Here is a 40,476-nt window from a genome sequence, read left to right on the forward strand (position 1 = left end):
ATTTTGAGGTGGGAGTATTGCTGCCCGTTAATGCGGGATAAAAACCACTTTTTTCAGATGGGCGAGAGCGTCTGGCCATGCTTGGAGCGGTCAGGGCCCTTTTCTGCCACAGACAATGTTAAAACAAAGCGAGCAAGCAAGTAGCATATCACTTTTTGTTTTACATAACAGCAACTGGGATATTGAAGAATCAAAATGGATCTATATATTATTCATAGCGCAGCGCTTCGATTGGATCTAATTTCGCTGCTTTGTTTGCTGGAATTAATCCGAAAATAATGCCGAGCGTCATGGAGAATAGGACGCCGCCAAGCACAACTTCCCACGAAACAAGCGGTGGCCATTTCGCAAATGTAGACACGATATAAGCGCCTCCGTATCCAAGACCTATTCCGATCAAACCGCCAAGAAGTGTTAACATCACAGCCTCGATTAAGAATTGAAGCAATATTTTCCCGCGCGTTGCCCCAAGTGCCTTACGAACACCAATTTCGCGCGTACGCTCCGTAACAGATACGAGCATAATATTCATAACGCCGATGCCGCCAACGACAAGGGAAATACCTGCAATACCACCGATAATCATCGTCATAATACCCGTTACTTTTGAGACGCTTTCTTTCATTTTCTCAATATCGACAACTTCATACTTCCCTGGAATATCATTTGGTTTGCGGTCATTTAAAACGCCAGCAGCTTTTTTCCCGCCCGCTTCCATTTGATCAACATTTTTCACTTGTACTGCAATATTTTGAATTTCACTTCTTCCATATAGTGTTGGCCAAAGCGAAATCGGAATTAATATTTCCGACGGTCCCATGCCCATAAAGCTATTATCTGATTTATACACCCCGATAATTTGCAATGGCTGGCCTTTTACCTCGATAATTTTCCCAACAGGATTTTCTTTCGGGTAAAAAGTATCCTTTGCTTTCGTACTAATCATCACAACGTTATTACCCTGCTCAACATCTGATTCATGTAAAGAGCGGCCTTCAGTCAATTTGATTTTATTCACCGCAAAATATTCACTATCAAGTCCAATAATATTAGTCATGTCTTTTTTATCATTAATATCGAGTGGTTCCATGCCCGAATTCGTCGTAACAACGTGACTAATCTCTGGCAATTCTTTCAGTGCGAGAATATCTTCATCTTTTAATTCTGGACGTTGCCCGATCCCCATCGAATATGGATCATCGATATCCACTTGAAACTGAAGTGGAATCACATTATTACCTATACCTGCAAATTGAGACTTCAGCATTGCTTCCCCGCCTTGCCCTATCGCAACGACAGTAATAATCGAGCCAACACCGATAATAATCCCAAGCATCGTTAGTGCGGAGCGCAGCTTATGAGCTAGAATAGAAGAAAGAGCGATTTTAATACTATCTAGTAAACTCATACAGCACACCTTCTATCTTCTGTAATTTTCCCATCTCTGAGCACAATGCGGCGAGATGAATACGCTGCTACTTCCTCTTCATGCGTAACCATTACAATTGTTGTGCCTTCTTTGTTCAGCTGGGTGAAAATATTCATAACTTGCTCACCCGATTTCGTATCAAGCGCACCTGTTGGTTCATCGGCCATAATGAATGTTGGATCATTGGCAATTGCACGTGCAATTGCGACACGCTGCTTTTGTCCACCTGACAATTCATTTGGCAAGTGATGTACGCGATCTGCTAAGCCAACTTTTCCTAATGCCTCTAATGCCCGCTCGCGGCGATCTGCTTTCTTCATACCGCCGTAAATAAGCGGAAGCTCTACATTCTCCACCGCCGAAAGACGAGGCAGTAAATTAAAGTGTTGGAACACAAAACCGATGTATTCATTTCGAATGAGCGCCAATTTTGACTCATCTGCTGTTAAAATATTTACATCATTCAGCATATATTCACCTTCTGTTGGACGATCAAGACAACCAATAATATTCATAAGCGTTGATTTCCCCGATCCAGATGGTCCCATAATCGAAACAAATTCACCGTTATCAATCTTTAAGCTAATACCGTGTAAAATTGGTACAGCTAAACTTCCTTGATAATACGTTTTATGAATATTGCTTAAGGTAATCATTTTTTCTTCACTTCCATTCCGTCAAACACTTTATCGGAAGGATTTTTAACCACCTTTTGTCCTACTGTTACGCCTTCAACTACTTCAATCCAATCTCCATCACTTGAACCTTTCTTCACCATTTGCTTGCGAAGCTTTCCTTTCTCCTCTACATACACAAATGATTCCTCTTTTTCTGCTACAATACTTTTACTAGGAACAGCAACCATTTTCTTATTCTCTAAGTTTACTTGAATAGACACATGGTATCCTGGTGATAATCCATCTTGAGAATCTAATGATGCTTTATATGTGTAATAAGACATAGTTTGTCCTGCTTCTCCGCCTGCTGCAGCTTGTGTATTTACTTCCGCACTTGTCGGATATTCACTTACTTCTGTAATTTTCCCAGCCCATTTCTTCTTCGGCGCTGCCTTTGCCGTCACTGTAATCGTTTGATCTTTTTGGATTTGTGATTTTTGAAGTTCCGTTAATATACCTTGAATTTGGAATGCATCTTTAGAGGCAATTTGTAAAAATGCTTTCCCTTGACCACCCATTGCTGGCGTAGAACCTTGCGACGCATCTTTATCAAGCTTTTGCACAACACCGGCAAAATTACTGTAAACAGTAAGCTCTCCTCGTTTTTTCTTTAATTCTTCGATATGAAGATTCCCTTTTTCTTTTTCAAGATCAGATGTTTTTTGTTGCATTTCTAATTCATTTAATTGCGATTCTAACTGATCGATCATTTCTTTCGTCGCTCCGCTATCCTTCGCTTTCTTAATATCTTGTTTCAATGAATCTATTTTTTTCTTCCCTTGATCAAAACGCATAGAAGCCACTTTTTGTTCGATTTCTGCTTGCTTCACTTGTAAATTAATTTCTTCATTATCATAAGAGAACAGCTTGTCCCCTTTGTTCACTTCTTGTCCTTCTTTTACAGCAATATCTTTCACTTTTCCTTTAGTCGCATCTGCATAGAAACTCTCAATATTCCCTGGCTTCACTTGACCGGAAACGAGCTTTGTATTATTGAGCTGACGTTCTGTTACTTCCGTAAACTTCACATCACCTGCTGTGCTTCCTTTTTTCTTGCTCTGCATGATAAAAATATTTACAGCAGCAACGATAATAATAAGAGCAATCACTCCAATGATAATCCACTTTTTCTTTTTATTCGGAGTACGAACGGTATCTGGTAACATTGTCTCTCTCCTTTTGTTTAAATTGTCGATATAATTAAATTATACAAACTTTTCCAAAATATCTCAACAAACATAAGACATTTATTACATTTATATGACATAGTTTGGCATACATACTATAAATTGTATCAAATAATGTCATATTTTGTTACAAATATGCATATATGCATATTTTTCTTAAACAAACGTTTGATTAATATGGGAAACTTCAGAGAATTCTCCATCTCCGTACTTTTTTCTAAAATTTCCGATATATATTTCACTTCTGTACAGTTAGTCATTTATGAGAGTTTCATTCATTTTTTGAAGTCAGTTATTGGATTCGTGGAATAGTAAATAAACGTCAGCGGCTATATAAGGTGGACTTAATGGGAATTACAATGCCAGTCTTAAAATTTGCAAATGAAATATTGAAAATCTTAAATAGAGCGTTTTTCATCTTGTTCCTTATTTTCATTCCCTTTAAGATTTGGCTCATATAGTTCATTTAATAAGTGGTTGTATTCACTTCGTGTAATTTCTTTATTATACAATTGAATTAATAAATCTTTATGTTGTTTTGAAAAAGCTATTTTATCAAAAAACTTAGGATACATAGCATTACTCCCTCCATTTCCTATTAAATCTTATATTTTGCATTCTTCATGAGAAGTGAAAAAGCCCCTATCATAAGATAAGGACTTTTCTGCTGACGTGTCTATTCGACAAGCAATGCCCACAATTACCCCTATTTTAATACTATTCAAGCTATATCTTCTTATCATATAAGATTCTTCCTAATTGCAGGTAATCAAGAATAGCTTTTTCAGAAAATCTATATAGTCCTTCTTTTTCCTCCATTCGACCAATTAAACTTATTAATTGATCAAAGTATGATTCTTTTACTGAAGAAAGCTCCCACAGGTTATGGTATTCCCTCCCAGGACCCTTTTCATTGAGGACAGTTGTGCATTCTTTACACCATACCTCCAAGCTTTGAATTACCCTAGTATCAAACATTTCGTCTTTTTTAATCCTTACATTACCTTTCCAATCTTGAAGATGCTTTTTACACTGCAAACAAATTGGTGCATACATTTCTCTTTTCATAAAATCACCTCTATAATCATAATATAGCAATAAATAAATAATAATTATAAAAAATATATAATTTCACATAAATGTGCGATTGAGGCACATTTATGTTTAGATCATAGACTACATTTTATCGTAATTTCCTTTTAATTCATAACAAAAATCCTGCTCTTAAGTTATGTAGCCTAATTTAAGGTTACCTAGAACATACCCTTATTAAAAAGAAACAACTGCGTTTACTTGTGATTGTTGCTTTTTCTATATTAATACTCAAATGGTAAATCCGAAACCAGCTGTTCTTTTTCATTATCATTCATCACTACTACTCGATTATGATCCATCAAAAGACACACCCGCTAACATTCTAATGTTAATAAAAAGCCCAACAAAAAATTTTTTCATAAGCCATCCTCCGTGTCTGTTTCTTTCAAAATAGCATGAGGGACTATCCATATAAGCACCCTTCCTGCATACTAATAACTTGTTTTGGAAACAACTCTTGCTTTATATTCTTCTGGAGAACATCTTCTGGTAATTTTTGTGCTAGGAATATACACTTACTTACAAAATAAATCTTCTTTCATGAAAATTTGTCATTACTATTTTTCCTTTCCATGTTTTCACCTCGCATAATTTCCTAATTGATCAAACCCCCATCAAGTATACTGTCTATTTATGTTGAAAAAGTGAAAAGCAACCAATTTGTAGATAAATATGCAAAATTGCATATTTTAAATTCTATTGCTCATTATTCGCATAGAAAACAAAACCTTAGATTACAGTTTGTAAAGATGTACCTTCGCAAACTGTTACGCATTACCTACGAAACATAGAAGAAGCTTATCTAAAATGAACAAATGGAGAAATAGCTAAAATTCGATATAATATATAGGGTAATTAAAACTATATATATGCAAGTTAAAAAAACAACATAAAACCCCCTTTCTTTTAGAGGAGGACGAGAGCATCTGGCTGTGCATAGAAGCGGTCAGGGCCTTTTTCTGCCCCATGCGAGGTTTAAAACAAAGAGAGCGAGCATGTGCGGATTATGTGGTATTGCTATATAGCAACGATTTATATGTCGGAAAATTAAAATGGATTTATATGCAAAAATAAAAGAATGATCTGTATATGAACCTATTTGTTCAATACACAGATCATTTGTACAATGATTATAAAATAATATAATAGCAACAAATCCTACTTACATTACTGCTTTTAAAAGGTCTGCTACTAACGGAATTACTGCACCTAGAAATTTTAAAACTGCCATTGCGATTTCCATGAACATGCCCTCCTGTTTTCTGAATATTTAATATCTTATATTTTTATTATATTTTAAAATAACAATATTTACAACCTATTTCGATATGCAATATTTCATAAAACAAAACAGTTTATCAATAAGAAAATAAACTCATTCATATCCAAACATTTCAATACAAAAAAGCGAAAAATTATAGACATTTTTTGCTTTTTTGTTTTTTTACCACAATCCGTATATTATAATATAATGATAAATAAGAAAGATGTGGTGTATTAGAATGTTTCTAAAAAATAATAAAATTAGTACAAAACTAAATGTATTAATGATTACAGCTATTATTGCATGTATTCTCTTATCAATTATAGGATATAGGGGATTAATAAAGACAGGCACAGCTTCTAAAAGTATGTATGAAGACAGGTTACTTCCAGTTTACTGGATAGAGTCTGTAGAATCTAATTTCCATTATAATAATAAAAACCTTGTAGAACTTATCCTTTCAGCTGATGAAAATCGAAATAAACAAATATTAACTACAATGGACGGAATACGCAGCGAGAATAATCAACTACTAGAAAAGTATGCGGCTACTATCAATTCACAGGAAGAAAAACAATTATATGAAGATTTTCAAAAAAGTTACCAAGAGTTAAAAACCAAAATAGATAACACAAAAGACTTAGTGAAGAAGAATGAGCACGATGCCGCTTATGCTTATTATATGAACGAAATTGATTCGGCTACGAAAAAGTCAAGTGAGAGAATTAAAGATCTCATTAAGTATAATGTTGATAAGGCAAAACAATTACAAGAAAATAACGCTAACAGTGGGCAAAATACACTGCTAATGTTTATTATTATTTCGGTTATAGCGGTTGCATTTATTATATTTATTGGATATATCATTAAATCTGCTATCCAACGTCCAATTACTTTATTACAGCATGATATGAAAGAAGTTGCAGGCGGAAATTTAGTCATACGTACTTCTTATCAAGCAAATGATGAATTAGGAAGTATCGTTATTTCTTTTAATCATATGTTGGATAACTTACAACAACTAATGGAAAAAATAAAGGTAACGGCACAAGAGGTTACTACCTCAACTGATAGCATGTTGAAAAATACAAACCAAGCATCTCAAATCTCTAATGAAGCTATGCAAATAATTCATGAAGTGAACAAACAAATATTAGGACAAGTTACGAGTATTCAAGAAAGTTCAATCGCAATGAATGACGTAGCAGATGGGGTTCAAACAGTAGCTGAATCCGCAGCAACTGTTGCGGAAGTATCTGTTGCTACAACAAATCGTATAGATAGTGGAAGTAAAGTAATTAAGCAATCTATTACGCAAATGAATAGCGTGCACAAAACTGTTGAAGAAACATCTGCAGTGATTGAACGTCTTGTTATGCGTACACAAGAGATAGATAAAGCGTTAAATGCCATTACAAATATAGCGGACCAAACAAACTTGCTTGCCTTAAATGCTGCAATTGAAGCAGCACGCGCAGGGGACAATGGAAAAGGGTTTGCAGTTGTTGCAGCTGAAGTGCGAGACTTAGCTGAACAATCCAAGCAATCTGCAAATGAAATTAATGATTTAATTAAATCCATCCAGCAAGACACGAAAGATACCGTTCGAATTATGAAAAAAGGGCAAGAAGAAGCAAAACAAGGAAGCAACGCTGCTAATGAAGCAGACCAAGCATTTTCAACAATCATGACAGACGTTCATAAGATATCGCAGCAAATTCAAGAAGTCTCAGCTACAACAGAAGAAATGGCTGCTGGGACAGAAGAAATTAACGCTTCATTATCAGCAGTATCAGAAACTTCTACAAAAGTAGAAAACGATACGAATGTGACTGTACAAGCAATTCAAACACAGGCATCATCCATTACAGAAATAACAAATCAATCTATGCAAGTAAAGAAACAAATTGAGGAGTTAGAAGGACTGCTTGCGCAATTTAAAATTAAAGAATAACTTATACAAGTTAAAAAATTGACCTAAAAACCCCTTTTTTTAGGGGGGCGAGAGCATCTGGCCTTGCATAGAAGCGGTCAGGCCCTTTTCTTGCCACATGCGAGGTTTTAAACAAAAGGAGAAAGCAAGTGCGAGGCTTCTATAAAAGTGCCCACTCTGAGTCAGCAACATATCCATATACAGAAATCAAGAAGAAGATAATCCCCTATATACAATAGGGAGTTATCTTCTTTTTCTTTTTTAATAAACTCTTTCAATATCTTTAGCGAGTGCAGGTCATTTTTTCTTCTGCATAATAGCAATCTACGAGGGAGAATATAATTTAAACAAACGTTTGATTAAAAAAAGAGAACCTACCAATTGATAGATTCTCTTCTCCAAAATTATTAAGCCAGTTTCTTCTTAGACTCTTTTCTCTCATGACCAAATTGAACGATAAATAAGAATACAGTAGATAAAATACCGCCGGCTAATAATAGAATGAAACAGCCGTCCCAACCAGAGCGATCAACGATAACACCAATCGCTGCGTTTGCAACTAAGCTTCCTCCTAAATAACCGAACAGACCACACATACCAACTGTTGTACCTACTGCGAATTTTGGTACTAATTCCATTGCACTTAAACCAATTAAAAATTGTGGTACGTAAATTAAGCAACCAATAATCGAAACTGCCGCACTCACAACAAGTATATTCGATGCTTGCCAGTATACGAGCGTTCCGATAACAACACCAACCATACTAAACACACATAGTGGCATACGTTTTCCTTTGAATAACTTATCACTTAACAGACCTACGATTAATGAACTTGGAATTGCCATTGCTTCAAAAATTGAATATGCTGCATGCGCTTCTGTTTTTGTAAATCCTTTAACCGTTGTTAAATAAATTGGTACCCAGTTAATGACACCGAAACGAATTAAATATACAAATGCATTCGCAATACATAAATACCAAATAAATTTGTTTTTCACTACATATTTCATCAAAATTTCTTTTGGTGACATTTTGTTGGCATTGTCTGCCTTCTCAAGATCTTCATAATCATTGCGATATTCATCAATTGGTGGAAGACCGGCAGATTCTGGTGTATCCTTCGCATTCACCCACATAAGAATGGAAATAACCATTGCAATGATCGCCGGGAAGATAAACACGCCGGCTTGCCAATGACTTTCACCGAAAATACCAACACCAATTCCAACAAGCGGTGGTACAAGCATCGCACCAACATTATGTGAAATATTCCAAAGTCCTGTTTTCGTACCGCGCTCTTTCTTTGAAAACCACTTCGTCATTACAGTACTACAAGGAGGCGCTCCCATTCCTTGGAAAATATTATTGAACACTAATAATGTTAAAATCATGCCAAATGAAGATGCAAAACCAAAACAAATATTTATAATCCCTGACAAGAATAAACCAACCGCAATAAAACGCTGCGCATACGCTTTATCTGATAAATTTCCCATAAAGAACTTACTTAGTCCATACACAATCGCCACAACGGAACTTAATAAACCATATTCCGTTGTACTAAAACCATATTCTTTTATTAAGTACGTACTAGATAACGCAAAGTTACTACGAACTAAATAATACGCTGCATACCCAACTGAAATTCCCAGTAACACACGAAGACGTAGTAGGCTGTATACTTTGTCAATCATATTCGCTGGCAAACGCTCGATTGCTGGTGCAGGCTTAAGCCAATTAAACATATTATCTCTTCTCCTTTTTTCACTTTTGAGAGAGACGTTGTCTATTCCATAACTCGATCATTCCACTATCTGATACTGACCGATTCATTTTTCCAACCGGCTGACTTTGCACTTCTTGCTGTCGTTCTGTAAGCATCGTTGGTACGCCAAATGAAACCTTTTCTAAAATATGCCCCGCTTCTTCCGATAAACAATAATCAATAAATAAATCCGCTATAATGCCACTCGGTGCATGTTGTATTTTAGAAATCGCATTAACAGATAACCCTGTTTGCTTTGGTACCTTACTTACAATCGGAAAGCCTTGCTTTTGCAGCATACGCTGGTCTCCTAAGAAATTAATGCCGATGATCGCTTCGCCGCTCGCAACATATTCCGCAGGCATATAACCATTAACTGTTACTTTTGCAACTTGTTTGGCAAGCCCTAGCGCATAATTGTCTGCTTCTTCTTCTCCAAACGTATCCAGTAGTGATTGAAACAACGTATACGCTGTTCCTGATACATTCGGATCAGGCATAACGATCTTCCCCTCATAAGCAGGATGTAATAAATCTTTCCATTCTGACGGATACGAAAGTCCAAGCGGTTCTATTTCCTGTTTCCATCGCTCTTTATTAATAGCAATTGCCAGTTGTTCTACTTCATAGCCATACCAATAGCCATCCTGATCCTTTACGGCTTTTGAAATGTTATTAGCATGCTGACTTGTGACAGGAACCGAAATGTTCTTTCGCTTCATCGTTTGATGAGCATCGACTGTGCCCCCAATAATGACATCTGCTTTTGGATTATCAGCTTCCGCTTCTACCCTTCTTAACATCTCTTCTGTAGAAAGACGAATAAATTCATACGTACACCCGCGCGCCCTGCAAAAAGATGATAACAAGGCCTCACCAACCTCTTCACGGGCTGCTACATAAGCAACGAGATGACGGTCTTTTAAGATTGGAAGACCGCTCTTATCATATTTAATAGTGGCTGTATCTCGAGAGCAACTAGACATCGCTCCTCCAATTACTAGCAAAAAGAAGAAAAAGGCTATCTTTTTCATGAATAATTCTCCTTTACAAATAAAGCTGCTAGGGAGCCTTTCATATACATCACATTTCCATTATTATCGCCGAGATATTGGACAATAAAGTAATCACTATATACAGAAATCGTCAGAATATCCTCGCGTCTATTCTTAATTTGTTTTCCATTTTGATAGGCGGTTATGTAAGCAATTGGGTTTTTCTGTGCATACAACAAATTTTGAATTTCTGCATAATCCGTAATTTGTTTCGCTTGCCGGACCCTTGTGAGTATCGGATCCAAATCGGCAGCACGCACACCATCACCTTGCCGCACAACCACTTCCTTTGCATTCGCAAAGAAATCACTAATTCTCTCAGGCGTATAATATAAACTTAACAAATACGTTTGAAGCGCGGAGATCATTGGATCTGTACCAATCTTTCCGTACACATCTGCCTCATACTGAAACAAATCACCTACTGCGAACGTACGCTTATGTCCGTTCAAGTACGTTATTTCTCCAGTAAATACTTTCTCTCCGGCATCTGCATGATTCTTTTCCATCCGAATCCGATCAAAAAATGAGATAATCGCATGCAGACGAACTTCGTCTGTGACAACGACCTCTCCCCACTTTTCGTGCTTTACTCTTACTTCAGTAGGAACAGATTCATTTGCCCCTTTTAAAACGGCTTGCTTGTCATCTACAATTGTGACGCGGTTGTACAACTGTTCTTCAATGAAATAAAACAAAAGGACAAAACACATCATACAACAGACAAACAAGAGAACTTGAAATGATAGCCTTTTCATTTCTGCTTACCTCCAAGATAAAAAAACGTTGTTTCGAAAATACCGCATAAATGTTTCATAAATGTATCATTTAACCGCTTTCAAGTGTTTTATATCTTCCATATACCGCGGTAACAGCAATGTGATATACACCATCGTCCCCATATCCTCACTGCTTTCAATCCGCATGCTTCCTCCTTGCTTACTCATAATCTCCTTACAAATAAACAAACCGTATCCGTTCCCATAACTAGAAGATAACACCTTCCCATTAGAAGAACGATTCCATTCTACAAGTACCTCTTCATCCATTCCAATCCCATCATCATAAATGAGCAGCTTTGCTTCCTGTTCATTTATAACGGTACTTATCCTTAACTGGGAAGCATCACTATATTTAATCGTATTATCAAATACATTTAAGAAAATCTGCTTCGTCTTATCAAAATCAGCCACAACATATGTAGAATATAACTCATTCACAACCTCGATCTCATATTGCTGCAAGCGCGGCTTTACAATCGAAACGGCTTCATCCACAATTTGTTTTATATCCACAATCGTCGGTGAAACTTCAAACGTACTCGTTCCATACTTCGAAGATTGCAAGAGCTCCTCCACTAAAGAGAGTAAACGCTGACTCTCTATCGAAACATAATGAAGACTTTCTTTCACATCTCGTTCATCCTGCAATTTTGGAATTAAATCGACATAACCAATAATAGCAGTAAGTGGTGTTTTCAACTCATGCGTAATCCGGTCCAAGAAATCCTTCTGCTTCTCCTTCTCTTCCCGTAATTGCGTCATATGCAACTCAATTGCATCGGCCATCGCATTAAAAGAAGCTGACAACTGCGCAATTTCCACATACTCTGTTAACTCAATTTTGCTTTTATAATCACCATTGGCAAGACGCTTTGCCATTTGTCTCAATTGATCAATTGGCTTATGGAGAGACTTCGCCAAACGAATCGCAAAGAAAATACCCGCTGCCACTAAACAAATTGATGTTACAACAAATGTCCAGCTCACATTCATCAATACTTCCTTCTCATCACGCAATTCATCTACAAACCGGATGGCCCCGATCACTTCATTTCCGTAATAAACGGGACTCGAAAACAATAACAACGGAGCTGGGTTACCATTTTCAACAACATAGGCCTTCTTCCCTTGCAACGAACGCTCAATATCGACATTCCGATACAGCAGTGCTCCTTTTTGCGTATCCGCCACAACTTCTCCGTTCTTCCCGATCATCTGGACACGGACGTCCATCCGCTTTGCTAAATAAGAAGCAATTAATAACGAATTGGGCCCAAGCGTCTCCACTTCCGCTTCTTTCTCTAAATAATTCATCGTATATATTTGAGCTTCCACACTTAACTTCTCGAGCGAACTGGCCGCATTCCGGTACATACTCTTTTCCAGCGCAATATAAACCACCATATAAAGAAGAAACAAAATGGGAATCAATAACCCTACTATACCAAGCACCATATTTCGTTTTAACGACATCCAATCACCTTTAACAATCTAACTTATAGCCAACGCCATAAATTGTTTTAATACTCTCTCCGCTACCCCCAAGCTTCTTCCGCAGACGCTGCACCATAATATCAACTGCTCTCGTATTGCCGATATATTCAAAACCCCATACTTTCTCTAACAACTCATCCCTCATAAAAACACGCTGAGGATTCATTACAAACAACTGGCACAAATTAAACTCTCGGTACGTCAAATGAATTTCTTCCGCGTTCACATGCAGCTTTCGTTCCTTTGGACAAATCACAAACTCACCGGCCCGAATCACTTCATGATGAATCGTTTCCTTCTTCTGTACACGCCGCGTCATATTTTTCACACGCAACAGCAGCTCGGCATAATGAAAAGGCTTCGTCACATAATCATCAGCGCCGAGCTGCAAACCAAGCAACTTATCATTCATCTGACTCTTCGCCGTTAACATTAACACGGGAATATCACGATCCTTCTCCCGAAACAACCGAAGTAGTTCATAACCATCTATATCAGGAAGCATCACATCTAAAATCAACACATTCGGCTTCTCTTCCCATCTTTGCAGCGCCTCATTTCCATTTGCCGCCGTAAGTACTTCATAGCCTTCCATCTCTAACTGCATCCGAATTAAATTACAAATGCTCGCTTCATCATCAACTACAAGTATTTTCATAGAGTACCTCCTTTCGAGCTATCTATAAATTGAAAAACCGACATAAAAACCTCTTTCTTTTTAGGGTGGATGAGAGCATCTGGCCGTGCATAGAAGCGGTCAGGGCCTTTTCCTACCACATGCAAGGTTTAAAACAAAGGGAGCAAGCAAGTACAAGTCATGTTGTTTTCTCCATAGCAACGGCTTATATGTTAGAAAATTAAAATGGATATAGTAATGGAAATTAAAAAGACGACATAAAAACTCCCTTTCTTTTAAGGAGGAGACCGGAGCATCTGGCCTCGCATAGAAGCGGTCAGGGCCCTTTCCTGCCACATGCGAGGTTAAACAAAAGGAGAAAGCAAGTAGCAGTCATATTGTATTCTGCATAGCACGGGCTTATATGTGATTTATATAGTATAACAAACATTAAAAATGAAAATAGAGGGAATTATCGACTATATATTGACGACAATTCCCTCTATTACAATCACTAATCATTCTACTAAACTATCATTATTTTGCAACGAAATAATTCGTCACATACTGTGCCCAAATCTCATGACCTTTCGCGCTTGGGAAACCAAACTCATCTTGTAAATATGGTAAGATGCCCTTCGTCGTTGGATCTGGCCATACTTCCCAATGATTAATATATGTATAACCGTTTTGCTCAGCAAGCTGCTTCAAAGCAGCAATCGCTTTCGGATAATTCTTTGCATTGTACACTGGGTTTGGCGGTTGGATCATAATCACCGCATCCTTCGCCCCTGTTTGCAATGATTTTACAAACTTTTGCGTATTTGCTACAGAATTACCATTACCCGATTTACTATTATCTGTAACAAACGGCGGTTCAAATAAAATCACATCTGGCTTTGCATCTGCAATCTCTTTATCACGATTCTTCGCAATTAAATCATCTGTACTTTCATCTTTAAACTCTTTTACAGTAACATTCCAAAGCGATTCACCATACGCCTGCTTTAAATTAGCAGTCAACTTTGCTGGCCAAGCATCAGCCGCTGAAGCTTGATCCCCAACAATAACAAGATTCACAGCCTTCTTATCAGCTGCTGCTTTCTTCAACTTTTCCTTTACCGCATCAGGTAAATTCTTTGCATAAGCTTCATTAAAAGACACCTTTGTTTCCGGCTTTTTTTCTTCTGTCTTTGCACTTTGCTTTTGTGTACTTACTTCTTCCACTTTCGCCTCTTGCTTTGTTTCCCCCGCTTGCTGCGTTGCATTGGCAACTTTCTTATTCCAATACAACTTACCGCTCACAACAGAAGCAACAAATAACACCAAAACCAAAAGCACAAGTAATGCTTTTTTATTCATTCGTTCACCCCATCTGTTCATCTCATACTACATATATATTAGTATAAAAGCATGTAAAAATAAACCCAACTACTGTAAGAGTAGTTGGGTTTGTGGAAAATTATTTCTTAGGCAACTCAAGATGTTCTTTTAATTTATTAGATAAGTTTTGACGGTCCTGCTCTGGTACGAAATAGTACCAAATTTTATCTTGTATATGACCATCTCCAGGAATTTGAATATCCTCTTTATTTTGTAGGCAATCTTTGTAGTTCTTTTGCATATCAAACATTTGATCTTGCGTTAGATTTGTTTTCACATTCTTCTGAATCGCTTTTAATACATCACCATAGTTAGCAAGTGACGAGAAGTTAGCACCTTTTGAAATAACAGCCTCCATCACTTGACGTTGACGCATTTGACGACCAAAATCACCACGAGGATCTTGTTTGCGCATACGAGTATATGCTAAAGCTTCCTCACCTGTTAAATGAATATTTCCTTTAGCAAAATGGTGTGCATCCTGCGTAAACTCTAAATCATTATTTACATCTACACCGCCAACAGCGTCAACAATATCTTTAAAGCCTTCCATATTCACTTCAATATAGTAATTAATTGGCATATCTATAAATTTCTCTACTGTTGCAACAGACATATCCACGCCGCCGAATGCATAAGCATGGTTAATTTTATCTTTTTTACCTTTACCAACAATCTCTGTATACGTATCACGTGGAATACTTACTGTTTTCATTGATTTTGTTTTTGGGTTTAATGTAATAACCATTAAAGAATCCGAACGTCCTTTATCATCCCCGCGCTCATCTGCACCTAATAACAAAATAGAGACAGGTTGAGATTCTTTAACTTTAGCTTTTGCTTCTTCTGCGCCCTTACTATTATCTTTATCACGTTGCAATGGCTTATGTACTTCATTTAATGTATTAGAAACTGAAGAATATACATGATAAGCATAAGCTCCTGTTCCAATTATAAGTACACCTACAATCCCTAATATCCAAAATAGGATTTTCTTTTTCATCCCTTTAACCTTCTTTCTATTTGTGCACTAATTCTTTATGCTCATATCCGCTCAGGAACTGATTTCACTACAGCCAGGAAGAATCAATTACCTCTTCAATAGAAAATAACGCTTTTTACCTAAATGTCGGATAGGTTGTATTATTTCTTGATGATACTAATATAGATAAATCAGTTGAACTAGAATCATTATACGATATATTCATCTTTTTATCAGTCACAATATCGCATCCTTCTACTAATTTCAGGACTGAAAATATAACTTCATTCTCTATATTATACATTCCATTTGTCTTATAATGCTACAAGAGACTATATGTACACCTACACCATCACTAATAAGAAGGTAATTTCTAATGGTTCCCACTTCTATCGGTGCATATATCTTTTACCTAGTAATCTGTTCATGTTTATAACCATACTTATTATCGGACTGCCATCTCCACGAATCTGCGCACATTTCTTCAATTCCTCGTTTTGCTTTCCATCCCAATTCTCTTTCGGCTTTCAAAGGGTCTGCAAAGCATATTGCAACATCACCTGGTCTTCGCTCTATAACTTTATAAAGAATCTTTTTCCCTGACACTTTCTCGAATGCTTGTACCATCTCTAACACGCTATAACCATTTCCTGTCCCAAGATTATACGCTTCTACTCCTGTTGTCTGTAATACCTTTTTAAGAGCCTCCACATGTCCGTTAGCAAGATCAACAACATGAATATAATCACGTACGCCTGTACCATCTTTTGTTGGATAATCATTACCAAACACTTTTAATTCTGCTAACTTTCCAACTGCTACTTGTGTTACATATGGCATTAAATTGTTTGGAATTCCATTTGGATCTTCGCCAATACGACCACTTTCATGTGCACCAAATGGATTGAAGTAACGGAGCAATGCAACACTCCATTCAGGATCAGCCAAAGCTATGTCATGCATAATTTGTTCAATCATCAATTTTGTTTGACCATACGGATTTGTTGAGCTTAAAGGAAAATCTTCTGTAATTGGTGATATTTTAGGCACACCGTACACCGTTGCTGATGAGCTAAAAATCATCTTCTTCACATTATGTTTTTGCATTACATCACATAAGACCAATGTACTTGTAATGTTATTATGATAATACATAAGCGGAATAGCTACTGACTCTCCAACAGCTTTTAAACCAGCAAAATGAATTACTGCATCAATTATATTATCTTCAAAGATTGTGTTCATTGCCTTGTAATCTAGAAGATCCTCTTTATAAAATTTAAATTGTCTTCCTGTTATTTCTTTTACTCTGTTTAACGCTTCTACCGAACTATTAGAAAGGTTATCAACCACCACAATCTCATAACCACTATTTAATAATTCTACACATGTGTGGCTACCAATATATCCCGCCCCGCCGGTTACGAGTATTGCCATAATCAATCACTTCCCCTTCTTTATCATAATATATATTTCTTTATCTAACTAACAATTTGGAAAAAGAAAATATATTATTTCTCTCTCCGTTAAACTAATCGAGCGGGGGCTCTTCTGAATTCGCACACTTTCTCATTAAAAGTAAACTTTAAAATGTTTAAGTTCATTTGGAGACTAAAAAGGTGTCGTTTCATAATTAGTATCACTAGCTCTTTGTATATTGTTATTTCTATCAATTCTATATTTAAAATTTAATCCATGAGTTAATCCGAAAACAAAACAAAAAACAGTAAAATATGTAAACCATCCTTCGAATATAGGTTCAACCATAAATGTTAAAAACATAGCTGTATACAGACCTACAATCAGACCTTTTAACAATAACGGCTGATTAGACTTAATGAAATTATACAAAGCTGATAATCCCAAAAATGTTATTAGCAATAATAAAAAGAAGGACAAAATGCCAACGTCATACCCCACATCTAGCCACATATTGTGTGCATAATTTAAACTTAACGATGTTTTTCTTCCTCCGGTTGGATTTGTAAATAACCCCATAAACGCTTCCTTCCAAGATTCAAAACGAGGATCGTTTCTCATATCCATTTCATTAAAGCGAGAAAATAGGGGATATTGTAATAAAAAGTATTTAATGTCCATATTGTTATCATATAAAAATTTAATGAACATCACAGAAAGTATCCCAACAAACCATTTCACAACCCTTAGAAATGTTGTTTTTTTAACTAATAAACTGACGGCTATTAATGAAGCTAAAATCAATATAAAACCTGTTCTATTTGCTAAAATTATAATCCCATACAAGCTAATCAAAAAAGATAAAAAACATAAAAATTTTAGAGCTTTTCCATAACGTAACTCTTTAAAGCTCATAAAACAAATCGGAAGTATTACCAAACCAAATGACAAGTACGTATTAAATCCCGTAGCGCTAATAAGACTATCGTTCCAAAAATTTAAAACTACACGACCATTCAATGCCCTAGTTGCTGCTTCTATGCTACCATACGTGTTGATTGTTTTCATTAGACTTAAAACTGAAAATAACGCAAAAGAAAAGATTACACCAAAAATAGTATTATAAGTTAATTTTTTATTCCCTCCATCTTTTCTTGCCAAAAGTTCACCTAGCATAAATAAGCATACTGGATATAATAAATAAGAATAGAAATTGAAGCTTGAATATATATATCCATAACTATTCATTGTAAGGCTATAAATAGTAGAAAAAACAATGATTATACCCACAATAATAAAATATCTAACATTAAATCTATGAAATGCTAGATGCATCACTAAAAATGGTAGTAATAAAAAGGGTATAAACATTCCCTCTCCTCTAAAATTAAGGCAATATAGTACAAGGGCTAAAAAATATAAAACTTGATTTTTTTTACCTTCATGAACTCCAGAAATATCCAATAAAAACAACTCCTAAAATAAAACCTTTACTATTCTATAACAATTTATTTAATTCAAGAATGGCTTTTTGTAAATGTTTGTGGTGTTTTTATCCATATACAGAACCGCAAAGCTTTAAAACTGTAACATTACATTTATTGAAGATTTATTATAATGAGATCAACAATCTATATATAAGTGAGTAGCTTTTTCGTCTTCTTATTCTATATAAGTTAAACGGTTTATTTATAGTTCTTGCATAATTAAACTAATTTAAGCAACTTTTTTACTACTTAACCTGTATGTTGAAATTCCAAATTACTTATACATACTTCTTGACTTTTAATCTCTACTAAATAAATCTCTTGTATATACCTTATCCTCTACTTCACGTAAATCATCTGATAATCTATTAGCAACGATTACATCACTTACCCTCTTAAATTCTTCAAAGTCATTAATTACTCTAGAATTATAAAATGTCTCTTCATGAAGAGTTGGTTCGTATACAACAACTTCAATCCCTTTTGCTTTAATACGCTTCATAATCCCCTGAACAGCTGATTGTCTAAAATTATCTGAATCCATCTTCATTGTAAGTCTATATATACCCACAACTTTAGGATTCCTATTTATAATCATTTCTGCAATGTGATCTTTTCTCGTTCTATTTGCATCAACAATTGCTGTCATTATATTATTAGGAACATCCGCATAATTTGCTAATAGCTGTTTTGTATCTTTAGGCAAACAATAGCCACCGTATCCAAATGACGGGTTGTTATAGTGATTACCAATTCGCAAATCTAGGCCAACCCCATCAATAATTTGTTTTGTATCTAACCCTCTTACTTCTGCATATGAATCTAGTTCATTAAAAAAGGCCACTCTCATAGCTAGATATGTGTTAGCAAATAATTTAATTGCTTCTGCTTCAGTTGAATTTGTAAATAATACAGAAATATCTTCTTTAACAGCTCCTTGGACTAGCAAGTTAGCAAATATCATTGCTCTATCAGATTTTTCACCAACAATTATACGTGAAGGATATAAGTTATCGTATAAAGCTTTACCTTCTCTTAAAAACTCCGGTGAGAAAATAATATTATCTGTTTCGAACTTCTCTCTTACCTTCTCTGTATACCCTACCGGGACTGTTGATTTAATTATCATTATGGCTTCTGGATTAATAGATAAAACATTTGCAATCACAGCTTCGACAGTTCTTGTATTAAAATAATTCTTATCTGGGTCATAATTTGTTGGTGTTGCAATAATAACATACTCTGCATCCTTGAATGCCCTATAATTATCTGTAGTAGCAATTAGATTTAAATCTTTTGTTGCCAAGAATTCTTCAATCTCATTATCTATAATAGGTGATTTCCTATTATTAATCAGATTTACTTTTTCTTGAATAATATCAAGTGCTATTACTTCATTATGTTGGGCTAGTAAGACTGCATTAGATAAACCCACATAACCTGTTCCTGCTATTGTGATGTTCATTTCAATCACACCCTCAATAATTTTTTTATAAAACGTTTTGGTTTAACTAAATAGTATTCTAGACGGGTACCATAGTGATTCTGAAAATTCTTCAGTATATCCTTGTTTAAATCTGGATCATCAAAGGTACATTTCGGAAAAGTTTCATCAATTTCCACATCATAATGGGATGTAACCCTACTATGCGTTCCAGAACCATCTAATCCAATATTTTTTATTCGAGACTTAACCGGATATACAGTAAGCAAATCTTTCTTTGATTGTGTATAGCACCACCGAATTGCCCACGAGTCTATGATTCCCTCCATTTGGGAATCTAACATATTTGCCATGTCTCTCCCACCACGATTAAATTGATTTCTTAAGCGTCTATTCCCTTTAAACTCCGTGTAGTCTTTTACATCCCAATCCACTTGATTCCATCTATTCTTCCATGTTGCCCAGCCCCAACTGCAGCCTCTATAAGAATAATAAATTTCACTCTTATAATCTTTAGGAAATGCAATTGGTATATTATACCCACTAATTGACCAGACTTTCTCTAAGTCATTGTAGTAATTTAACGCATCATTCATATACGTTAAAAAATCAGGTGTTGTTACTAAATCATCTTCTAAAACGATTACTTTTCCATTTTCGTTAATAATTTCGCTAACTCCATCAATTACAGATTTAGCTAGCCCTTTATTTATCTTTGCTTTGTTAATCTTAAGTGATTTAAAATATTTTTTTTCCTCGATAGTATCAATATACTCTCGCACTGCTCTTACCTTTTCCAACGAGTTCTCATTCTTAGCTGCATCGGAAAAAATAAAGACAGTGGATTCCCTTGCTAGTTCATTTTTAGCCAAAGCTTCTATTGTTTTTATTGTATGTTCAGGTCGATTGTAAACAAAAATTATAACCGGAGCTAACATTAAACTGCCTCCATCATTTAAAATTTATAGCTTCTTCAAATTAAATAAATATTTTGGGGAAAATGCCCTTATGATCATGATGCTGGATATTCGTGTTTTTTTGAAGAGCGCTAGCGCAAAGACATTTGCAAAAATTTGGGCTATAAGAGTTGCAAATGCTGCCCCAAAGCCACCATAAGTAGGTATCAATAGATAATTTAAACCTACATTTATTACCAAACCTACTAAAGTATAAAATAACGTATACTTTTGCAGATTTTCAACTAATAGCCAGATTGACCTTGCCGATCCTAACGTTGCAAAAGTACCAGCCCATACGCTCACTGTAATTATATCTGCTGCATGGTTATATTCTTGCCCATATAAAATAGACACAATAAAATCTGAAAATAGAATGATAAACAATCCAAACACTATTCCAATCCATGCAACAATTGAATACAAAGTTTGCATAGCATTTATATACTTTTCATGGGTTTCTAACTTTTTCTTCATAATAATAGGCTGGAATGAGGTAATAACAGCTAAAGGTACAAAATACCACATATTCGCAATTTGGCTTGCAGCTGAGTACATACCTAATTCCTTTTTATTTGTCAACATGGAGCCCAGCATCACCTTGTCAACTTGCATATAAAGCGTTACCATAAGTCCAGAAAGAATTAAATACCAGCTTTGCGATAATATTTTTTTTGCATATTGGAATTTAAATTTCCATTTTGTATAAGACGTTCTATTTTTAAAATATGCAATCACTAGTGCTATTCCTACAATCAATGCATCAGACATATAAATGAGAGCTAGATGGAATAAACTTCCCTCCAAAAACACAAAAGCTACTTTGAGTAGAGCAGAAAAAACGTATGCACCCATACGAATCAATGAAGATATTTTCGATTTTTGATGTGCTTGTATCCAATATTCAATGACTTCTAATGATTTAATAATCATGGTAAATGACATAATCATTACAAGTAAATGAACAAGAGGTTCATTTGGTGCGAACAATCGAATAATTACACTGGTCAAAAAAGTTAAAAAAGTGCCACCTATTACTCGTAAGACTAAAGACGTATAGAGTATCGTTCCCTCTTCTTCTTCTTGATGTACAATCGATTTAATAGATAATGTTTCTAACCCTAGTGTCGATAAAGCCGTAAACAAGGTGACAAAAGCTAAGGCATAATTGTATAATCCATACCTTTCTGGCCCCAAATATCTAGCTACTAGTGCCATAACAAATACACCGATGACCATAGTAAAAACTTTATCCCCAACTAGCCAACTTGCATTACGCATAATTTTTGCAGCAACTTCATTACCTTTTATTCGTTCAAACGATAATGCAATAATATTTTTAACTTTCAATGTCTATACCTTCTTTTGCAAAATATCTTCATATATCTCTATTAGACGTTTTGTATTTTTTATAGAATCATGCGTTTTCAAAGCATGTCCTCTTCCATTTTCAGAAAATTTCAAAGCCAGTTCATCATTTTTAAATATTTCACACACATAATGAGCTAACATATAAGGAGCATCTGTTTGATATACAAAACCTTCCTCTTTATGTTTTAACATATCAGACACACCGCCAACATCTGAAGCAACACAAGGAACCCCTAATATCATTGCTTCCCCTAAAGAATTGGGACTATTTTCAATAGTTGATGGACAAACAAACGCATTCGACTGTAGGTATCTTTCACACATTTGTTTTTCACTTAATAGTCCAGTAAAAACAATTTTATCTTGAAGATTATATCTTTTAATCAACTCTTTGATATACATTCCATAAGATGAAATTTTCATCTTTTCCTTTAAAGTTTGGGATTTTGTTATATCAACGCCTCCAATATATAACTTTGTATTAGGAAACTTGTCTAATATCAAAGACATAGCTTCAATCATAAAATGAAGCCCTTTTATAGGATACGATCCTTGACTTAAAAAAATAGAATGCCTTTCTATTTTTTTTATGTCCCACTGATAGTTATAAAACTCTTCTCTTAATGTTTCATCACAATGATGATAAATTACATTGGAATTTATTTGAGTAGTACATGCTTTATCCCAAGTAGTTCTCCCAATAACGTTGTTTACCTTTCTTAATGATTCAATTTCAAATTCCCCACGTTTAATAAATTCTTTCTGTTGTTTTTTGATATTATCCCGTTTTAATAAGTCCCTAAAAGTATACCTATTTTGAACATTTACAGGTAGGGATAACATATAGTGTTTAGGAATAATAGACACTAAACCTTGGATGGATACAACAGTCTTAATATTTTTCTTTCTGCAGACATTTACCATCGAAAGCGTATGAGTAAATTCAGTACCAAAAATATGAACAATATCTGGCTTGCATTGTTCTACAATTAGCTCCAGGTATTGATTATTATTGATTTGATTCAAATCACTACTATTTACGGAAGGAAATGTATAATATTTCATTTCTTTTCCTTCCAATAACCTTACGTCATTAAATCTCTGATTGGGAAATGCAACAGATAGTGACACATCCTTGGTTAACGAAAGTGTTGCAGATGCATTCACTAGCCATCCCCCAAAAGGAAGTACTTCCTCATTTAGAAGTAAGCTGGCCTCTGGAAGAGGGATATTTGTAAGCCACAATATTTTCATGAACAAAACTCTCCTTAAACCTTCACTCTAAGTAACCATATAATTCTTACATATTAAATTTAAAAATATAATGATAAAAAAATGTATCCTATACTACCTAAAGAAATTTCACATAGATATGATAAATTCTCTATAAGCAAAACTTATTAATAAATAGAAGCACCGTTTCTAAAACCAAAGTATACTCCTTTGGCATTTTAAGCAATACTCAGATGAATTCAGAATAACCTTGCCCCGATATTTTTAAACTAAGTAAAAAAGACATTTAAGATACTAAGTCTCTTACCAATTTAAATAGGTTTTATTTCTAATAATATTAGCTACATCTTTATTTAGATATTGTTCTATTATGCATTATGGTGATAAGAAAATCTAAAACTTTTTTTGCCTGAATAGTACTATTCTTATTCTCCAAGATGAATATTCTAGCACTTTCAGTTAGCCTATTTATTTTTTCAGCTGGGCTTGATAATATCTCTTCAATTGCTCCTTTAATCGAATGAATATCACTACTATTTATTGAGTAAATATATTTATCATACTCTTCTGGTATACCTTTTAATCTCGTAGTTAAAAACGGCGTTCCTGAAACCATATATTCAAATGTTTTTGAAGGAAAAGAATACATAGTATATTCATCTTCTGGATTTCTTGCGTTAATTAATATTGCCGCCTTTTTTTCATATTCAAAAACTTCCGCTCTTGGTTTAAAGCCAAAGTATTTAACCCTCGTATCCTTTATAGATAGATGTTCTATATACTCTCTCATGTCTCCATCACCAAAAAGCCAAAGTTCAAGTTCATCATCTTCTATTTGTTCAAAGGCATCTAAAATATTTTTGATCCCATATTCAAAAGCTAAAGTCCCTGCATACATAATAGCTTTACTTTTTGGCACCTCAGACAAGTCTAGATCATTATTAAAAATACCTTCCATGACTATATACGGTCTATTCGACGAATTTACTCTTTCTTTCATTGGTTCAGTGAATAACACGTAACCATCGTAGTTATGTTCTATAAAGTTTACTAGTTTTATATAATAAGATAGAGATACTTTCTTAAGCCAGTGCATTTCCTTTTGTCTTTTTGAATTCATTATATCACTTGAAAGATCCGTAAAAATATTTACTCGTTTGATTCCGAGTAGCTTTGAAACTACATAAATACCAAGAGACAGCGGTGTATAGTTAAAGGGTGTTAAAATGATCTTCTCTTTATTCTTAAAATTTTTTATTCCCCATTTCAAAGTTAAAAACATACCTTGAAATAAAGAATATATTTCTTTAATGAGTGGTAAATTAATATTAGATAAATAACTCACCATATCTCTATCATTTAACTGTTTTCTTCTCTTATTGAACTTCAAGAACTTGCCCTTTGGATAATATTGCTCTTGATAGAGATAATATATTTCCATATCGACTTCCATTTCAGAAAGACCACTAACTAATGCTTTCTCAAAAGAATATTGTGCAACACGTGATGGCATTCCATTAGTACTGGATATAGATTTAAACCATTCATCATCACAAAGACTTCCAAAATATAAAATTTTCATTTTCTACACCTATGAAATTAATTTTTTTAATGACTTTTGATGTCATTCTTATATTTAAATCAATAATTGTTATGCTTATTATTCATTTGTTAAAATATCGATTAATTGTCTTGTGTTACTTCCTTTATCTTGAACTTCAAGCACCGTTTTATATTGCTCTTGTTTTTGAAGATATTGATGCATTAACAAACTCAACTCTTCTGGATTAAATACTTCAAAGAACTTCGCATTTTCATAACCTTCAAGTATCTCCTTTGCAAATGGTGTATCTGCTGCAATTATAATTCCTTTATGCATCCTTGCCTCAAGCATAGGCATACCAAAGGTTTCAATATAAGAAGGAAAAAGTAAGATTGATTTAGTATATAGCTCAAAAACTTCTTCTCTTGTCCTCGATCCTTCAAAACGAATGGGCAATTGCTCTTCTTGTATCTGCCTATACAAATCTATCGTATGCTGATCTTCGTTTCCATTCAATGTAAATATTATCTCATAATCTATATTCGTTAAATTTTTTAATTGTCGACACGCCTCTACAATAATTTTATGATTTTTATATACACTGTTACTAGCAGGGTAAAAGAAGGTTGATAGTGATTTTTCATTGGGTTCAAAATACTTTTTTATTGCTACGTTAATAGTTGGTGGTATAATTTCAATTTTATTATTCTGAATTTGAGCTTTTTGTATACAAGCTTTTTTCATCCATTGAGTTTGAACAATAACATGCTTTGCTTTCTTTATCGAATTAATTATATTGCGCCCTATTATATTTTGATATATCCAGAACAATTTATTCTCTTTAATTGAAAATTTATAATCCACAAATGGTAAAGGTTGATGCACATAAAGAACTTGATCACAATTTATACGTGGAATTGTAACATTTTGAAGTGAAAATACTTTATCTACTTTATATTTTTTCACCAGTCCTGGTGCTATAACTTGATCAAAATAAAAACGGTGGCCCCAACTTTTCTTGATCCAAGGAAATTGTAGTACTTTTATATTATCTGTTTCCTCTAATTTAGGTGTACTTAGTACAAAAAACCAATTAATACTTTTATCATTACTTTCAACTACTTCATTATAAAAGTCATTTAAGATAGATAATGCTCCTCCGCTTTCTGCCGGAACATCAAAAACCATAATGTTCATTACTTTTTTATTCCTTTCTCCAAACAATATTATTACTAATTTTAGAGAAGTTCTTAATAACTTTTACAAGTTTTAGCTACACATTCTCATCTTGATAATTGTTCGTTAAATAAAAATTCTTCATTACTCTCTCACATAGCTCTAATTAACTCTAGAACTCAAACAATGTTTTTTCTTTAATGATACGGTTTAAGGTATGAGCCCATGGGAGTACATACACAAACAAAAATCACCTAATCATAAAAAAGACAAATCCGCCAATTGGGTTTTGACCGAAAACTCTCAATCATCTATCCAAAAGAATGGTATTTGTCCTATGAACGGGATATCACTTAACCAAATAAAAAAAGAACCACAAACAGCATAAAGCACTTTTCATTTCTACCCAATTGATAATATTTTAAATTAAAAATGTTTATTTGAAGTTATAAAAATTTAATACTTTTACTTTCCCCAAACAACTCTATTAACATAATCTGTATATGACAAAATTATTCTAAGTACCTTATCTGATACATTTGGCATGCTATAATCTCCAACAAACCTTAATGTATCCTTTTCTTGCGTTTCTAAAATCTCTAATCCCTGTAATATTCGTTCTTCCCTTAAACCTACCATCATAACCGATGCTTCTTCCATTGCTTCTGGTCTTTCATGGGCTTGTCTAATATTCAAAGCCCTAAACCCAAGAATAGAAGACTCTTCGCTAATCGTTCCACTATCACTAAGAACAGCTTTAGACTTAATTTGAAGTTTTACATAATCATTAAATCCTAGAGGTTTCAATGTTTTTACTAATGGATTAAACTCTATTCCTTTAGCATCAATCATATTTTTTGTTCTAGGGTGTGTACTTACAATTACGGGCATATTATATTTTTCTGCAATCGCGTTTAAGCTATCTACTAAGTCTAGAAAATTAACTTCCGAATTAATATTTTCTTCTCTGTGAGCTGACACTACAAAATATTTTTCTTCTTCAAGCCCTAATCTTTCTAATACATTTGATTCCTCAATATCATTTTTTCTTGAGTTGAGAACTTCAAACATCGGACTTCCTGTTTTAATAACTCTATCTGCCGGGACCCCTTCTCTAAGGAGATATTCTCTTGCGATATCACTGTAAGTTAAATTAATATCAGCTGTATGGTCAACAATTTTTCTGTTCGTTTCTTCTGGCACCCTTTGATCAAAGCATCTATTTCCTGCTTCCATATGGAAAATTGGAATATGTCTTCTCTTCGCTGCAATAGCACATAAACAACTATTCGTATCTCCCAACACTAAAAGAGCATCTGGTTGTACTTCTTCCATAATAGGATCTATCTTAACTAAGATGTTACCAATAGTTTCTACCGCAGTTCCAGTAGCTGCGTTTAAAAAGTAATCCGGTTTTTTCAAATTAAAATCTTTAAAAAACACTTCATTTAATTCATAATCATAATTTTGGCCTGTATGAACAAGAACATGTTCTATTGCACTTGATTCTTCTAATTTATTAATTACAGCTGATAGTCTTATAATCTCTGGTCTAGTACCAACAACTGTCATGACTTTTAATTTTTTCATGAATCATACCTCCACAAAGTAAGTATCCGGTTTTTCTGGATCAAAACATTCATTTGCCCACATTACCGTTACAAGATCATTTTCGCCTACATTCACAATTGAGTGAGTATATCCGGTAGGTATATCTACAACCTGTAACTTTTCTCCACTTACTCTATATTCAATAATATCGTCTGAATCTATTTTTCTAAATCTAATCAAACCTTCACCACTAACTACTAAAAATTTTTCATTTTTAGTATGGTGCCAATGGTTTCCTTTTGTAATTCCTGACTTAGATACATTTATAGAAACTTGTCCTCTTTCAGATGTTCTAATAAACTCTGTAAAAGATCCTCTATGATCGCTATTCATTTTGAGATCATAAGAGAACGCATCTTCCGGCAGAAAGCTTAAATAAGTACTATAAAGCTTCTTAGTTAAAGCCGCTTCCATATTTGGAATACTTAAATTTGTTCTGCTTTCTTTAAAACTTTTTATAAGGCCAGCTAATTCTCCAAGTTTAATTGTATGTATCACTGGTACAACACAGTAATCATCTTGCATAGTCGGATTAAACTCTAAAGCTCTTAAAAACTCCTCCAGTACATCATCTATATAACAAAGATTAAGTTCTGCATCTGGATTGCTTATTTGGATGTCCAAACCCCTAGCTATATTGTGACAAAATGTAGCTACCACAGTATTATAATTAGGTTTGCTCCATTTACCAAATAGGTTTGAAAGTCTATATACATAAACTTTCACATCATTTTCTTTGTAATAATTGAATAATAACTCCTCCCCTGCCTTTTTACTTCTCCCGTAAGGATTATCCTTTTCTGCCTGAATGGATGAAGTAATAAGTACTGGAGCTTTATTATCATGTCTTTTTAATAACTCTAGTAATTGAGACGTAAATCCAGCATTGCCTTCCATAAATTCATTTTCATCCTCTGGTCTGTTTACACCAGCTAAATGAAAGACAAAATCACATTCTTTTGTATATTTATCAAGCAATGTAGGATCACTTTCTTTAGTAAACTCAAATATATTGTTATATCCTCTATTTCTAAGTTCTGCGACAAGATTTTTTCCCAGAAAACCTTTTGCACCTGTAACAAGAATATTCATTAGCTAGTACCATCCTTTAGTTCATTACGTGAATATTTTTATTCCATTCCTCAAGTTCTTTTTGAACATAATCTAATTCAAGTAACCTCTCTTTAATTTGTTCTATATCAAGGATCTGTGTATTATCTGAATTATATTCCTCTACGGTAGTAAGTTTTTGATCTCCCTCAGCAAAATACTTATCATAGTTAAGATCTCTTTGATCAGCAGGAACTCTAAAGAAACCGCCTAAATCTTCTGCAACTACGTATTCTTCTTTAGTAAGAAGAGTCTCGTAACGCTTTTCTCCGTGCCTTGTTCCGATTACTTTAATTTCATTATCTGCATTAAACAGTTCCTTTACAGCTTGGGCAAGGTCACCAATAGTACTTGCGGGTGATTTTTGAACCATAATATCTCCTGCCTCGGCATTTTGGAAAGCGAATACAACTAACTCAACCGCTTCTTCTAGGCTCATAAGAAATCTTGTCATATTAGGATCCGTTACTGTTAAAGGCTGCCCTGTTTTAATCTGTTCAATAAATAATGGGATAACTGATCCACGTGAAGCCATTACATTACCATATCTTGTACCACAAATAAGCGTTCTATCTGATGATACTGTTTTTGCTTTTGCTACAAAAACTTTTTCCATCATCGCTTTTGAAATTCCCATTGCGTTAATTGGATAAGCTGCTTTGTCCGTAGATAAACAAATTACCTTTTTAACACCATATTCGATAGCAGCAGTGAGTACATTGTCCGTTCCTAAAATATTAGTTTTCACAGCTTCTAGTGGAAAAAACTCACAAGATGGAACTTGTTTTAACGCAGCAGCATGAAAAATATAATCAACGCCGTGCATAGCATTTTTAACACTCGCCAGATCTCTTACATCGCCTAGATAAAACTTTAATTTATCATCTTTATAAAGCTTTCTCATATCATCTTGCTTCTTTTCATCACGTGAAAAAATACGGATTTCTTTTATATCAGTATCTAAGAATCTTTCCATAACTGCATTACCGAAAGAACCAGTACCGCCTGTTATTAATAAAGTTTTATCTTTAAACATGTACTTACCTCTTTTCATATTATTTAAAATGACTCATTATTATTTCATATGAGTGTTTCGCTGTATAGTTATCTTCTAAATAATTTCTAGCGTTTATCCCCATCTGTTTTCTTAATTCTATATTACATAATTGCTGTACCTTTTTAGTGAATTGTTCAACATCGCTACTCTCACACCAAAAACCAAAGTTTCCTTTTTCCATAACCTTCCCGATATCCGTGTTGACATCAGTTGCTGCTAAGACAGGCATTGAAGCCTGCATATATGAAAGAAGTCTTGATGGAAAATTTGGTATCGTAAATCGCTTATCAAGAAATATTAGCCCAACATCACATGAACTTGCTAAAATTTCATAATCATCTTTTGGTAATTGAGCAAATAACTGTGCATTGGTTAATTTTTCATTATCAAAAAAAGATTTAAGTTTAGTAAACTCTGTCCCTGATCCAGCTATAATAAAGTAAATCTGACCATTAGCTTTATTTGCTTTTAGACATTCAATCAAAAAGTCAATCCCCTGTGGTTTTCCCAGATTCCCTCCATAAATAAACACTGTTTTATCAAGTGGTATTTTATACTTACTCTTAACCTCTTTTGTCTTTCTCACATCTTTCTCTATTGTTAAAGGTTCTATACTGTTAGGACATACTTCAACAATATTTGGAGATATTTCAAGATTATGCTGTAACAAGAAATTTACATTAGCTTGTGACATGCATCCGATATAATCCGATATTTTATATAATCTTTTTTCCTTAGATTTAAAATATTTATATAACAGGCCTTTAATTCCTGTCTTCCTCATCATGCCAAGGTCTACTGCATTTTGTGGAAAAATATCCTTCAATAATAAGTACGTTGTTGCATTATCTCTTTTTTTCACATATTCAACTGCTTTTTGAAGCGTTATTGGCGGTGTTGAATAAATTACTAAATCAAATTTAACATCTGAAAAATAATTTTGGATACCCCTTAGAAATTTAGATTCTAAAGTAAGAGTTGAAATGCCTTTTTCAATCATATTCGTTTTTTGAATGTTACCAATTTGTAATTTTAATATTTTATAATTCCCCTTATCAATCAACCTTGTTGATTGTTGTTTCCTCTTTTCTGTTGGAGAAATAATATATACTTTATGGTTATTTTCCACAAATTCTCGCATCAAATCTGTGTATATACCCTGTTCATCCATTGTTGAAAAATCTAGAAGGGTTAAAAATAAGACATTCATACTCTATAAGCTCTCCTCGCCGGAACCCCCACATAAATCCCAGATTCAGTTATATCTTTAACAACAGCGGCACCTGCGCCAATTTTACAGTCACTAGTAATGTTAATATTGTTACTTACTACACTACCAATACCTAACCAAGTCCCCCGTCCAACTTTTACCGTGCCAGCTAAATGTACTCCCGGTGATACATGGGCATAATCTTCAATTACATTATCATGATCAATTGTCGAAGCAGTATTAATAATGCATCCTTTTCCTATTTTGGTACAACAATTAATCACAGCTCCGGCCATAACTACGGTTCCTGATGCCAACTCAACTTGTTCTCCAATGACAGCGCTTGGATGTATTAAGGTGGCTATGCTTGCATCTTCAGCTTCAAGTTTCTCCTGAATCTTCTCTCGTATAACGTTATTACCAATACCTACAAAAAAATCGTAATCCTCTATATGTTTGGAGGCGTCCGCTGATTTACCGATTACTTCTATTCCCATTGATAACTTGACATTTTCGTCATCATCTAAAAAAGCAATTCCCTGCCACTTATTCATTTTTAACGCGATATCAGCGACAACTTTCCCGTGACCACTAGCCCCTATTATGAGAAGTTTGTTCTTCATAGCTCTACTCTTCCTTCTTTACTTCCTCTAAATGGTTCCATAGTTGCCGCAGTTTCTGAGTTAATACCTTCTCTGACCAAAACCCTTTTAATAGTTAGAAGAATAATCTTCCAATCTTCAATGAAGCTTACATTGTCTATATACTCTACATCGAGATTAAATTTATCTTCCCAACTAATAGCATTTCTACCACTTACCTGGGCCAAGCCAGATAAGCCTGGTCTAACTTCATGTCGGCGTTTTTGATGCTCATTGTAAAGAGGCAAATACTGTACCAATAATGGCCTAGGACCTATAATTGACATATCACCTTTTAAAATATTAAAAAGTTCAGGAAGTTCATCAAGAGATGTAGCCCGTAAGAACCTTCCAAACTTCGTCAACCTAACACTATCTGGAAGTAGTTCTCCATTCTCATCTCTTTCATCCGTCATCGTCCTAAACTTATACATCATAAAAACCTTATCATTAAGACCAGGTCTTTTCTGCTTAAAAAGTACTGGGCCACCTAGCTTAACCCTTACAAAGATAGCAACTATCACAAAAACTGGACTGAGAATTATAATAGCAATCAATGATAGTATAAAATCCATCGGTCTTTTTACAAATCTTTTATAGATGCTACCTTTAGAACTTTTCATTATGCTAACCACAACCCTTTAATAATCTTCACAACTCTTGCCAAATCCTCATCTGTCATCTTCGTATCAGATGGTAAACATACACCATTCTCAAACAGTTTTTCCGATACGTCCGTACCAACAAAGTCATACTTTTCAAAGAACGGTTGCATATGCATTGGCTTCCAGATTGGTCTGGATTCAATGTTTTCTCTTTCAAGAGCTACCATAATATCAATCGGTCGAACCTTACCATTTAAATTCATTGAACTTAACCAATAATTCGGTTCATTCCATTTATTGCTAGGCATAAACTGAATGCCTTCAAGATTACCTAGTTCTCTCTTATAAAACTCAAAAATATATCTTTTTTTCTGAACTCTCTGATCTAAAACCTTAAGTTGCCCTCTACCGATTCCAGCAACCACATTACTCATACGATAATTGAATCCTAGTTCACTATGTTGATAGTGTCTTGCTTGATCTCTACTTTGAGTAGCCCAAAACCTTACCTTTGCGATACGCTCTTCATTATTAGAAACAAGCATACCGCCACCGGAAGTAGTGATGATTTTGTTTCCATTAAAAGAAAAGATGCCATAATCACCAAAAGCCCCAGTATGTTTCCCTTTATAGTAAGTACCTAATGATTCAGCAGCATCTTCTATTAAAGTAACATTATATTTTTTACATAGCTCAACGATTCTATCCATATCAGCTGAAAGACCATAAAGATGAACTACGATTACCGCCTTTACATTCGGATATTTCTCAAACGCTTCTTCCAACGCTTTAGGACACATATTCCAAGTTTCATAATCACTGTCTATAAAAACAGGAATGGCGTTTTGATAGATAATAGGGTTTGCTGTAGCCGAAAAAGTCAGCGTTTGGCAAAAAACTATATCCCCTTCTCCTACTCCTGCTGCTTTAAGAGCCATATGAATTGCAGCTGTGCCAGACGATAATGCCGCTGCAGCTTTAGAACCGACCTTCGTAGCCAACTCTTTTTCAAACCCATTCACATTTTCTCCAAGGGGTGCAATCCAATTCGTATCAAAGGCTTCCTTAACATATTGCATTTCATAACCCTCATCACTCATATGTGGCGATGAAAGAAATATTCTATTCTCCATTTTCAAGGCCTTCCTTCAAATTAGTTTTTAGTCGCAACTTTATTATTTGCAATCTCTAATAATCTTTCTCTTATAGTCTCTTTGTTCATTTCTTCAAAATCATCCATAAACTGTTGTAGGATACCCTGCTCCATTAAAACTGCCTTTCCTACATGAATCTTAGGAAATACCTGTTCTGGATGAACTTCGCCTTCATTTAATAATTCTTCATACATCTTTTCTCCCGGCCTCAAACCCGTAAACTCGATTCCAATTTCTTCAATAGAATAACCTGAAAGATTAATAAGGTTCTTTGCTAAATCAACAATCTTTACCGGTTCTCCCATATCAAGTACAAACAATTCTCCACCTTTAGCTAAAGTACCAGCTTGAATAACTAATCTTGAAGCCTCCGGTATTGTCATAAAATAACGAGTCATATCAGGATGTGTCACCGTTACAGGTCCACCTTTTTGAATTTGCTTCTTAAATAACGGTATTACACTTCCTCTACTTCCAAGTACATTCCCAAACCTAACAGCAACAAAGCGCGTACTACTAACTGCTGCCATGTGCTGTATAATCATTTCCGCAAAGCGTTTTGTTGCTCCCATGACATTCGGAGGGTTTACTGCTTTATCACTAGAAATCATGACAAACGTACTTACTTTAAACGTATCAGCGGCCTCTGCTACATTTTTAGTACCAAAAATATTATTTTTTACGGCCTCTTCAGGATTATGCTCCATTAAAGGCACATGCTTATGTGCAGCTGCATGATATACAATAAACGGACGATACTTATCCATAATAGCGAATATCTTATTTCGATCCTGAACATCTGCAATTTCTGTTACAATCTCAATTCGATTCTTGTAAATCTCTCTTAATTCCATTTCAATACCGTAAATGCTATTCTCACCATGTCCAAGTAAGACAATCTTTTCAGGACTATACTTCATAACTTGACGACAAATTTCAGACCCGATAGATCCCCCTGCACCCGTTACAAGAATTGTACGGCCAGTAATTGTTTCTGCTATTCCAGCATCATCTAATTTAACCGGCTCACGACCAAGTAGGTCCTCCACTTGTACATCACGAAATTCATTTACAGAGACTTTTCCATCTAAAATATCTTCTAGCATTGGCACAATTTGTGTTTTTGCTTTTGTTTTTGTACACTTTTCAAAAATTCCATTCACTTGTTTTCTATTTAAAGAAGGAATAGAAATAATAATGTGTGCAATTTTATATTTTTCTACTATTTCTTCAATATTCTTTGTTGAACCTACCACTGGTACATTATAAATTTCTAATCGCTGCTTATTTTTATCATCATCCACAAATGCAACTGGATGTAAGTCAGCCTCTTTATTTCGTTGTAGCTGTCTTACAACCATTGTTCCTGCTGCACCTGCACCAACAATAAGTGTTCGTGTTTGATTTGTATTTTGAGCAATATATGTATCCCGGAACAGACGCCAAACAAAGCGTGAACCACCAATTAACAATAGATGTAACATCCAAGCAATTGCTAAAATACGCACATAAATATCATGATTTATAATTTCTTGAACAATTGCAGTTACTAGAATAGAAAAGGTAACTGCTTTAAAAATTTGTTTTAATTCTCCAATACTCGCATACTCCCAAGCTTTGTTATATAACTTATAAATAGCTGCAAAAATATGATGGCTACAAAGTAACGTAATCGAGCTAATAATTAATGTGATAGGAATATTGCTTAATGCATCTGGATGTATAAACCAATAACTTAGATACACGGCAGTTAACACAATAAATGAATCTAAAAAAATTAACAATGATAGCCGTTTTGAATAACTCAATATACACGTTCCTTTCTTTATATATTACTTTTAAATTTTAGCTGTATCTCTTTATTTCAAAAGAGATACAGCTAAACTGTTCACTTCCCATATGTGATGCACATATTACTAGCTGCATCACATATCTTTCCTTCTATATGTGCACATTCTCTTTCTGTACCAACTCGTTCATATACTTCATCAATTCTTCTTTCAGTTCATCATGCTGAAGGGCCATTTCAATTGTCGTTTTAATAAAGCCAAATTTCTCCCCAACATCATAACGTGTTCCTTCAAAGTCGTAAGCAAACACTCGTTGAATCTCATTTAAACGTTGAATCGCATCTGTTAATTGAATTTCGCCACCTGCACCTGTTTGCTGATTTTCTAAGAACATGAAGATTTCTGGAGTTAACACGTAGCGACCCATAATCGCTAAGTTAGATGGCGCTGTTCCTTGTGCTGGTTTTTCTACAAATTTACGCACTTGATAACGGCGGCCATTTTGCAGCATTGGATCGATAATACCGTAGCAATGTGTTTCGTTGCCTGGTACCGTTTGAACGCCAATGACAGAAGCGCTCGTTGCTTCGCATTCATTTATTAACTGACGTAAGCACGGTGTTTCTGCTTGCACGATGTCGTCGCCAAGTAATACCGCAAATGGTTCGTTTCCGATAAATTTACGCGCACACCATACTGCGTGCCCTAACCCTTTCGGTTCTTTTTGACGTATGTAATGAATGTTAATCTTCGAAGATTCTTGTACTTTTTCTAAAATTTCATATTTACCTTTGGATAATAGATTTTCTTCCAGTTCAAAGGAGTGATCAAAATGATCTTCAATTGCACGCTTTCCTTTCCCGGTTACGATAATGATGTCTTCAATGCCAGATTCAATTGCTTCTTCGACGATGTATTGAATTGTTGGTTTGTCGACAATTGGTAACATTTCTTTTGGCATTGCTTTCGTTGCTGGCAAAAATCTTGTTCCCAGTCCTGCCGCTGGAATAATTGCTTTTTTCACTTGTCTCAAAATGAGTCCCCCTAACTTCATTTTACATCTCTTTACACCTTTTGTATCTATCTATAAGGATGTAGCAATAATAAAAACCCTAGCTACAGTGTCCTTATACACAACTCCATAGCTAGAGTTTTTATAAATTATATTGGGCATCTAACCCATCCTCACACCATGCTCCCGACGACAAGCGTCTAAGGTAGGTTGAAATATAATTTCTACCCACAGCACAACCGAGTGCCTCCGTTGATAATGGTCAGGAGACATCACCATTGTTTACCTTAAAAAATACCAAATATTTTTTTACGGCGAATTTGTTGTGGATCTTCTTTATAGATTGTTTTACCGCTTATCAGTAAATATGGATTTTCTTTGAAGTCCGTAAGCGTATTTGTGCCAAATTCATTTTCAATAACATCATAGCCAGCTTGTAAATGAAATGCCCTTGTCGTTGTGTTATGCGCGTCTGATGCGATCATATGCGTTAAGTTATGTTCAACAAGCTGCAGTGAGAACTTTTGAATCTTCTTACCGAAGTTCCCTAGCAAACTCCCAGCTGTTACTTGTGTTAACGCACCTTTATTTACGAGGTTATATAATTTATCTAGCCGCTCGATTAACTCGGCATTACGTTCGGGGTGAACAATAATGGGAATCATACCCTTTACTCGTAATTCGTATAACATTTGTTCAGCATAACGCGGTACATGATTGGATGGAAATTCGATTAGTATATATTTATTCGTTTCGTTTAATGTGAGAATTTTACCAGCTTCATAATCTGCTAATAAGTCCCCGTATAAACGAACTTCTTGACCCGGTAATACAGTTAGAGGAATATCATGTTCTTGGAGCGCTTCATTTAATTGTTTTACTTGATGAAGAATCTCTGCACGCTCATTTATATATTTACCGTTTTGATGATGCGGAGTTGCGACGATTGTATGAATACCTTCTGCCGCTGCTTTTTGTGCCATCGCGAGACTATCCGTTAACGTCCCGGCCCCATCATCGATACCAGGCAAAATATGACAATGTAAATCGATCATTGTCCTCACCCTCTCTTCTTATGTATTTTCAAGATGAAAGAGAAGTGCGCCTTGCGCACATCTCTTTAGTTTGCACCGTAGTAGTAATATAGGCTCTGTTCACGTTCACGATCGTTTAGAACAACACCTAACAATTTACCTTTTGCAGATTCTAATAATGTTTTTGCTTTTACTGCTGCTTCTTTTTCTGTTTGTTCACTACGTACAACAAGTACAGATGCATCGCATTGGCTCGCCATAATTTGTGCGTCCGTTACTGGTAAGATTGGCGGCAAGTCGAAGATTACTAGATCATATAAGCTGTAAGTTTGACCAAGCAGTTCCTTCATTGCCTTTGATCCAAGTAGTTCTGCAGGATTTGGCGGAATTGGGCCAGATGGGAGAAAATCTAATTTATCTACTGCTGTTTTTTGAATGCATTTTTCTAATCGTTCACCAGCTGTTAAGACATTTGTTAAACCAAAAATGTTGTCAATTTGAAACATTTGGTGCGTTGCTGGTTTTCGTAAGTCTGCATCGATAAGTAGTACACGCTTTCCTTGCTGAGCAAATACAACGGCAATATTTGATGTTGTCGTCGTTTTCCCTTCACTTGGATTTGCAGACGTCACCATTAAGGAATGGATTTTTCGATCTACCGAGGCAAATTCAATATTCGTACGAATGTTGCGATATTGCTCAGAGATTGGTGATTTTGGCTGATCGTATGCAATTAATTGACGGCGTTGACGATGATGTTTCTTTTTCTTAAATAAGCTTTTAAGAACCAATTGTTTGCCCCCTTACTTTCTTCGCTGACGCTGTTCGTGATTTGTTCCCTACTTCTTCTTCATCCATACGCGCAACGATACCGAGAACTGGTAATCCTAGTAATTTCTCTACATCTTCTTCTTTCTTTATAGTGTTGTCTAAATATTCTAGTAAGAATACTAGTCCAACAGATGCCATTAATCCTACAAGAAGCGCCAGCATAATATTCAGCATTGGCTGCGGCTTAATTGGAGCTTGATATTCTGCCACTTCTGCTTTTGATAAAATAGTTACGTTATCTACACTCATAATTTTGGCAACTTCAACTTTGAATATTTCTGCTGTTGCGTTGGCAATATCGCGGGCTACTTTTGGATCTTTATCTTGTGCCTTTACCGTTACAACTTGGGAATCTTTCTCATTTGCAACTTCAATCTTATTACTTAATTCTTGCGTTGTTATATTTAATCCTAACTTTTCCTTCACTTGATCTAAAATAACAGGGCTTTTAATAATGACCTTATATGTATTAGTCAATTGAATATTCGTCTGCACTTCACCAGCTTGAATCATTGCTCCTTCTTGCTTCTTTTGGTTAACAAGAATTTGCGTTGAAGATTGATAGATTGGTGTCATAAAGAAAAAGCTCACAATCGCACTAATGATCGCTGCTCCAAATGTAATAGTAAGAATCATTGCGAAGCGCTTTCGTAAAACTTGAAATAACTCTTTTAAACTAATCGTTTCTTCCATAAGCTCCCCCAGGTTTCATAATTTTACACAACAAAAAGTATAACATAACAAAATATAAGATTTTTATAAAAACGTAAGATTTTTATAAAAATCTATATGTTATTGTCTACTCACAGTACCTATATTCATTTTTTTAAAACCTAATTTAATATTACAAAATACCGCTAAATCTGACAATATCATCTCGTTAATTTACAATAAATGCCAAATAAATAATCGCGTATTTTTATACACCTAAAATATTTATATATATAAAAAACCTAGGAGTCAATGAATTTCACCTAGGTTTCTTATTTTTTTAATTAATAATACCCATATGTATGTTCGGATTGAGGCTTCGCATTAAGCACGACGCCGAGCAATGCTGTGTTTGTATGCTGTAACACATTTTTCGCTTTTAGCGCTTGCTCTTTTTCCGTCTTTCCGCTGCACAGTACAAGTATCGTACCTTGGCATTGATTGGCAACAACTTGAGCATCTGTAACAGCAAGAACAGGTGGTGTATCGAAAAGAATGAGATCATAGTGCTTCTCTGCTTCTTTCAATAATTCCCCCATCACTGCTGAGCTCAATAATTCTGCTGGATTCGGCGGGATAGGTCCACATGGTAACAAATGTACGTTTTCTATATTCGTTTTTGCAATGCACTCCTGCAACGTTCGCTGCCTCGATAATACATTTGTTAATCCAAAAACGCTATCAACTTGAAATAGCTGATGAAGCACTGGTTTTCGCAAGTCCGCGTCTACAAGCAAGATTTTTTCTCCTTGTTGTGCAAAAGCGACAGCAAGATTGGCAGTCGTCGTTGTTTTTCCTTCTCCAGGATTTGCCGATGTCACGACGAGAGAACGGATCTTTTGATCAATAGAAGCAAATTGTATGTTCGTTCGGATATTACGATATTGTTCAGCAAGAACCGATTGCGGCTGTTCATATGCAATGAGTTTCGGCTTCGATTGCAGACTTTTACGAAAAAACATAGACGACATCCTCCTCATATAAAGTGAAACCTTCATAAATGACCACTAACCAGCAGTACAGACGAGTTTTTAAAGGGAGTGAGATTATACGCTTTCTAGCGCAAGAAGTCGTAATCACCTAAAAAATACCACATGAAAAATCATACAGTATTTTACTTATATTGAAAATATTTTTTGAATATATTGTAAATTTTGAATATACAAATATCGTCAGTTTATTTAAATAAATGTAACTACTCAGCTATACCTTTAGAAATTTAGAAAAGGATATGATTCTAGTGAAGATGTGTCTCTCTATTACTTATAAATTCGTTTTTTGGCATATAGACTGCTGTCATGCAAACAGGGCAGGGGCCTGCACTTATTGTCTACTTTTGTTTTCAAACCTTGCACGTGGCAGGAAAAGGCCCTGACCGCTCCTATGCATGGCCAGATCATCTCGTCCCCCCCTAAA

At 34.9% G+C, this 40,476-nt stretch carries 34 protein-coding genes; 1 reads left to right on the forward strand and 33 read right to left on the reverse strand.

Annotated features, from left to right (window positions below):
* Positions 1 to 208 precede the first annotated feature (208 nt).
* The 5 genes from V7024_RS04655 to V7024_RS04675 form a co-directional block, all read right to left on the reverse strand.
* Positions 209 to 1,408, reverse strand: coding sequence for an ABC transporter permease (locus tag V7024_RS04655; protein WP_335516304.1), 1,200 nt, complete (start codon positions 1,406 to 1,408; stop codon positions 209 to 211).
* Positions 1,405 to 2,085: an ABC transporter ATP-binding protein gene (locus V7024_RS04660; RefSeq protein WP_335516306.1), complete on the reverse strand. Its 681-nt coding sequence runs from the start codon at positions 2,083 to 2,085 to the stop codon at positions 1,405 to 1,407. Before V7024_RS04660 ends, V7024_RS04655 begins: the two co-directional genes overlap by 4 nt.
* On the reverse strand, positions 2,082 to 3,272 hold the full coding sequence (locus tag V7024_RS04665) for an efflux RND transporter periplasmic adaptor subunit (RefSeq protein WP_335516310.1): 1,191 nt from the start codon (positions 3,270 to 3,272) through the stop codon (positions 2,082 to 2,084). The genes V7024_RS04660 and V7024_RS04665 overlap by 4 nt, the downstream gene beginning before the upstream one ends.
* A 419-nt stretch (positions 3,273 to 3,691) precedes the next feature.
* Positions 3,692 to 3,868, reverse strand: a complete 177-nt coding sequence (locus V7024_RS04670) for a hypothetical protein (protein WP_335516313.1) — start codon at positions 3,866 to 3,868, stop codon at positions 3,692 to 3,694.
* A 151-nt stretch (positions 3,869 to 4,019) separates the two neighbouring features.
* The gene (locus V7024_RS04675; RefSeq protein WP_335516316.1) at positions 4,020 to 4,361 is read right to left on the reverse strand and encodes a hypothetical protein; all 342 of its coding nucleotides are present in this window, start codon (positions 4,359 to 4,361) and stop codon (positions 4,020 to 4,022) included.
* A 1,529-nt stretch (positions 4,362 to 5,890) separates the two neighbouring features.
* Here V7024_RS04675 and V7024_RS04680 point away from each other — a divergent pair.
* Complete coding sequence (locus V7024_RS04680; protein WP_335516319.1) at positions 5,891 to 7,606, forward strand: methyl-accepting chemotaxis protein; 1,716 nt, start codon at positions 5,891 to 5,893, stop codon at positions 7,604 to 7,606.
* A gap of 386 nt (positions 7,607 to 7,992) precedes the next feature.
* Here V7024_RS04680 and V7024_RS04685 read toward each other — a convergent pair whose 3' ends face one another.
* The 28 genes from V7024_RS04685 to V7024_RS04820 form a co-directional block, all read right to left on the reverse strand.
* Complete coding sequence (locus tag V7024_RS04685) at positions 7,993 to 9,333, reverse strand: MFS transporter (protein ID WP_335516322.1); 1,341 nt, start codon at positions 9,331 to 9,333, stop codon at positions 7,993 to 7,995.
* Between the two features lie 19 nt (positions 9,334 to 9,352).
* Positions 9,353 to 10,387, reverse strand: coding sequence for an ABC transporter substrate-binding protein (locus tag V7024_RS04690; protein ID WP_335516325.1), 1,035 nt, complete (start codon positions 10,385 to 10,387; stop codon positions 9,353 to 9,355).
* Positions 10,384 to 11,166 (reverse strand): DUF3919 family protein, encoded by a 783-nt coding sequence (locus V7024_RS04695; protein WP_335516327.1) that lies wholly within the window; start codon positions 11,164 to 11,166, stop codon positions 10,384 to 10,386. The genes V7024_RS04690 and V7024_RS04695 overlap by 4 nt, the downstream gene beginning before the upstream one ends.
* Positions 11,167 to 11,232: 66 nt before the next feature.
* Complete coding sequence (locus tag V7024_RS04700; protein ID WP_335516330.1) at positions 11,233 to 12,663, reverse strand: sensor histidine kinase; 1,431 nt, start codon at positions 12,661 to 12,663, stop codon at positions 11,233 to 11,235.
* A 10-nt stretch (positions 12,664 to 12,673) separates the two neighbouring features.
* Positions 12,674 to 13,342 (reverse strand): response regulator transcription factor, encoded by a 669-nt coding sequence (locus tag V7024_RS04705; protein WP_335516332.1) that lies wholly within the window; start codon positions 13,340 to 13,342, stop codon positions 12,674 to 12,676.
* A 495-nt stretch (positions 13,343 to 13,837) separates the two neighbouring features.
* Positions 13,838 to 14,662, reverse strand: coding sequence for an SGNH/GDSL hydrolase family protein (locus V7024_RS04710; RefSeq protein ID WP_335516335.1), 825 nt, complete (start codon positions 14,660 to 14,662; stop codon positions 13,838 to 13,840).
* A 100-nt stretch (positions 14,663 to 14,762) separates the two neighbouring features.
* Positions 14,763 to 15,686 carry a polyisoprenyl-teichoic acid--peptidoglycan teichoic acid transferase TagU gene (tagU, locus tag V7024_RS04715; RefSeq protein ID WP_438824433.1) on the reverse strand — a complete coding sequence of 308 codons (924 nt, stop codon included), beginning with the start codon at positions 15,684 to 15,686 and terminating at the stop codon, positions 14,763 to 14,765.
* A gap of 387 nt (positions 15,687 to 16,073) precedes the next feature.
* On the reverse strand, positions 16,074 to 17,102 hold the full coding sequence (galE, locus tag V7024_RS04720) for a UDP-glucose 4-epimerase GalE (RefSeq protein WP_335516338.1): 1,029 nt from the start codon (positions 17,100 to 17,102) through the stop codon (positions 16,074 to 16,076).
* Positions 17,103 to 17,276: 174 nt separating this feature from the next.
* Positions 17,277 to 18,548: a hypothetical protein gene (locus tag V7024_RS04725; protein ID WP_335516341.1), complete on the reverse strand. Its 1,272-nt coding sequence runs from the start codon at positions 18,546 to 18,548 to the stop codon at positions 17,277 to 17,279.
* A gap of 321 nt (positions 18,549 to 18,869) precedes the next feature.
* A complete protein-coding gene (locus tag V7024_RS04730; RefSeq protein WP_335516344.1) occupies positions 18,870 to 20,036 on the reverse strand; it encodes a nucleotide sugar dehydrogenase in 1,167 nt (388 codons plus the stop codon).
* Positions 20,037 to 20,041: 5 nt separating this feature from the next.
* A complete protein-coding gene (locus V7024_RS04735; protein ID WP_335516347.1) occupies positions 20,042 to 20,953 on the reverse strand; it encodes a sugar transferase in 912 nt (303 codons plus the stop codon).
* A 24-nt stretch (positions 20,954 to 20,977) separates the two neighbouring features.
* Positions 20,978 to 22,321 (reverse strand): flippase, encoded by a 1,344-nt coding sequence (locus tag V7024_RS04740; protein ID WP_335516350.1) that lies wholly within the window; start codon positions 22,319 to 22,321, stop codon positions 20,978 to 20,980.
* Positions 22,322 to 22,324: 3 nt separating this feature from the next.
* Complete coding sequence (locus V7024_RS04745; RefSeq protein WP_335516353.1) at positions 22,325 to 23,596, reverse strand: glycosyltransferase family 4 protein; 1,272 nt, start codon at positions 23,594 to 23,596, stop codon at positions 22,325 to 22,327.
* A 328-nt stretch (positions 23,597 to 23,924) separates the two neighbouring features.
* Positions 23,925 to 25,157: a glycosyltransferase gene (locus tag V7024_RS04750; RefSeq protein ID WP_335516356.1), complete on the reverse strand. Its 1,233-nt coding sequence runs from the start codon at positions 25,155 to 25,157 to the stop codon at positions 23,925 to 23,927.
* Between the two features lie 78 nt (positions 25,158 to 25,235).
* Positions 25,236 to 26,315, reverse strand: a complete 1,080-nt coding sequence (locus V7024_RS04755; RefSeq protein ID WP_335516359.1) for a glycosyltransferase — start codon at positions 26,313 to 26,315, stop codon at positions 25,236 to 25,238.
* 444 nt (positions 26,316 to 26,759) lie between these two features.
* Positions 26,760 to 27,884, reverse strand: coding sequence for a non-hydrolyzing UDP-N-acetylglucosamine 2-epimerase (gene wecB / locus V7024_RS04760; RefSeq protein ID WP_335516361.1), 1,125 nt, complete (start codon positions 27,882 to 27,884; stop codon positions 26,760 to 26,762).
* Positions 27,885 to 27,887: 3 nt separating this feature from the next.
* A complete protein-coding gene (locus V7024_RS04765; RefSeq protein ID WP_335516364.1) occupies positions 27,888 to 28,997 on the reverse strand; it encodes a capsular polysaccharide biosynthesis protein CapF in 1,110 nt (369 codons plus the stop codon).
* Between the two features lie 16 nt (positions 28,998 to 29,013).
* Positions 29,014 to 30,051, reverse strand: a complete 1,038-nt coding sequence (locus tag V7024_RS04770) for a polysaccharide biosynthesis protein (protein ID WP_335516369.1) — start codon at positions 30,049 to 30,051, stop codon at positions 29,014 to 29,016.
* A 19-nt stretch (positions 30,052 to 30,070) separates the two neighbouring features.
* A complete protein-coding gene (locus V7024_RS04775; RefSeq protein WP_335516372.1) occupies positions 30,071 to 31,282 on the reverse strand; it encodes a glycosyltransferase family 4 protein in 1,212 nt (403 codons plus the stop codon).
* On the reverse strand, positions 31,279 to 31,905 hold the full coding sequence (locus tag V7024_RS04780) for an acetyltransferase (protein WP_335516373.1): 627 nt from the start codon (positions 31,903 to 31,905) through the stop codon (positions 31,279 to 31,281). The genes V7024_RS04775 and V7024_RS04780 overlap by 4 nt, the downstream gene beginning before the upstream one ends.
* Positions 31,902 to 32,546: a sugar transferase gene (locus V7024_RS04785; protein ID WP_335516376.1), complete on the reverse strand. Its 645-nt coding sequence runs from the start codon at positions 32,544 to 32,546 to the stop codon at positions 31,902 to 31,904. Before V7024_RS04785 ends, V7024_RS04780 begins: the two co-directional genes overlap by 4 nt.
* Positions 32,546 to 33,661: a DegT/DnrJ/EryC1/StrS family aminotransferase gene (locus V7024_RS04790; protein WP_335516379.1), complete on the reverse strand. Its 1,116-nt coding sequence runs from the start codon at positions 33,659 to 33,661 to the stop codon at positions 32,546 to 32,548. Before V7024_RS04790 ends, V7024_RS04785 begins: the two co-directional genes overlap by 1 nt.
* A gap of 20 nt (positions 33,662 to 33,681) precedes the next feature.
* Positions 33,682 to 35,490 carry a polysaccharide biosynthesis protein gene (locus tag V7024_RS04795; RefSeq protein WP_335516381.1) on the reverse strand — a complete coding sequence of 603 codons (1,809 nt, stop codon included), beginning with the start codon at positions 35,488 to 35,490 and terminating at the stop codon, positions 33,682 to 33,684.
* Between the two features lie 133 nt (positions 35,491 to 35,623).
* Positions 35,624 to 36,505: a UTP--glucose-1-phosphate uridylyltransferase GalU gene (gene galU / locus V7024_RS04800; protein WP_335516384.1), complete on the reverse strand. Its 882-nt coding sequence runs from the start codon at positions 36,503 to 36,505 to the stop codon at positions 35,624 to 35,626.
* A gap of 266 nt (positions 36,506 to 36,771) precedes the next feature.
* Positions 36,772 to 37,539, reverse strand: a complete 768-nt coding sequence (locus V7024_RS04805; RefSeq protein WP_335516387.1) for a tyrosine-protein phosphatase — start codon at positions 37,537 to 37,539, stop codon at positions 36,772 to 36,774.
* A gap of 65 nt (positions 37,540 to 37,604) precedes the next feature.
* A complete protein-coding gene (locus tag V7024_RS04810) occupies positions 37,605 to 38,309 on the reverse strand; it encodes a CpsD/CapB family tyrosine-protein kinase (protein ID WP_335516390.1) in 705 nt (234 codons plus the stop codon).
* On the reverse strand, positions 38,299 to 39,042 hold the full coding sequence (locus V7024_RS04815; protein ID WP_335516393.1) for a YveK family protein: 744 nt from the start codon (positions 39,040 to 39,042) through the stop codon (positions 38,299 to 38,301). The genes V7024_RS04810 and V7024_RS04815 overlap by 11 nt, the downstream gene beginning before the upstream one ends.
* Before the next feature lie 302 nt (positions 39,043 to 39,344).
* Positions 39,345 to 40,022 carry a CpsD/CapB family tyrosine-protein kinase gene (locus V7024_RS04820; protein WP_438824434.1) on the reverse strand — a complete coding sequence of 226 codons (678 nt, stop codon included), beginning with the start codon at positions 40,020 to 40,022 and terminating at the stop codon, positions 39,345 to 39,347.
* Positions 40,023 to 40,476 lie beyond the last annotated feature (454 nt).

It is taken from the genome of Bacillus sp. JJ864 (assembly GCF_036963045.1).
In the GTDB taxonomy this organism is placed as follows: domain Bacteria; phylum Bacillota; class Bacilli; order Bacillales; family Bacillaceae_G; genus Bacillus_A; species Bacillus_A pseudomycoides_C.

Excerpts from the sequence above, each read along its gene's own strand:
- V7024_RS04785 (WP_335516376.1), bottom strand. The coding sequence starts at position 32,546 with ATGAAAAGTTCTAAAGGTAGCATCTATAAAAGATTTGTAAAAAGACCG.
- V7024_RS04820 (WP_438824434.1), bottom strand. The coding sequence starts at position 40,022 with ATGTTTTTTCGTAAAAGTCTGCAATCGAAGCCGAAACTCATTGCATAT.
- V7024_RS04680 (WP_335516319.1), top strand. The coding sequence starts at position 5,891 with ATGTTTCTAAAAAATAATAAAATTAGTACAAAACTAAATGTATTAATG.
- V7024_RS04705 (WP_335516332.1), bottom strand. The coding sequence starts at position 13,342 with ATGAAAATACTTGTAGTTGATGATGAAGCGAGCATTTGTAATTTAATT.
- V7024_RS04815 (WP_335516393.1), bottom strand. The coding sequence starts at position 39,042 with ATGGAAGAAACGATTAGTTTAAAAGAGTTATTTCAAGTTTTACGAAAG.
- V7024_RS04700 (WP_335516330.1), bottom strand. The coding sequence starts at position 12,663 with ATGTCGTTAAAACGAAATATGGTGCTTGGTATAGTAGGGTTATTGATT.
- V7024_RS04690 (WP_335516325.1), bottom strand. The coding sequence starts at position 10,387 with ATGAAAAAGATAGCCTTTTTCTTCTTTTTGCTAGTAATTGGAGGAGCG.
- V7024_RS04805 (WP_335516387.1), bottom strand. The coding sequence starts at position 37,539 with ATGATCGATTTACATTGTCATATTTTGCCTGGTATCGATGATGGGGCC.
- V7024_RS04660 (WP_335516306.1), bottom strand. The coding sequence starts at position 2,085 with ATGATTACCTTAAGCAATATTCATAAAACGTATTATCAAGGAAGTTTA.
- wecB (WP_335516361.1), bottom strand. The coding sequence starts at position 27,884 with ATGAAAAAATTAAAAGTCATGACAGTTGTTGGTACTAGACCAGAGATT.
- V7024_RS04750 (WP_335516356.1), bottom strand. The coding sequence starts at position 25,157 with ATGAAAATTTTATATTTTGGAAGTCTTTGTGATGATGAATGGTTTAAA.
- V7024_RS04755 (WP_335516359.1), bottom strand. The coding sequence starts at position 26,315 with ATGAACATTATGGTTTTTGATGTTCCGGCAGAAAGCGGAGGAGCATTA.
- tagU (WP_438824433.1), bottom strand. The coding sequence starts at position 15,686 with ATGAAAAAGAAAATCCTATTTTGGATATTAGGGATTGTAGGTGTACTT.
- V7024_RS04775 (WP_335516372.1), bottom strand. The coding sequence starts at position 31,282 with ATGAATGTCTTATTTTTAACCCTTCTAGATTTTTCAACAATGGATGAA.
- V7024_RS04735 (WP_335516347.1), bottom strand. The coding sequence starts at position 20,953 with ATGTTAGCTCCGGTTATAATTTTTGTTTACAATCGACCTGAACATACA.
- V7024_RS04730 (WP_335516344.1), bottom strand. The coding sequence starts at position 20,036 with ATGAACATCACAATAGCAGGAACAGGTTATGTGGGTTTATCTAATGCA.
- V7024_RS04665 (WP_335516310.1), bottom strand. The coding sequence starts at position 3,272 with ATGTTACCAGATACCGTTCGTACTCCGAATAAAAAGAAAAAGTGGATT.
- V7024_RS04710 (WP_335516335.1), bottom strand. The coding sequence starts at position 14,662 with ATGAATAAAAAAGCATTACTTGTGCTTTTGGTTTTGGTGTTATTTGTT.
- V7024_RS04765 (WP_335516364.1), bottom strand. The coding sequence starts at position 28,997 with ATGAATATTCTTGTTACAGGTGCAAAAGGTTTTCTGGGAAAAAATCTT.
- V7024_RS04780 (WP_335516373.1), bottom strand. The coding sequence starts at position 31,905 with ATGAAGAACAAACTTCTCATAATAGGGGCTAGTGGTCACGGGAAAGTT.
- V7024_RS04745 (WP_335516353.1), bottom strand. The coding sequence starts at position 23,596 with ATGAAAATATTGTGGCTTACAAATATCCCTCTTCCAGAGGCCAGCTTA.
- V7024_RS04675 (WP_335516316.1), bottom strand. The coding sequence starts at position 4,361 with ATGAAAAGAGAAATGTATGCACCAATTTGTTTGCAGTGTAAAAAGCAT.
- V7024_RS04770 (WP_335516369.1), bottom strand. The coding sequence starts at position 30,051 with ATGTTTAAAGATAAAACTTTATTAATAACAGGCGGTACTGGTTCTTTC.
- V7024_RS04670 (WP_335516313.1), bottom strand. The coding sequence starts at position 3,868 with ATGTATCCTAAGTTTTTTGATAAAATAGCTTTTTCAAAACAACATAAA.
- galE (WP_335516338.1), bottom strand. The coding sequence starts at position 17,102 with ATGGCAATACTCGTAACCGGCGGGGCGGGATATATTGGTAGCCACACA.
- V7024_RS04790 (WP_335516379.1), bottom strand. The coding sequence starts at position 33,661 with ATGGAGAATAGAATATTTCTTTCATCGCCACATATGAGTGATGAGGGT.
- V7024_RS04685 (WP_335516322.1), bottom strand. The coding sequence starts at position 9,333 with ATGTTTAATTGGCTTAAGCCTGCACCAGCAATCGAGCGTTTGCCAGCG.
- V7024_RS04695 (WP_335516327.1), bottom strand. The coding sequence starts at position 11,166 with ATGAAAAGGCTATCATTTCAAGTTCTCTTGTTTGTCTGTTGTATGATG.
- V7024_RS04655 (WP_335516304.1), bottom strand. The coding sequence starts at position 1,408 with ATGAGTTTACTAGATAGTATTAAAATCGCTCTTTCTTCTATTCTAGCT.